Origin of the sequence: Rhodococcus sp. ACPA4 (assembly GCF_002300185.1) — a bacterium.
Classification (GTDB): Bacteria; Actinomycetota; Actinomycetes; order Mycobacteriales; family Mycobacteriaceae; genus Rhodococcus_F; species Rhodococcus_F globerula.
In genome coordinates this window covers 3517243-3574346 of record NZ_NSDY01000001.1, presented here as the reverse complement: position 1 = coordinate 3574346, position 57104 = coordinate 3517243, and the positions used below count along the sequence as shown (strand labels likewise).

Annotated in this window: 57 protein-coding genes and 1 pseudogene (2 of these 58 only partly in view); 35 read left to right on the top strand and 23 right to left on the bottom strand. The window is 60.8% G+C overall.

Going from position 1 to position 57104, the window contains the following annotated elements:
* On the bottom strand, positions 1-11 hold the start of the coding sequence (locus CJ178_RS16185) for an amidohydrolase family protein (protein WP_095887121.1). 1174 nt of this gene lie to the left of the window's left edge; only the first 11 of its 1185 coding nucleotides appear in the window; it begins with the start codon at positions 9-11; its stop codon lies beyond the left edge, outside the window.
* 400 nt (positions 12-411) lie between these two features.
* On the opposite strand from CJ178_RS16185, the gene CJ178_RS16180 reads away from it, so the two are divergent.
* The 4 genes from CJ178_RS16180 to CJ178_RS16165 all read left to right on the top strand — a co-directional run bounded on the left by CJ178_RS16180 (position 412) and on the right by CJ178_RS16165 (position 4104).
* Positions 412-1257: an NAD(P)-dependent oxidoreductase gene (locus CJ178_RS16180; RefSeq protein WP_033237262.1), complete on the top strand. Its 846-nt coding sequence runs from the start codon at positions 412-414 to the stop codon at positions 1255-1257.
* Positions 1258-1362: 105 nt separating this feature from the next.
* The gene (locus CJ178_RS16175; protein ID WP_033237270.1) at positions 1363-2229 is read left to right on the top strand and encodes a mycofactocin-coupled SDR family oxidoreductase; all 867 of its coding nucleotides are present in this window, start codon (positions 1363-1365) and stop codon (positions 2227-2229) included.
* 76 nt (positions 2230-2305) lie between these two features.
* A complete protein-coding gene (locus CJ178_RS16170) occupies positions 2306-3055 on the top strand; it encodes an SDR family NAD(P)-dependent oxidoreductase (RefSeq protein WP_033237261.1) in 750 nt (249 codons plus the stop codon).
* A 287-nt stretch (positions 3056-3342) separates the two neighbouring features.
* Entirely contained in the window at positions 3343-4104 is a 762-nt protein-coding gene (locus CJ178_RS16165) for a FadR/GntR family transcriptional regulator (RefSeq protein ID WP_033237260.1), read from the top strand.
* A gap of 161 nt (positions 4105-4265) precedes the next feature.
* Here CJ178_RS16165 and CJ178_RS16160 read toward each other — a convergent pair whose 3' ends face one another.
* Positions 4266-4475 (bottom strand): ferredoxin, encoded by a 210-nt coding sequence (locus tag CJ178_RS16160; protein ID WP_092803899.1) that lies wholly within the window; start codon positions 4473-4475, stop codon positions 4266-4268.
* Between the two features lie 2 nt (positions 4476-4477).
* Entirely contained in the window at positions 4478-5647 is a 1170-nt protein-coding gene (locus CJ178_RS16155) for a cytochrome P450 (RefSeq protein WP_092803896.1), read from the bottom strand.
* A 1179-nt stretch (positions 5648-6826) separates the two neighbouring features.
* On the opposite strand from CJ178_RS16155, the gene CJ178_RS16150 reads away from it, so the two are divergent.
* From CJ178_RS16150 to CJ178_RS16120, 7 genes are all read left to right on the top strand, one after another.
* Complete coding sequence (locus tag CJ178_RS16150; protein ID WP_092803890.1) at positions 6827-7705, top strand: SDR family oxidoreductase; 879 nt, start codon at positions 6827-6829, stop codon at positions 7703-7705.
* Between the two features lie 117 nt (positions 7706-7822).
* On the top strand, positions 7823-9313 hold the full coding sequence (locus CJ178_RS16145) for an aldehyde dehydrogenase (RefSeq protein ID WP_092803887.1): 1491 nt from the start codon (positions 7823-7825) through the stop codon (positions 9311-9313).
* Positions 9314-9554: 241 nt separating this feature from the next.
* Entirely contained in the window at positions 9555-10844 is a 1290-nt protein-coding gene (locus tag CJ178_RS16140; protein ID WP_095887120.1) for a cytochrome P450, read from the top strand.
* Positions 10841-11059, top strand: a complete 219-nt coding sequence (locus CJ178_RS16135; protein ID WP_202026694.1) for a ferredoxin — start codon at positions 10841-10843, stop codon at positions 11057-11059. Before CJ178_RS16140 ends, CJ178_RS16135 begins: the two co-directional genes overlap by 4 nt.
* The gene (locus CJ178_RS16130; RefSeq protein ID WP_033237253.1) at positions 11056-11469 is read left to right on the top strand and encodes a Zn-ribbon domain-containing OB-fold protein; all 414 of its coding nucleotides are present in this window, start codon (positions 11056-11058) and stop codon (positions 11467-11469) included. The genes CJ178_RS16135 and CJ178_RS16130 overlap by 4 nt, the downstream gene beginning before the upstream one ends.
* The gene (locus CJ178_RS16125) at positions 11462-12610 is read left to right on the top strand and encodes a thiolase family protein (protein WP_033237252.1); all 1149 of its coding nucleotides are present in this window, start codon (positions 11462-11464) and stop codon (positions 12608-12610) included. The genes CJ178_RS16130 and CJ178_RS16125 overlap by 8 nt, the downstream gene beginning before the upstream one ends.
* Before the next feature lie 5 nt (positions 12611-12615).
* On the top strand, positions 12616-13836 hold the full coding sequence (locus CJ178_RS16120) for a CaiB/BaiF CoA transferase family protein (RefSeq protein ID WP_230590476.1): 1221 nt from the start codon (positions 12616-12618) through the stop codon (positions 13834-13836).
* 175 nt (positions 13837-14011) lie between these two features.
* Here CJ178_RS16120 and CJ178_RS16115 read toward each other — a convergent pair whose 3' ends face one another.
* The 4 genes from CJ178_RS16115 to CJ178_RS16100 form a co-directional block, all read right to left on the bottom strand.
* On the bottom strand, positions 14012-15352 hold the full coding sequence (locus CJ178_RS16115; protein WP_218833731.1) for an FAD-dependent oxidoreductase: 1341 nt from the start codon (positions 15350-15352) through the stop codon (positions 14012-14014).
* A 2-nt stretch (positions 15353-15354) separates the two neighbouring features.
* Positions 15355-15678, bottom strand: a complete 324-nt coding sequence (fdxA, locus tag CJ178_RS16110) for a ferredoxin (protein WP_033237250.1) — start codon at positions 15676-15678, stop codon at positions 15355-15357.
* A gap of 36 nt (positions 15679-15714) precedes the next feature.
* Positions 15715-16944, bottom strand: coding sequence for an NAD(P)/FAD-dependent oxidoreductase (locus CJ178_RS16105; RefSeq protein WP_095887118.1), 1230 nt, complete (start codon positions 16942-16944; stop codon positions 15715-15717).
* 211 nt (positions 16945-17155) lie between these two features.
* Positions 17156-17968 (bottom strand): IclR family transcriptional regulator, encoded by an 813-nt coding sequence (locus CJ178_RS16100; protein WP_033237248.1) that lies wholly within the window; start codon positions 17966-17968, stop codon positions 17156-17158.
* A gap of 233 nt (positions 17969-18201) precedes the next feature.
* Here CJ178_RS16100 and CJ178_RS16095 point away from each other — a divergent pair, with 233 nt between their 5' ends.
* Both CJ178_RS16095 and CJ178_RS16090 read left to right on the top strand, forming a co-directional pair.
* Positions 18202-18957, top strand: coding sequence for an SDR family oxidoreductase (locus CJ178_RS16095; RefSeq protein WP_092805078.1), 756 nt, complete (start codon positions 18202-18204; stop codon positions 18955-18957).
* A gap of 4 nt (positions 18958-18961) precedes the next feature.
* Positions 18962-19546, top strand: a complete 585-nt coding sequence (locus CJ178_RS16090) for an HtaA domain-containing protein (protein ID WP_095887117.1) — start codon at positions 18962-18964, stop codon at positions 19544-19546.
* An 81-nt stretch (positions 19547-19627) separates the two neighbouring features.
* Here CJ178_RS16090 and CJ178_RS16085 read toward each other — a convergent pair whose 3' ends face one another.
* The gene (locus CJ178_RS16085) at positions 19628-20566 is read right to left on the bottom strand and encodes an SDR family NAD(P)-dependent oxidoreductase (RefSeq protein WP_092805076.1); all 939 of its coding nucleotides are present in this window, start codon (positions 20564-20566) and stop codon (positions 19628-19630) included.
* Positions 20567-20756: 190 nt separating this feature from the next.
* On the opposite strand from CJ178_RS16085, the gene CJ178_RS16080 reads away from it, so the two are divergent.
* On the top strand, positions 20757-22379 hold the full coding sequence (locus CJ178_RS16080; protein ID WP_218833730.1) for a flavin-containing monooxygenase: 1623 nt from the start codon (positions 20757-20759) through the stop codon (positions 22377-22379).
* Positions 22380-22477: 98 nt separating this feature from the next.
* A complete protein-coding gene (locus tag CJ178_RS33290) occupies positions 22478-22606 on the top strand; it encodes a hypothetical protein (RefSeq protein ID WP_257013210.1) in 129 nt (42 codons plus the stop codon).
* Here the strand turns inward: CJ178_RS33290 and CJ178_RS16075 are convergent.
* Genes CJ178_RS16075 through CJ178_RS16065 form a run of 3 tightly spaced genes read right to left on the bottom strand, consistent with a single transcriptional unit; the run spans position 22603 to position 25298 of the window.
* Entirely contained in the window at positions 22603-23451 is an 849-nt protein-coding gene (locus CJ178_RS16075; protein ID WP_175393545.1) for a sugar phosphate isomerase/epimerase family protein, read from the bottom strand. The two genes, CJ178_RS33290 and CJ178_RS16075, sit on opposite strands and share 4 nt — an antisense overlap.
* A 56-nt stretch (positions 23452-23507) precedes the next feature.
* Complete coding sequence (locus CJ178_RS16070; protein WP_092803866.1) at positions 23508-24362, bottom strand: sugar phosphate isomerase/epimerase family protein; 855 nt, start codon at positions 24360-24362, stop codon at positions 23508-23510.
* A gap of 51 nt (positions 24363-24413) precedes the next feature.
* On the bottom strand, positions 24414-25298 hold the full coding sequence (locus tag CJ178_RS16065) for an NAD(P)-dependent oxidoreductase (protein WP_051730822.1): 885 nt from the start codon (positions 25296-25298) through the stop codon (positions 24414-24416).
* 485 nt (positions 25299-25783) lie between these two features.
* On the opposite strand from CJ178_RS16065, the pseudogene CJ178_RS16060 reads away from it, so the two are divergent.
* The 6 genes and pseudogenes from CJ178_RS16060 (at position 25784) to CJ178_RS16035 (ending at position 32451) form a co-directional block, all read left to right on the top strand.
* Positions 25784-26968, top strand: a pseudogene (locus CJ178_RS16060) (amidohydrolase family protein).
* A 41-nt stretch (positions 26969-27009) separates the two neighbouring features.
* A complete protein-coding gene (locus CJ178_RS16055) occupies positions 27010-28602 on the top strand; it encodes an ABC transporter substrate-binding protein (protein ID WP_033237387.1) in 1593 nt (530 codons plus the stop codon).
* Between the two features lie 92 nt (positions 28603-28694).
* On the top strand, positions 28695-29726 hold the full coding sequence (locus CJ178_RS16050) for an ABC transporter ATP-binding protein (protein WP_051730854.1): 1032 nt from the start codon (positions 28695-28697) through the stop codon (positions 29724-29726).
* On the top strand, positions 29723-30550 hold the full coding sequence (locus CJ178_RS16045) for an ABC transporter ATP-binding protein (RefSeq protein WP_051730853.1): 828 nt from the start codon (positions 29723-29725) through the stop codon (positions 30548-30550). Before CJ178_RS16050 ends, CJ178_RS16045 begins: the two co-directional genes overlap by 4 nt.
* Positions 30550-31491, top strand: coding sequence for an ABC transporter permease (locus tag CJ178_RS16040; protein WP_033237386.1), 942 nt, complete (start codon positions 30550-30552; stop codon positions 31489-31491). Before CJ178_RS16045 ends, CJ178_RS16040 begins: the two co-directional genes overlap by 1 nt.
* 27 nt (positions 31492-31518) lie before the next feature.
* Positions 31519-32451, top strand: coding sequence for an ABC transporter permease (locus CJ178_RS16035; RefSeq protein ID WP_095887115.1), 933 nt, complete (start codon positions 31519-31521; stop codon positions 32449-32451).
* Positions 32452-32471: 20 nt separating this feature from the next.
* Here the strand turns inward: CJ178_RS16035 and CJ178_RS16030 are convergent, their stop codons facing one another.
* Positions 32472-33254 (bottom strand): enoyl-CoA hydratase/isomerase family protein, encoded by a 783-nt coding sequence (locus tag CJ178_RS16030; protein WP_095888005.1) that lies wholly within the window; start codon positions 33252-33254, stop codon positions 32472-32474.
* A gap of 494 nt (positions 33255-33748) precedes the next feature.
* Here CJ178_RS16030 and CJ178_RS16025 point away from each other — a divergent pair, with 494 nt between their 5' ends.
* From CJ178_RS16025 to CJ178_RS16015, 3 genes are all read left to right on the top strand, one after another.
* The gene (locus CJ178_RS16025) at positions 33749-34741 is read left to right on the top strand and encodes a cyclase family protein (protein WP_172937663.1); all 993 of its coding nucleotides are present in this window, start codon (positions 33749-33751) and stop codon (positions 34739-34741) included.
* 185 nt (positions 34742-34926) lie between these two features.
* Positions 34927-35223, top strand: coding sequence for a putative quinol monooxygenase (locus CJ178_RS16020; RefSeq protein WP_033237388.1), 297 nt, complete (start codon positions 34927-34929; stop codon positions 35221-35223).
* A 183-nt stretch (positions 35224-35406) separates the two neighbouring features.
* A complete protein-coding gene (locus tag CJ178_RS16015) occupies positions 35407-36600 on the top strand; it encodes an NAD(P)-dependent malic enzyme (RefSeq protein WP_095888004.1) in 1194 nt (397 codons plus the stop codon).
* Positions 36601-36636: 36 nt separating this feature from the next.
* On the opposite strand, the gene CJ178_RS16010 is transcribed toward CJ178_RS16015, so the two are convergent.
* Genes CJ178_RS16010 through CJ178_RS15990 form a run of 5 tightly spaced genes read right to left on the bottom strand, consistent with a single transcriptional unit; the run spans position 36637 to position 40622 of the window.
* A complete protein-coding gene (locus tag CJ178_RS16010; RefSeq protein ID WP_095887113.1) occupies positions 36637-37158 on the bottom strand; it encodes a nuclear transport factor 2 family protein in 522 nt (173 codons plus the stop codon).
* Between the two features lies 1 nt (position 37159).
* Complete coding sequence (locus tag CJ178_RS16005) at positions 37160-38056, bottom strand: TIGR03619 family F420-dependent LLM class oxidoreductase (protein ID WP_095887112.1); 897 nt, start codon at positions 38054-38056, stop codon at positions 37160-37162.
* A 44-nt stretch (positions 38057-38100) separates the two neighbouring features.
* Positions 38101-38457, bottom strand: a complete 357-nt coding sequence (locus tag CJ178_RS16000) for an EthD domain-containing protein (protein ID WP_095887111.1) — start codon at positions 38455-38457, stop codon at positions 38101-38103.
* 36 nt (positions 38458-38493) lie between these two features.
* Positions 38494-38964 (bottom strand): nuclear transport factor 2 family protein, encoded by a 471-nt coding sequence (locus CJ178_RS15995; RefSeq protein ID WP_095887110.1) that lies wholly within the window; start codon positions 38962-38964, stop codon positions 38494-38496.
* A complete protein-coding gene (locus CJ178_RS15990) occupies positions 38961-40622 on the bottom strand; it encodes a class I adenylate-forming enzyme family protein (protein ID WP_033236621.1) in 1662 nt (553 codons plus the stop codon). Before CJ178_RS15990 ends, CJ178_RS15995 begins: the two co-directional genes overlap by 4 nt.
* Positions 40623-40894: 272 nt before the next feature.
* Between CJ178_RS15990 and CJ178_RS15985 the strand changes: the two genes are divergently transcribed.
* The 3 genes from CJ178_RS15985 (at position 40895) to CJ178_RS33285 (ending at position 43889) form a co-directional block, all read left to right on the top strand.
* Positions 40895-42526, top strand: coding sequence for an AMP-binding protein (locus CJ178_RS15985; RefSeq protein WP_033236683.1), 1632 nt, complete (start codon positions 40895-40897; stop codon positions 42524-42526).
* A complete protein-coding gene (locus tag CJ178_RS15980; protein ID WP_033236622.1) occupies positions 42523-43353 on the top strand; it encodes an SDR family NAD(P)-dependent oxidoreductase in 831 nt (276 codons plus the stop codon). Before CJ178_RS15985 ends, CJ178_RS15980 begins: the two co-directional genes overlap by 4 nt.
* A gap of 410 nt (positions 43354-43763) precedes the next feature.
* A complete protein-coding gene (locus CJ178_RS33285; RefSeq protein ID WP_255285241.1) occupies positions 43764-43889 on the top strand; it encodes a hypothetical protein in 126 nt (41 codons plus the stop codon).
* Positions 43890-43954: 65 nt separating this feature from the next.
* Here CJ178_RS33285 and CJ178_RS15975 read toward each other — a convergent pair whose 3' ends face one another.
* The 3 genes from CJ178_RS15975 to CJ178_RS15965 form a co-directional block, all read right to left on the bottom strand.
* Positions 43955-45157 carry a ricin-type beta-trefoil lectin domain protein gene (locus tag CJ178_RS15975; protein ID WP_233366200.1) on the bottom strand — a complete coding sequence of 401 codons (1203 nt, stop codon included), beginning with the start codon at positions 45155-45157 and terminating at the stop codon, positions 43955-43957.
* A 279-nt stretch (positions 45158-45436) separates the two neighbouring features.
* Positions 45437-45976: a GtrA family protein gene (locus CJ178_RS15970; RefSeq protein WP_045064928.1), complete on the bottom strand. Its 540-nt coding sequence runs from the start codon at positions 45974-45976 to the stop codon at positions 45437-45439.
* Positions 45977-46042: 66 nt separating this feature from the next.
* On the bottom strand, positions 46043-47254 hold the full coding sequence (locus CJ178_RS15965; RefSeq protein WP_045064926.1) for an enhanced intracellular survival protein Eis: 1212 nt from the start codon (positions 47252-47254) through the stop codon (positions 46043-46045).
* Positions 47255-47365: 111 nt separating this feature from the next.
* Here CJ178_RS15965 and CJ178_RS15960 point away from each other — a divergent pair, with 111 nt between their 5' ends.
* Complete coding sequence (locus CJ178_RS15960; protein WP_045064924.1) at positions 47366-48586, top strand: fatty acid desaturase family protein; 1221 nt, start codon at positions 47366-47368, stop codon at positions 48584-48586.
* A 9-nt stretch (positions 48587-48595) separates the two neighbouring features.
* On the opposite strand, the gene CJ178_RS15955 is transcribed toward CJ178_RS15960, so the two are convergent.
* Complete coding sequence (locus CJ178_RS15955) at positions 48596-49048, bottom strand: nuclear transport factor 2 family protein (protein ID WP_045064921.1); 453 nt, start codon at positions 49046-49048, stop codon at positions 48596-48598.
* A gap of 134 nt (positions 49049-49182) precedes the next feature.
* On the opposite strand from CJ178_RS15955, the gene CJ178_RS15950 reads away from it, so the two are divergent.
* From CJ178_RS15950 to CJ178_RS15925, 6 genes are read left to right on the top strand one after another with little or no spacing between them, the layout of a single operon-like run.
* The gene (locus CJ178_RS15950) at positions 49183-50349 is read left to right on the top strand and encodes an acyl-CoA dehydrogenase family protein (RefSeq protein WP_033236626.1); all 1167 of its coding nucleotides are present in this window, start codon (positions 49183-49185) and stop codon (positions 50347-50349) included.
* On the top strand, positions 50346-51293 hold the full coding sequence (locus CJ178_RS15945) for a bifunctional MaoC family dehydratase N-terminal/OB-fold nucleic acid binding domain-containing protein (RefSeq protein WP_033236627.1): 948 nt from the start codon (positions 50346-50348) through the stop codon (positions 51291-51293). The genes CJ178_RS15950 and CJ178_RS15945 overlap by 4 nt, the downstream gene beginning before the upstream one ends.
* On the top strand, positions 51293-52408 hold the full coding sequence (locus tag CJ178_RS15940; protein WP_045064917.1) for an acyl-CoA dehydrogenase family protein: 1116 nt from the start codon (positions 51293-51295) through the stop codon (positions 52406-52408). The genes CJ178_RS15945 and CJ178_RS15940 overlap by 1 nt, the downstream gene beginning before the upstream one ends.
* Entirely contained in the window at positions 52405-52833 is a 429-nt protein-coding gene (locus CJ178_RS15935; protein WP_033236629.1) for a MaoC family dehydratase, read from the top strand. The genes CJ178_RS15940 and CJ178_RS15935 overlap by 4 nt, the downstream gene beginning before the upstream one ends.
* Positions 52833-54011 (top strand): lipid-transfer protein, encoded by a 1179-nt coding sequence (locus tag CJ178_RS15930; RefSeq protein WP_033236630.1) that lies wholly within the window; start codon positions 52833-52835, stop codon positions 54009-54011. Before CJ178_RS15935 ends, CJ178_RS15930 begins: the two co-directional genes overlap by 1 nt.
* Positions 54012-54025: 14 nt before the next feature.
* Entirely contained in the window at positions 54026-54847 is an 822-nt protein-coding gene (locus CJ178_RS15925; RefSeq protein ID WP_033236631.1) for a MaoC/PaaZ C-terminal domain-containing protein, read from the top strand.
* A gap of 114 nt (positions 54848-54961) precedes the next feature.
* Here the strand turns inward: CJ178_RS15925 and CJ178_RS15920 are convergent, their stop codons facing one another.
* Positions 54962-55759 (bottom strand): SDR family oxidoreductase, encoded by a 798-nt coding sequence (locus CJ178_RS15920; protein WP_033236686.1) that lies wholly within the window; start codon positions 55757-55759, stop codon positions 54962-54964.
* A gap of 184 nt (positions 55760-55943) precedes the next feature.
* Between CJ178_RS15920 and CJ178_RS15915 the strand changes: the two genes are divergently transcribed.
* Complete coding sequence (locus CJ178_RS15915; protein WP_095887108.1) at positions 55944-56705, top strand: SDR family NAD(P)-dependent oxidoreductase; 762 nt, start codon at positions 55944-55946, stop codon at positions 56703-56705.
* Positions 56706-56710: 5 nt separating this feature from the next.
* Here the strand turns inward: CJ178_RS15915 and CJ178_RS15910 are convergent, their stop codons facing one another.
* Positions 56711-57104 carry the 3' portion of a glycerophosphodiester phosphodiesterase gene (locus CJ178_RS15910; protein ID WP_045064914.1) on the bottom strand. The gene runs 335 nt beyond the window's last position, so the window shows 394 of its 729 coding nt (coding positions 336-729); its start codon lies beyond the right edge, outside the window; its stop codon occupies positions 56711-56713.

Sequence of the window (57104 nt, the reverse complement as noted above, 5' to 3'; positions counted from 1 at the left end):
TGCAGGGGCATGAGTCCTCCGGGGGTACCCTCAACGCACGCGAAAGGGATAACTTGTTTACCTATGTGGACGGTAGCATGCACTGTTGCCCACGTCACTACTGAATTCCACCCTGCGGATCGGTAGTAGTCAGTTGCACTATCCAGCAACTTCGTACACTCGATCTCGACCCGTGGCGGGAATGCTATCGATCCTTTGCCGTGATGGAGGACACATGGTAGAACTAGTTCACTTATTACTAGTTCAGCCGCCTGGATTCCGATCAATTCGAGATGCCGGACGACGGCACATTCGCCCTCAGTCCTACCTGCGTGTCTGCCGTGAGTGCAGCGAAGATTGTCGCCCATCTGCGTTGACTCGGCGACGCTGACACGTGCGGCACGGACTGTCCTCGAACAATGGAGCAAATGAATGACTCTGCCTGATATCGGATTCATCGGGGCCGGCCAGATCGGCGAACCGATGGTCGAGAAGTTCCTCGCTACGGGCCGACGCACGGCCGTCTATGCCCGACGCGTGGAGGTTCGGGATAGGTTGGCCGGACGTGGCGCAATTATTGCGGCGCATCAGGAGGAGCTAGCGGCTGCTCCGGTAGTGGTCACCTGCCTGTTCAGTGATGCGCACGTACTCCAGGAGTGCACGCCGATCATCGAGAAGATGAGTCCGGGATCCCTGTTCATCTCACACACGACGGGGAGTCCGTTGATGATCCAGCGACTCCGCGACATCGGGCACAAGGGTGGGGTATCAGTGGTGGAGGCGCCCTTCAGTGGGAAGCCTGAGGATATTCGTCGTGGGGAATTGACAGTGCTGCTTGCGGGCGACGACGATGCTGTCGATGTTGCAGCCGGCGTTGTTGCGGCGTATGCGTCGAATATTCACCGGACCGGTCCGTTGGGTACAGCGCTGGCCGCAAAGCTACTGAACAATGCTCTGTTCGCAGCGTGTTCTCAACTTACGCTTTCGGCCCTTGCCGCAGGACGATCCCTCGGATTGGATGAGAACAAGCTTCTCGACGTACTTGCTGTAAGTAGCGGAGGCAGCACTGCCGCGCGTTACGTCGCTGCGTCCGAACAGGATGCACAGACCTACAGCGCCCGATTGCCCCGCTATCTGCGAAAGGACCTTGCCTCCGTCAGGACTGTCACCGCGGATCTGGGGATCGATATCGAGGATCTTCTTGCCGCGGCCGAACGCGGACCGATGGACCTCGACGACCGCGTACAGGCCGACGGACTCGAGAAGTCGCGGGCTTGAGGATAGCTAGGCGCCGGCGATGACACCGCATCTGCGATGGTCGGCCACTGCACTATGTGGGATCTCGAAATCAGCTTGAACGAATACGTGGAGAAGGAGTCGGAAATGGCCGGAAGTTTGTCGGGTCGAGTAGCTTTCGTTACAGGTGCAGGTCAGGGTCAAGGCCGTAGTCATGCGGTCAAGTTGGCCGAGGAAGGCGCCGACATCATTGCGATCGACATCTGTGCACAGATCGAATCCGCAACGCATACCATGGCCACTGAGTCTGATTTGGACGAGACGACTCGGCTGATCACCGCACTCGGTCGCCGGGTTCTGCCGCGCATTGCAGATGTACGTGATCGCTCCGCACTCATCGCCGCGGCCCAGGCCGGTTACGACGAGTTCGGACGTATCGATGTGGTCGTAGCGAACGCAGGTATCTGCCCACTCGGTCCGGACGTCGCCGCGTCGGCTTTCCTCGACACGGTATCGGTGGATCTGGTCGGTGTTGTCAACACCGTCGAAGCCGCGTTCCCCTATCTACGTGCGGGTGCATCGATAATCTGTACCGGATCGATGGCAGCGATGATGTCCCAGACGATGACCAGTCCTGAGGCCGGCCCCGGTGCCGCGGGATACGCGTACGCGAAGCGGGGTGTGGCGCGATTCGTCCACGACGCAGCCTTGCAGTTCGCCCCGCTGTCGATCCGGGTCAACGCAGTGCATCCCGGAAACATCGACACTCCCATGCTTCAGAACGACGCTATGTACAAGGTGTTCCGTCCGGATCTACCCAACCCGACTCGGGAGGACGCCGAGCCCGCATTCGGTATCGCACACCAACTTCCGGTCGTCACGATCGATCCGCGTGACATCAGTGAGGCTGTGTATTACCTGGCTTCGGATGCAGCGCGGTACGTGACCGGTCAGCAGCTCAAGGTCGACGCCGGGGCTTTGTTGGTCAGCACGTCCTCCGGCGCCCCTGCCTGAATTAGTCAGTAAAGCTCAATTTTACTTGAATCGTGGCGGGCGGCGTCAGAATTACGGCAGCGTGGAGGAGAACGAAGTGGACCTGTCTCTCGAAAACAGGCGTGTATTGATTACCGGTGCCGCCACCGGAATCGGAGCGGCTGCAGTGCAAGTGCTCGCTGCATCCGGGGCTCGGGTGGTGGGCACCTTCCACAACACCGAACCCGATACCGAGTCGGCAGCAACCTGGATTCGGTGTGACGTGACTGATCAGTCGTCGGTGCAACAAGCCGTGGCAAAAGCAGTCGCAGCGTTGGGCGGTCTCGACGTACTGATCCATGCGGCAGGCAGTTGGCAACTGGGCGCGCCGGGACACATCGACGCAGAGAACATCCGAACCATGATCGACGTCAATTTCAGTTCAACGGTCTTCGCAAATCAGGCTGCGTACGAAGTGATGAAAGAATCCGGCGGCCAGATCATCAACTTCGGCTCCAGCGAAGGAGTTTCGGGAAGCCCGGTCTCGGCGACCTATGCGGCAGCGAAGGCTGCGGTGCATTCGTGGACGCGGTCGGTGGCCAAAATGTGGGGTGCGGATGGCGTGACAGTCAATGCGCTCGCGCCGGCTGTCCAGACGCCGGGCGCCGACCGCAGGCTCGGCACCATGAGTCCGGAGGCGATCAAGCAGTACGAGCAGCAGTTGAAGATGGTAATTCCCCTTGGGGGCAAGCTGGGCAATCCGGTGTCGGACCTGGGGCCGGTGTTGGCATTCCTGTCGAGTGACGCGGCGAAATTCATCACGGGTCAACTACTTGCGGTTGACGGTGGATTGATGATGATCGGCTAGTAGCGCCCCGCCCGCCATGTGCTCGTGCGTCTCGGACCGACTGCGGCACGTCGCACGTAATGTGATGGGCCTCAGTGAGTCCGCGTTCGGCAGGCGGCGACGGTGTCCGGCCTTGGATTTCGAGTTCGAAGAACCTTTGGCAGAAACTCGTCGATGGGATCGATGATGCACTGGTACGGATATCAGGTAATGCCAACCAGGCGGGCTAGAGTTGTCATGTCAGTGACGGGGAGAGGATCGGTGAAGGCGTGCACTCTCAATTTGGGGGAGGGGCCACGCATTCGAGCGTGCGTGTACCCAAGGCTTCGGAGCGAATTGCTGATCGTCTGCGCGGACAGATCGTTCGAGGCGAGATTCTCCCCGGCGGTATGCTTCCAACGGAGAAACGGATGGTCGAAGATCTGGGCGTCTCTCGGCCGACGCTTCGTGAGGCCTTTCGTATTCTCGAAAGCGAGGGCTTGATCACGGTACTGACCGGAGCTCGAGGCGGACCTCAGGTGCGCTTACCTGACCTAAGCGTTGCGTCCAGGCATATCGGACTGTACTTGCAGACTCGCGGTGCAACTCTTGCGGATCTGCTCGAAGCGCGAGCGGAGTTCGGTGCCATCTGCGTGCGATTGCTGGCAGAGCGCTGCACCCGAGAAGGCTTGGAGGAGTTGACGGCCTGCGTCCGAGAGCAGTATCGAGTGTGGGAGGCAGGCGTCGATACTGGAGCGGACTTTGCGCGCTGGGTATCGCTCACCGGAGACTTCCATAATCTCATCGCGCTGCATTGCCGGAACAAGACACTCGAGGCGCAATCCAAGTCATTGGCGGACGTACTCGGAGCTCATCGCGTCGTGAGTATCCAACGTCGAGCAGATCCCGATGCGGTTGCGGACACGTCGTACATTCCCGGTGTGATCGCGGACTACGAGAAATTGGTCCGATTGGTCGAAGCAGGAAACGCGGCTGCGGCGGAAAAGCACTGGCGAGCGCACCTCTACGGTGCTGCGGAAGTCGTTTATCGCAATCGCGAACGAGATTCGATCATCAGCCTGTTCGATTGAGCTTGCGGCCTCGGCCAGATCTGCGGTTTCCCCCTCGTTGCAGGTGAGGGGGAAACCGCAGTTTCGTTTGCAGTGAGTAACTCTTCAGTGCCGAACCAGTCCACTCCGACGGGCGGAGGTTCGCAGAGGTTGTGGTATCCGATGCCTGTGTGCCCCCTGGCTCACACAGGAGTCTTTCTTGCCACAAGCGAGAGCGCGCGACTCGGGCAAACGTCAACAGCCTGCTTGGCCAGCGCCACTTCGTCGTCGGCCGCCGGCTCCGAACGAAGCACGACCACCACCCCGTTGTCGTCCTGGTCAAACGTGTCGGGATCGGTGAATACGCACTGCCCAGACCCTATGCACGAGCTTTGGTTGGCAACAATCAGCATCGTCACCACGCAACCGGGAGCGTGAAGATTCCATAGGTGGGACCGTATTCCTTGAATGGAATTTCCCCGAACGGAATGGCGAGACGCAGTGTCGGAATCCGACGGATGACTGCGGAGAGAACGACTTCGAGCTCCAATCGAGCGAGATTCTGTCCAAGACACTGATGTGGACCGAAACCGAAAGCGACGTGATTACGCGCTCCTCGGGTGAAGTCGATCTTGTTCGGCTCGGGGAACACCTCCGGGTCGCGGTTGGCGGTATTGCATACCGCGAACACTGCCTCGCCTGACCGGATCAACGTACCGCCGATCTCGATGTCGTCGGTCGACAGACGCAGACCACCGATCTCGGCGATCGTGAAGTAGCGCAGCAGTTCTTCCACAGCGCCCGGGATGAGCTCTGGATTATCGCGTAGTTGTTGAAGGAGTTCGGGCTTGTCCAGCAGCGTTGCGATACTGAGGGAGATCATGTTGGCGGTCGTCTCGTGTCCGGCGATGAGCAGGAGGACTCCGAGGCCGGTCAGGTCCTCCGGGTTCGCTCCGGCCGCAAGTTGTCGACTCAGGATGTCGTCGCCCGGATTTTCCACGCGGGAATTCACAAGATCGGCAATATATCCCTTGAGTCGACCCATCGCTTCCATGCGCACTTCGGAGGATGCATGAGGATCGGCGAAAGCAGAGCTGTTTTTCTGGAAGAAGTCGTGGTCCTCGTACGGTGCGCCGAGCAGTTCGGCGATCACAACTGACGGTACCGGGAGTGCGAGTGCTTCCACGAGGTCAGCCTCGGACTTCCCCAGCAGCATCGCGTCGAGGGCTTGGTCGACGATTTCGGTGATGCGCGGACGCATAGCACTGATCTTCTTCAAGGTGAACTCCCCCATTACACGACCTCGAGCCTCTGTGTGCTCCGGGGGGTCCATCTCGATCAACTGCTTGAGCTTGTTACCCGGAGCGTATCCGAGATTTGTCGGGTGGCCGGGCAATGTCCGATCCGAACTGAACCGGCTGTCGCTCAGAACGGCACGAACGTCTGCATGCTTCGTAATCGCCCAGATTTTGCCGTCATTCTGCCAGCCAACTTGGCTGACCGGCTCGACTTCCTGCAGTCGCAGGTGCTCGGGCGGGGGACTGTACGGATCCATGCGTTGCGTCGAGAAGGCTGCGGTAGCCATGAGATCTCCCTTGATCGGCGAACAGCGCGGGGCGTGAATGAGCGCCTCCTACTTTTGAGGTGGAGTGCTTATTTTCGAGAGTTTAGTCACGATTAGTGCCGTGCGTCTAGACCATGAGGCAACTCATCTGAATTGCCCGCGTTGCACTTTCGTAGTTTCACGTGAAAAGGCCAGCGAACGTCATGCGATGACCAATGCAGACGATCAGGTCTGCAGGGTGCTGCGGGTGCACTGCTTGCGTCCGGGGTGGAGTGAATCCACGTAGGCATGCCTTGTCAATGTTGTTGTAGCTCTGACTTTCTGGCGCAGGTGTATCCCGCCCGGCGTGGTTCACCGGGAATATGCGCATACCGAACTGCAGGGTCGAGTTGAGTGTCGCGGGCAGCGGGAGTTGCCTTGTTCGAGCTGTAAACTCCTGGCTCCCAAGTTATCTCCCAGCGCGGGTGTGGGCGGCGTGTGCTGCATTTTCGAGCAAGGGTGTCGGCGAAGCGTCTGTGGGTTTCCCTGTGGCGGGATCGCGTATCGGTCGAATGGCATTGTTCGCTGACGAATGATCGTGCAGTGACCACTAGGTCTGTTATCAGGGCGACGATTGACACCAATGGTGTCGTACAGCACACTGTTACTGTTGTACGGATCAGGTGTTCCGTTAAAGCGAACAGAGTTTGAGTGTGGTGACTCCGCCATAGCTCAGTCCTGTGCATACCGAAACGGAGCACACCCGGTCGAAGCGAGCTGTTTCGTTGAGGCCCCGGCAACTCCCACACGCATTGTTCCTTCGCCGCAGACCTCGATGTGAGAGTGACAAGACATGACGACACTCGTGCCGACCGAAATGGATTGTCGGCGCCCACTCGGCTCGAGGATTGCCATATTGATGTTGGCAGTCTGCTCGTTCGTGTTCACAGTGGTGCACTCTGCCGTGCCCAGCCTTGCGAGTGGGGCAGTCAACGTGTATTCCGTTGTCCAAAAATCATTTTCAGGGATTCTTGCCTCGGTAGGGACATTCAACTATGTCGGATCTGCGGTATCAGGTACGCCACGCCTTCCGTCGCAGAGGGTGGCGACATGGCCCCACCGAATTCCGCTAGCGCTGTGAATCCGAAATGCAACGGACGGCGGTGCCAGAGGCCGATGCCTCCTGCATGTCCCGTCCACAACACACCAAGGAGCAATTAAGTGAACGATTACTTCGGATATGCCGGAAAGACTGCCGTCGTCACCGGTGCCGCGTCGGGTATGGGGAAGGCGCTCACCGAGATCTTGGTTGATCTCGGTGCGAATGTGTATGCACTGGATCGAGTGGAGCCTCCGGTTGCCGGCGTTACGAAGTCCATCATCGCGGACCTCGGGAACAAGGACTCGATCGATGCGGCATTTGCACAGTTGCCACTGCAGATCGATGTCTTCTTCGGGGTCGCGGGAGTTTCCGGTGTTCACAACAGCTTCCTGGAGACACTCACCGTCAACTTCATCGCGAACAAGTACGTCACCGACACCTACCTTGCTGATCGCATCACGGAGAACGGTTCTCTCGTCTTCGTAACGTCAAATGGTGGGGTCCGTTGGGAAACCCCTGCAGTGCGTGAAGAATTGGAGCTCTTCACCCGCGGCGACAACTGGAATGACCTCGTACAGACGGTTGAGAAGTTCGAAGCGGAGTTCGGCAGTGTTCCCGGATCGCTCGGCTACATCATGTCGAAGCGTCTGCTCAACTTCTGGGTCGCGGAGCAGGTCGCTCCGCTCGCAAGCCTGCGCAAAATCAGGATCAACGCCGTTCTCCCCGCCATGACGATCTCGGGGATGCTGCCCGAATTCGCTGAGATGAAGGGCGGTCAGGATGCCGTCGAAGCTGACCTCGGGCCGGCCGGGCGTCTTGCAGAGTCGGTAGAGATGGCGAAAGTGCTCGCGTTCCTCGGTAGCGACCTAGCGAGCTATGTGTCGGGAACGCACACCTCCGTCGACTTCGGCATGAACGCGCTACAGATCGCAGGGCTGGCGCCGGATCGGCTCGGGTGGACTCTTCGCGGCGTCCTCTCGCAGCAGCCGAGTGCGTAACTCCAGCCGAGAACGAGCACGCGAACTCGGGTAACTGAGCCGGGATTGTTCATCGAACACCCGGCGTCAGGGGCACTCGCTCCCCGAGATCTACCAACTTGAACCAAGGAGACTTCTGTGACCGTCCTGGACATTCGCGACACCGCAATCAATCTGAAGCATCCGGATCGTCTGTACATCAACGGCGTGTGGCAACTTCCGGCCAATCCGTCCAGTATCGACATTGTCGATGCCACGACGGAGGAAACGTTCTACCGCGTAGCCGAGACCGGTCCCGAAGACATGGACGCGGCAATTGCCGCGGCGCGCAACGCTTTCGATAACTCTCCGTGGCCATTCCTCGAACCCGCGGAGCGAGCTGAGTACCTCCGGAAGATGGCCGCCGGCCTGCGTGCCCGCACTCAAGAGGCTGGCACATTCTGGACACGTCAGGCCGGAGTCATCTTCGGTATGTCTGTCGGCGCGCTCAGCCGCGTGCCCGCGCTCTTCGAGTATTACGCCGACCTTGCCGCCAACTACCCGTGGGCGACGCAGGATACGCCCGAGTTCTCCGCGTTCGGTGCGGTCGTCAACGAGCCGGTCGGCGTCGTCGGGGCGATCGTTCCCTGGAACACGCCACTCTCTCTCGCCGCGTACAAGGTCGCGCCGGCTCTTCTCGCAGGCTGCACGATGGTCCTCAAAGCCCCGCCGGAAGCGCCGGGTGAGCTGTACATTCTCGCCGAGGTCGCGGAGGAGATCGGCCTGCCGCCAGGCGTGCTGAACGTCGTGAACGGATACCGCGGGGTTTCCGAGCAGCTTGTTGCCGACCCGCGGATCGACAAGATCGCTTTCACCGGTTCGAGTGCTGTGGGACGTCAAATCGGTGCAACGTGTGGAGCGCGTCTGGCTCGATACACCCTCGAACTCGGCGGCAAGTCGGCCGCGGTCATCCTTGACGACTACGACCTCGCCACAGCAGCTGCTGCGATCGCTGCGCAGGAGACGTCATTGAACGGCCAGGTGTGCATGTCGCTCACCCGCGTCATCGTCACGAAGTCGCGCCACGACGAGTTCGCCGAGGCGCTGGGTTCGGTCTTCGGAGCGGTACGGGTCGGAGATCCCTTCGACCCGCAGACGCAGCTCGGTCCGCTTGCCCTGGCCAGGCAGCAGGAGAGGGTTCTGGGCTACATCAACACTGCCCAGAACGAGGGCGCGACGCTCGTGACGGGCGGCAACCGTCCCGCGCACCTCGACCGTGGCTTCTTCGTGGAGCCGACAGTGTTCTCGAATGTCGACAACAGGTCCACCATCGCGCAGGAGGAGATCTTCGGGCCAGTTCTGTCGGTGATCCCGGCCGAGAACGAAGAGCACGCAATCGCATTGGCGAATGACACGCCATATGGACTCAACTCAGCTGTCTTCACGAATGATGTGGACCGTGCCTACCAGGTCGCACGTCGACTTCGTTCGGGCACGGTAGGGCACAACGGATTCAAGACGGACACCAGGATGGGATATGGCGGCTTCAAGCAGTCGGGCGTCGGGCGGGAAGGTGGCCTTCAGGGCCTCCTGCCCTACCTGGAGTCCAAGACGGTGCTGCTAGACGGAGCTCCCGCGCAATTCCGATGAACAGCCGCGATATCCCGGACTGCTGCGTGCAGGCCGGGATATCGCATCTGCCCGGAACTGTGCCTGACCTCTGACCAGTGGGAATCGAATCTGGTCGTTGCGTTTGCGATACAGGCGATCCCGCTGACGAAACTTAACGAGCACGGTGCGGCGGCCTCGATCAATTACTACGAACTCGGCAGTGCTTCAGCCTGCTACCAGAGCAAGTACGGGTCGCGCAAAGAAAGGAAATTGACGAAAGATGACTGGCGTCGAGATCAACCCCAGAGAGACCGATTTCTTCACCGATGCTGACATCGCGGCGGAGGCGGAGCCCTACTTCGATTACATGCTGGCGAATCATCCGGTATTCCGCGAGCCGAAGTACGGCGTCGTGATCGTGACCGGCTATGAAGAAGCGCTGCAGGTCTACCACCAGCCCGACGTGTACTCGTCGATCAACCGCACCGGTGGCCCCGTGGTCGACCTCCCCTTCGAAATCGTCGGCGACGACATCAGTGAGATCCTCGAGAAGCACCGCGAATATTTCTCGTCGAACGATCAACTCGTCACTTTCGACCCACCACTTCACACGGATCACCGCGCGATCTTGATGGGGTTGATCACGCCCAAGCGGCTCAAGGAGAACGAGCAGTTCCTCAAGGACACCGCCGACCGTTACCTGGACGAACTCATCCCTCGCGGAAACTGTGAATTCATCTGGGACTATGCGAAGAAGTACACAGTTCTCGCGGTCGCTGACCTGCTCGGTATGCCGGAGGAAGAGCACTCGATGCTCCTCGACCTCCTGGCCTCCGTGCCGGCGCCCGTATTGGGAAATCTCGAACTCCAAGCGGTTCACCACGGTGGCCTCGAGACGCTGTACGACTACTTCGTGGCCAAGATCGAGGACCGTCGGAAGACACCGCAAGAGGATGTCCTCACGGGAATGGCGCTTGCGACCTTCCCGGATGGTTCGCTTCCCGAGCCGATCGAGGTCGCACGGATCGCCTCCAACCTCTTCGCGGCAGGGCAGGAGACAACCGTCCAGCTCCTGGGCATCGCCATGCAGCGGATCGCCGAGGACGCCGAACTGCAGGACCGGTTGCGCGCCGACTCGTCACTCATTCCGAAATTCATCGAAGAGGCCCTTCGCGTCGAGGCGCCCATCAAGGGATCGTTCCGGCTCACCAAGAGGCCGACAAGTATCGGGGGCCTCGACCTCGCACCTGGCACCGTCATCATGTTGATCAACGGGGCTTCCGGTCGCGACCCGAAGGTCTTTGAAAACCCCGGCGAGTTCCAGGTTGAGCGTGCGAACGCGCGGCAGCATCTGGCATTCGGCCGCGGTATCCACACCTGCCCGGGAGCGCCGCTTGCGCGCGCCGAGGCGGTCTTCTCAATACAGCGAATACTGCAGCGTACCAAGAGTATTCGTATCAACGAGCAGTATCACGGCCCCGCGGGGGAACGCGAATGGAAACTCATCCGCAGCTACAAGTTCCGCGGGCACACCCATCTCTATCTCGAATTCACCCAGGCGGACGCGTGATATCGGGCGAATTGACCATCGACCGTGATCGGTGCATGGGGTCGGGGCAGTGCACGTTCTATGCTCCGGCCACCTTCGACCTCGACGAGATGAGCATCGCCGTGGTCATCGACGATCACGGTGACGACCACGACAACATTCAGCAGGCGATCGACGTCTGCCCGACGCGTTCCATCGTTCGTGCAGCTGGAGCAGAAGGAGTCGATACCCAATGACAACTACGACCGAGGCGACGGTCTCTCGACCGATTGCCGATCTGGACAGTGACGGCCTCCTCGGGTCCTTTCCTGGTGGGCCGCGGCTTGTCGGCACGAAATGTGATCGCTGTGGGCGCGCAATGATCGGCGTCCGCGTCGTCTGCAGTGCCTGCGTCAGCACAGAGGTGAGTCGCATCGAGCTCCCGACGAGTGGTTCGCTGTACACCTTCACTCGGCTGCATGTCGGCGGCGACGGTGTCCGCATCCTGGGCTACGTCGACCTAGAGGGTGATGTTCGAACACTCGCCGATATTCGTGAGAACGGGAAGTCATTGCAACCCGGACTGCAGGTAGAACTCGGCGTGGATGGCTCCAATTGGTTCTTCGCTCCGGTATCCGGTGTGAATGGAGGAGAATCTGATGACTGAAGAAGTCTTTGTCGTTTCGGCGGCCATGATCCCGTTCGGCAAACACCGCACATCGTCGTATGTCGGACTCGCCGTCGCACCGCTCGTCGACGCCCTTCGCGGAGCGGGGATAGAGAAGTCGGACGTTGACGCGGTCTATGTCGGACACTCTTTCGGCGGCATGATGACCGGACAACGGATCTGTAAGGAAATCGGCCTCGGGACGGTGCCCACCGTCAATGTCGACAACGCTTGCTCGAGCGGTGCGACGGCTATCCACGAGGCTTGGACGGCAATCTCACAAGGGCTTGTCGACGTCGCAGTCGTGGTCGGAGTCGAAAAACTGACCCAGTTCGGCGGAGGGACCCTTCCGTTGTCTCCCGAGGATCGAGAGGTGAAGCAAGGCATCGTGATGCCGGCCGTCTACGCGATGCGTGCGACGCGGTACCTCCACGAAACCGAAGCGACGGTCGAGGATCTCGCACTTGTCAGTGTGAAAGCACGCAAGCACGGGGCGCTCAATCCCTTCGCACAGTTCCGCAGTGAGGTGACAGTCGACGAGGTGCTCGGCGCACGTCCGATCGCCGATCCGCTCACACTCATGATGTGCTGCCCGACCGGCGACGGTGCAGCCGTCGTCGTACTCGCGTCGGAGCGCGCTCGCAACCGTCTGAACACGCCGAAGGGGATGCGTGTCGCTGCCTCGATTCTGCATTCGGGCGAGGTCAAGGAGGGGTATCGCGACATGACGATGCCGGAGATCAGCCAGCATTCCGCTTCTGACGCGTACGAGATGGCAGGGATCGGACCCAAGGACCTCGACATGATCGAGCTGCACGACGCGTTCTCCATCGCCGAACTCGTGTATTACGAGGCATTCGGCCTCGCCGAGCGTGGACGTGCGATCGATCTTCTCCGCGACGGAAAGACCACCTTCGGCGGAGACGTCGTGGTCAACCCCAGTGGTGGGCTGCTCTCGAAGGGACATCCAGTCGGCGCCAGCGGCGTGGCACAGGTCGCCGAGGCATTCTGGCAGCTCACCGACAACGCCGGCGCACGCCAGGTCGACGACGCACGCTGGGCGATGACGCATGTGACCGGTGGTGGCACGGCCGGTCTGGACCACGGCGCCTGCACGATCCATATTTTCGAGGGCGTGTGATCACGGTGGAACGGCCCGCATTGGAGGGGATCCGGGTCATCGATCTGACGACTTTTCTCTCCGGTCCGTCTGCAACACAGCTTCTCGGAGACCTCGGTGCAGACGTGATCAAGGTCGAGGCGCTCGGCGGCGATTCCAGTCGGTCGATCGTCGGTCCGGAGCTTGACGGTGACAGTGCGTATTACCTTGCCAACAATCGCAATAAGCGAAGTATTGCAGTCGATCTCAAGTCGCCGCGTGGACGAGATGTCGTCAGAGACCTGATCGCCGGAGCTGACGTTGTGATCGAGAACTTTCGGCCAGGAGTCACCACCAGGCTCGGACTCGTGCCCGAGCAGATCGTGGAGGAACATCCCGCGTTGATCTGGGCGTCGATCAGTGGATTCGGGCAGGAAGGTCCGTGGCGCGACCGACCGGCTTACGACATGGTCGTGCAGGCGCTCAGCGGTGTGATGAGTCTGAATGGACATGCGGGCTCCCCAGCAGCCCGGCTCGGAATACCAGCCGGTGACGTGGTTGCCGGGCTATACGCAGTGATCGGTATCCTCGGCGCTCTTCATGCTCGCGGAGAGTCCGGTCGCGGGAGAATCGTCGATGTTTCCATGCTCCGCGGACAGCTGGCGATGCTGTCCTACCAAGCCCTGTATACCAACCTCAACGGAGTTGCGCCCGGTCCTCAAGGGGCAGCACATGATTCGATCGCGACCTACCGTTCCTTCCGTGGTGGCGACGGCCGCGAGTTCGTCGTCACGGCCAATACACCACGCATGTGGGAAGATCTCTGCCGTGTTGTCGGGCTCGACGAGTTGATTGTCGACGAGCGTTTCGTGGATGCTGCGACACGCTTGCAGAACAGGGAAGCTCTGTCGGATATTCTCGAGGCCAGGATCGCCGAGCGCCCGGCTGCAGAGTGGGTCGGCCTGCTCACCGCGGCGTCGGTTCCGGTAGCTCCGGTGAAGAACGTGCTCGAAGCTCTTGACGATGCGAGAGAAGCCGATGACGGATCGCTCGTGACTGTGGGGAACGAAACGGTCGAGTTCGAGAACGTCGCCATGCCAATCCGTTTCGTCGGTACCGCCGATGTCGAGCCCGGCTATCCTCCTGCCCTCGGCGAGGACTCGGACGACATTCTCAGGACGGAATTGGGACTCACCGACGAAGAGATAGCGGCACTCGTGACAGACGGTGTGGTCGGTGTGCCGTCGGCTGTGAGCGTCACAACGTAAGACGGTGAAACAGGTCTGCCCCTGCGGTGATTATTACCGCAGGGGCAGACCTGTTGTGGAATGCAGCCGTATCTACAGGTTCGCCGAAGCCGTTTCCGGGCAACGTGAGTTGGACGACGATGTAACCGTGGTGAATCGTCCGACCGGCCGTTGAACGGCCGGTCGGTGGCTACGATCAGCCGAGTCGAATCACGTCGCCGGCAGCGAATTGCAGCATTTCGTTGCGGTCGTGCAGTTTCACGCGCTCACGTCCCGTCGAATCGCCTGCCGCGCGCTCAGCCTCGTCGATCCTTCGCCAGGCTGCCCAGTCGACAACCTGGACGTCGCGAGAGCGAAGTAGTTCGTCCACGACGGTCGATGCGGAAGCCGACGAGGACTTCGAGCCGATGTCCTCGAGGATCGACGTGACAGTGTCCAAGGCGCATCGGCGGTTGGTCCCTACGACTCCCGTCGGCCCCCGTTTGATCCATCCTGCGATGTACACCCCGGGAACTTCTTCTTCGCCGTCGATCACCCGCGAATCGCGATGGGGAACGGTGGCGGTCTCGGCGTCGAACGGAAGGCCTGGCACTGCTTTGCCCATGTATCCGACCGAGCGGAAAACGAGTTCGGTATCGAGAGTCTCCGTGACAGTCGGATCGCTGGTCTTCGCCAGTCGGACACCCGACACTGATCCGTCCTCGCCGAGGAACTCGACGGGAGTGCGATCGAACACGAAGCGAATCCTGTACTTTCGGCCGAGCACACCACGCTCCGCCGCTTTGCGGAATGAAGCGAACAAGCGCATCGCAGCGGGGTTGGAATCGAGGTATTCCTGTTGTGCGGCATCGAGTTCGAGATCAGCGGGGTCGACGACGACGTCGCAGTTCTCGAGGTCTAGTAGCTCGATGAACTCCTTGTTGGTGAACTTCGCATACGCGGGGCCTCGTCGCCCGACGATGACGATTTCGGAAAAGGTGCTTGCCGCGAACGCCTCGACGATGTGCTGAGGTACATCGGTGGCACGCAGGTCCTCGGTGGTGCGCACGAGCATGCGTGCGGCGTCGAGTGCCACGTTCCCCACACCGATCACGACCGCTCGGTGCCCGTCGAGTACAAATGCGTTCGACGGCGTATCCGGATGACCGCCGTACCAGGATACGAAGTCGCGAACCGCGTGTGCGCCTGCAAGGTCTTCGCCCGGCACACCCAGTCGTCGGTCGAGCGGGGCCCCGGAGGCGAACACCACCCCGTCGTAGTGGCTACGAAGTTCACTCGAGGTGATGTCCACACCGACTCGCACGTTCCCGAGGAAGCGCACACCCGGTGTTTCCTCGAATACCTCGGAGAACGACATAGTGATGGATTTGATCTTCGGATGGTCAGGGGCGACACCGTAGCGCACGAGGCCAAACGGAGCCGGAAGTTGTTCGAAGACATCGACTTCGATCGGTTGATCCGATTCCTCGGACAGTAATTGTGCGCAGTACGAACCCGACGGCCCCGACCCTACGACTGCGATTCTGAATGTGCTCACGATCAGCTGCCTCCCCTCGGGGCCAGAGCGGTGATCAGGTCGACGTCGTAGTCGATCTTTCCGCCCTTGCGGCCGCTCTTCGGCGTCGTCGTCTCTGCGAAGAACCGCTCGTTCACCCCGATGTAATGCTCCTGATCGCCGGGGATCTCAGCTTCGTAGAAGATTGCGTCGACCGGGCATGACGGTACGCAGGCACCGCAGTCGATACACAGGTCCGGATTGATGTACGTCATCCGGCCTCCCTCGAAGATGCAATCGGCCGGGCACTCCTGCATGCAACTCTTGTCCTGGACGTCAACACACGCCTCTGTGACTACGTAGACCATGACGGCTTTTCTCCTTGCCTCTGCAGCTGGGATGAATTAGGCCCATTGCCGCAGTTTGTCGACGATTTCTTCGGTCGGGCCGCCTGCGGCGATAACCCGTCGTGCTTGATTGAGGGCGCGCACCCAGTTCACTGTTACAGCGCCACATGCTCTTCCGGTCTCGTCGGCGTGGACGACTGCGACTCTCTCGCCCGCCTCGAGGTCTCCGAAGACTGTCGAGCTGCCTGTCGGATCACGGCGGCCGACCGAGTGCACTTTCCAGTCGTATTGGTCGGACCACACGTAGTCCGAGGAGTCGTACCCCTCGGCCAGGCCTCCGGTGATCGCGTTCGCGACAAATCTGGCCTGATCACTGGCGTTCGTCCAATGCTCGGCTCGCACATCCATGCCTCGATCCGAATGCGGCCAGCGCGCGACGTCGCCGATGGCGTACACGTCGTCTGAGCCGATCGCACGGAGATGCCGGTCGGTCAGCACACCGTTGTCGAGAGTGAGACCGGAGCCGAGGAGCCAGTCCGTCGAGGGGAGGGAGCCGATTCCAACGACTGCCGTCGATGCCTCGAGTTGGGTACCGTCATCCAGGACTACGGTGAGGGAGCCGGCTTCACCGTGGATATCGGCAACTCCGACACCGAATCTGGTTTCTACACCGTTGCGGTGGTGAAGGTCGACGAGGAGGCTCGCGATTTCGGGTCCGACGAGTCGCTCCATCGGCTCGGGAACTGGGTCGACGACAGTGACCGGGCATCCGAGTTTAACTGCAGCAGACGCGATTTCGGTGCCGATAAACCCTCCGCCGACGACAACGACAGCCTCGCGGAGGCTGAGTCGCTCGGCAATGGCCCGTGATTCGCCGAGAGTGCGCAGTTGGAACACTCCAGATGTCGGCTGCCATGGCGAAGGTCGTGCGATAGCTCCGGTGGCGATGACAAGGACGTCGTAGGTGACGGTAGAGCCGTCGTCGAGTGAGACAGTCCGTGTCGTGGTGTCGAGGCCGGTGGCCGCTGTTCCGAGCCTCGTAACGATGTCGAGGGCGTCGAGTTCCGGCCGGGTGATGAGCCGGTTCGCCTCCACTGCAGCGTCGGACCACTCTGAGCTGAGTAAGCCTTTCGACAGGGCCGGGCGATCGTAGGGCAGATCAGCCTCGGCGCCGACCAGAGTTATGGGACCCGAATAGCCGCTTGCGCGAAGGCATTGCGCAGTGCGAGTGCCTGCAAGCGATGCGCCGACTACAAGGATGTGGCGCCGAGCGTCGGATCCAGTCATGGCTCAAGTCCTTACTATGGTGTCAGATCGCGGAAGCCGCCCATCTGTCAGAGACCCAAGCGGGTGAGGGCGCACTGCACGTTGGCGCTATGTTCCGTTTAACGGAACGAATGGTCGCTACAACGCAACAGAAGTATCGACCCGCACAGGGGATACTGTCAACCTTGTGTTGGACTACCGCAGCGTACGACTTCAGCTGGGGGAGGGCGGGTTACCGCTCCTCCGTTCCTGCGATCAGCTCGGTTAGCCGCCCCGCAGCTTCGCGGACAAGCGCTACCAGTGTCGATGCATTCGTCGCATTGAGTCGTGCTTCGGGAAGAGTGATGCCAACGGCGCCGACCACGGTTTCGGAACGTCCGAAGATCGGCGCGGCTATCGCGATTGCCCCCTCGATACGTTCCCCGTGCGTGATCGAGTAACCGTCGCGGCGGATGGTGTCCAGTCGCGCGAGCAGTTCATCGGGGTCTGTCAGCGTTCGATTCGTTGCAGCCGTCAGTCGGCCGTGGACGATTGCGTGTCGGACCTCTTTGGGAAGAAAGGCGAGGATTGCGAGACCGCTTGCGCCGGCGTGCAACGGGAGCCACTGCCGCATCGGCAGTGTGTAGCGAAGCGGATGTGAAGAATCGGCTGTGAGGGTGAACATCATCTCGTGGCGTTGTTCGCTGTACAGCGAGAAGAATGCGGATTCTCCCGACTTCTCCATGAGTTCGTTGAGTGTCTCGGCCGACAGATATTGCAGTGGATACTTGTTCGTCGTTGTCCAGGCGAGCCGCAAGAACTCCAGTCCGAGTCGGTAGGAGCCGTTCTCTGCGCGTCGCATCAAGCCGAGCTTCTCGAGGTCTGTCACCAGTCGATGGGCAGTGCTCGGGCTTACATCGAGGTGACCAGCGAGTTCTCGCACGCCATGTGAGTCGTGTTCGCTTTCGATCATGAATGTGAGTATTTCGATTCCACGCGCGAGGGGCTGCCGTCGACGCCCTTCGTTGCCTGGCTCTTGTTCGGCCTCATCTGTCAGCTTGGTCATCGCACATCCATTTCACTCGTATTCTTCCGAAGAGGCTTGACAACAGACCGTAGCGCAAGCGAGCCTTAAGCCTTGGGCTTCAATGGAACGGTCGTTCTATTCAACGCAATGCGTGTTGGCGCGTCAGGCTCTTCAGGCGATGGGTCGCGCACCGGACACCAGGCTGTCAGCGAGAGGGATTGAAACGCGATGTGGTTTCCATGCAGTGCCGCGAACAAGGGAGTGCGAACGCGATGACGGTTTCTGGTCGAGTTGCAGTCGTCTCCGGCGGAGCAGCAGGTATCGGGTTGGCGATCGCCCAGCGACTGGCCGATGACGGTTTCAAGATCGCTGTCCTCGACGTCGTAGACGGCGCAGCTGAGGCTGCGGCTGACGCCATTACCGCGGCGGGCGGCGAGGCCAAGGGATACCGTGCCGACGTTGCGAACCGTGAACAGGTCGACATCGCTGTCGAGGCAGCCCGCGCGCATCTCGGCCCCATCGCGGTCGTCGTTGCGAATGCAGCGATTGCCCGACAGCAGGAGTTCTTGGGCATGACGCTCGAACAGTGGAATCACACCCTCGAGGTCAATCTGACGGGCACATTCAACGTCGTTCAGACGTGCCTCCCGGATCTCGTCGAAGCAGGTTGGGGCCGTGTGGTTCTCATCTCTTCGTCCAGCGCGCAGCGCGGTGCTCCGAGGATGGCCCACTACGCCGCGTCGAAGGGCGGCCAGATTGCGCTGACGAAGGCGCTGGCCGTCGAGTTCGCGAAAAGCGGCGTAACGGTCAACACTGTGGCACCGTCGTCGATCGACACACCGAGCGTGCAGAAGAAGCGGGAGGAAGGAACCATTCCCTCGGCAGAGGACATGGCAAAGTACATCCCGGTCGGTCGCGAGGGTACCGGTCAAGACATCGCGAATGCCGTGTCATACCTTGTTTCCGAAGGTGCTTCGTACGTGACAGGTCAGACGCTCAGCGTCAACGGCGGATCGTTCATCGGGTGAGAACATGCTGAACAGACAAATTCCCCTGAGCCCCAACGAAACCTGGAGCGACGCAGACGGTGGACTCCCGGTCAGTGCCCCGGAATCCGCGGAAGCGGTGGTTGTGGACCAGTTCGTGGCCGCGACAGGAAGGCTCGTATGGGCAATCCGGGAATCGTTCGTCAGGTACGTCACTCTGATTGCACGGGGCGAGTACACGATCGCCGGCGGAGTCACTGAGGGTGAAGACGGGCAATTCGCGTTTCCGCTGCGACGGGCAGTCCAAGAGGGTGACGACTGGCGATTGTCCTTTGGCGGCTCTGTCCACTTTGTTGCGCATCATGGTCTTTTGGACGTTCTGATCGTGGACCCGGAACTCGTCGTGGGCCCAGGCGGTGGAGTACTCGCTACTCATGTTCGCGGTGATGCCGACGAGCTCATTGCTATGGTGGTGACCGACGCCGCATCTCCAGAATTTTCGTGGAAAGAGCTTGTCTGGCAGGAGGTTCCAACAAAGTTGGCGACTGCCGGCGCGGAACTGTTGGGAAATGTCTATCCCAAGGGCACTGACATGGCGTCCCTGGGGATTCGAGTCCAATTGGACGCGTGACCGTCACTTCCCCGCTACGGGTTCCTCGGTGCCGGTCTTCGCGGCAACCGGCGCTGAGGAACCCGTGGCCGGGCCGATGAGTTATCTGCCGAGATGTGCCATGAACGTCGACGTCCAGTCTTTGAGGCTCGCAGGTACGTAGTATCCATCTTGATCGTTGATCTCGTCCCAGTGCTCGACGACATCCTCGATTGCAGGCTCGCCGTCAGAGATCCAGCCCGGCGTGATGCCGAGGAACCATCGGGAGAACCGCTTGGCGCCGGCGACCAGGATCTCTCCGTTCACTGGGCACGATTCGTGTGCGAGGAACGCAACCATGGGAGAAACCAGTCCGGTTTCCATTGCCTGCAGAATGGCCGGATCTGTCGGGGTGGTGGTGACGATGTTGGGCTTCTTCGCCGAAATGCTGGGCCGGGTAATGGCGTTGGGGGCGATGCAGTTGACGAGGATGCCCTTCGGAGCTGACGAGACTGCAAGGCTCCGGGTGAATCCGATGAGCGCGCCCTTCGCTGTCGCGTAGGCGAGATTGTCCGGTAGGCCGAGCATGCCGGTCGACGTCGTCGTGATGATGCGGCCGTACCCTTGCTTTTCCATGTAAGGCCACGCCGCGCGCGTAGTGTGCCACGTACCTCGCAAGTGCACATCGAGTGTGCGTTCGAGGTTGTCGGCGTCCGCCTCCGGGAATGTAGCCCAGCGGGAGATGCCCGCGTTGTTCACGACGATGTCGATCCGCCCGAACTCGCGGATGGCGGTGTCGACGAGCGAGTGGCAGTCTTCCTCGATTCCCACGTTGTGTATATCGGCGACAGCGTCCCCCCCGGCTGCTTTGATTTCCTGCACCACGTCGTTCGCGGGGCCGGTATCGCTGCCTTCGCCCTCCTTCGAGCCGCCGAGGTCGTTGACCACCACCTTTGCGCCGCGTGATGCGAGAAGCAGTGCATGGGCTCGGCCGAGTCCACGACCCCCGCCGGTCACGATGGCGACTCGTCCGTCGAATCGAAGGTCAGTGCTGTCGTTCATCATTCTCCTTTGAACTGAATCGACCAAATTTTCACCATGATCGCTCATGTAATGAGATCACATGCTAGCTCGAAAACCCAGGTTAAATGTGAGAATACGAGGAATTGCTTGGAGCTTTTGAGCAGATGTGCTTATCTAGTGGCAAGTGAAATATGGACGGAATCGAATGGGAGTAAGTCGAATGGCGATGATGTCTGACGATAAAGCCGACGTTGACGTGTTGGTGATCGGTGCCGGAGTGGTCGGCATCTACGCTCTCTATCGGGCGGTCGAAGCCGGTTTCAGTGCCGTGACGCTGGAGGCCGGCGACGGCGTCGGCGGGGTGTGGTACTGGAATCGTTACCCCGCAGCGCGATTCGATTCGGAGAGCTACACCTACGGTTACATCTTCTCCAAGGAGCTCTTCGACGAGTGGCGTTGGTCGGAAGAGTTCGCGACGCAGCCCGAAATCGAGAGCTACCTCAACCATGTCGTGGATCGCTTCGAGCTGCGCCGACATATCCGCACCGGAGCGCGAGTCGTTTCCGCGCTGTGGGATGAGGCCGACAACGTGTGGGTCGTGACGACTGCGCAGGGCGACACGTTGCGCGCACGTTGGGTCATCTCCGCAACCGGCGGTCTCTCGGTTCCCAACTACCCGGACATCGACGGGCTGAACAGCTTTCAGGGGGAGGCCCATCATACCGGCGCGTGGCCGCACACTCCGCTCGACTTCAGTGGCAAGCGCGTCGCGATCATCGGCAACGGGCCGAGTGGCGCGCAGCTCCTGCCCGCGATTGTCGACGTTGTAGAAGCAGTCGACCTCTATCAGCGCACGCCGACGTGGACGACGCCTCTGAATAACGCGCCGATCGAGGATGAGCGGTGGCAATGGCTCAGCGATAACTTCGACGAGATTGCCACCGTCTTGAACACGAGCCCTTCCGGCTTCCTGCATGAGCCGGCGGGAAAGTTCTCGACTGACGACTCGCCGGAGGAGAGGCAAGCCTTCTACGAGAAGATCTGGAAGAGTCCAGGTTTCGCCAAGTTGACAGCGAATTATTACGACATGACGACGAATCGCGAGGTCAATCTCGAGTTTTGCGAATTTCTCGCGGACAAGATCCGAAAGATCGTAGACGACCCGGAAACGGCCGAGCGTCTCATTCCGAAGGATCAGCTCTTCGGTGCGAAGCGTCCGCCTTTTGTCGCGGACTATTTCGAGTCGTTCAACAAGCCGAGCGCCTCGCTCGTCGCGCTCCGGGAGACACCGATCGTCCGCATCGATGCCAGGGGCATCGAAACCACCGAGCAGCACCGCGATTACGACATCATCGTCTACGCGACCGGATTCGATTTCGGAACCGGTGCCCTCACGAGAATGGGCGTGAAAGGCCATGGCGGCCTTGACCTCAGCGTGGATTGGGTAGACGGACCGTCCGACTTCGGGGGGTTCAGTGCACACCACATGCCGAACTTCTTCTTCCCCGGCGGTCCGCACGGCGCAGGCGGTGGCAACTACCCCCGCTACTCGCAGGATCAGGTCGATTGGATTATGAAGACGTTGATCTATGCGCGTGAGCACGGGTTCGATCGGTTCGAACCGACTGCAGCTCAACAGGAAACGTGGATGACGATGGTCGAGACTCTCGCACCGCTCTCGATTTTCTCCGCCGAGCACAGTCACTACTACGGTGCGAACGTCGAAGGGAAGGCGCGCAAATTCCTGCTCAACCCCGGTGGGCGAGCAAAGCTACACGAGATCCTCGACGGGGTATCCGCCACACATGATTTCGGCGGTGCACTTTCCTCTTCGGTTCGGGTCGGCGTCTGACGATCACGCGATCGGTGGTGCCGGCCTTTCGGCTCGTGGAAAGTCGGCGCCTCCCCTTCGGGAGGTGCCGACCCACACGTGGCGTCGAGCCAGGGAACGTGACGTCGATCCTCGTGGCGATTCGGGAACTGAAAATCGATCCGCAACAACGTGATCGGAGAGTCATGGTCCCGGAGGACTCGTCCGGACCCTCAGCGGATTCCGTCGATGACCACGAGGTCGGCTAGGCGCCCAGCTCGGTCAGTAGTTCACCGAGCCATGCGACGGACTCTGTGGCAGCTTCTCGGTGTCCGCGATCGTCGATACTCGGACCACTGAGTTCCAGGTCGAAGGTTCCCGTGTACCCGGAGTCCAGCAGTTCCTTCACGATGTGCCGGATCGGGATGTCCCCGGCGCCGGGGACATCCCGGCAGGGCAGCGATCGCATGCCGGCACTCATGTTGCTGAGCTGGACGTGCGAGACGAGTTCGATGTTCTTGCGGATGTCGTCGAGTAACTCGGCCTCGGTCCAGACATGGAAGAGGTCGAGGCACACGCCCATTCCGGTGCGCACGCCCAGCAGGAGTGCGTCGTGGAAGCTGTGCACGAAGTTGAGGTCGGCGTAGAGCCAGTTCGTCGGTTCTACGGCTACAGCGATGCCCTTGTCGGCGGCGTACTGGACGAGGTCTGACGTGGCTTCGGCGTACGCGGCCGCATTGGCATCCCAGTCGGCGAAGGCGCGGCGTCCGGTCAGGGTGTAGACGGAGCCGGCACCGACCGCTGCCGCCTGGTCGATGTCGGCGCGCGCCCCGTCGATCTGACCCTCGATATCGGCGCCGGGCGTCAGATCGAAGCGCAGGAGAGCGGTGGTCGTGACCATGCTGACCCCGTGTCTGCGGCTCGCCGTTGCGACTGCGTCAACACCACTTTCCCGGATCTTTGCCGACGTCATGGACGTCTTCGAGACGCCGAGTTCGCCGATCGCCTCGATCGCGTCGATCGCCGACAGAGTCGGGAAGCACAGGCCGCTCACGGACACTCGCGGGTGCGCTCGGTCGGTCGTGGCGGTGTTGTAATCGCTCTTGGTGTTCATTGTTCTGCCTTCTGTCATGACCGGTCTCGCCCGGCTTCAGGAACGGGGATCGGGTGTCACGTGTGGCAACCGAGAGCGCGCACCCGCCGGATCTCGTCGGCGGCGTGAAGCACCTTCCGCGCCCCGATGACGGCAAGACGCGCGCACTCTTGCGCCGAGGTGCCCGCAACAGCCAACGACCGCATCGGAGCTTCGACGCCGATCACGGGGACAGGTGGAAGCGCTGCCAATATCTCCACCACCGGCAGTTCACCCTGACCGGGAACACAACGATCGATCGAGTCGTCCCGATACACCGGGTTTCGCTGCGCGAGTGTGTTGTCGCTGAGTTGGATGTAGCCGACATATTCGTGGTCGAGCATTATGAGATCTTCCGCGCCGTGGCCGGATCGGGAGGAGTGCATCGTGTCGACGAGCAGACTGAAGTCCGGACGGCCGACGTGTCCGACGGCCTGCAGCGCTGTCGGTAGGTCGGGAACGGTGAGCGACTTCGCGAATTCCATCGTTGTGGTCATTCCTCGGCCGGCTGCCATCTCTACGAACGTAGCCAGTTGGTCGAAGCTGCGCGGCAGGTCAGGGTCCATTGTCACGGCGTTGACCCGGGTTACCCCGAGTTCGGCCATCACATCCAGGTTCGCATCTTCATCACGAAGGTCGTGGAACGGCTGGACGACAAACCCTTCACCCAGTGAGATCGACACGTCGCGATCCTGCATCGCTGCGATGAAACGCCGACGCAAAGCCACGTCGTCGAGCATGGAATACGCCGGGTGGCCGTATGGGTTGTACGGTCCGCCGCCGCCGGCCACCTTCATCGAGATGTGGTGGCAGCCGAGATCTGCTGCCAGGTGGACGAAGTCCACTGGTGGTAGGCCTAGGACGGTTTGGTACTCGATTCCGATTTCAGTCATGAGCGTCCTTCCAGAGCGCAGGCAAGCGTGGCGGTATCGGCCGCGTGGTGTTCACATCGACGGCTTCATCGAGCCTGGGGTCAGTGGTGTCTGCTCGATGAGCTCGCGGTTCGGCGGCGCGCCCGAGTACAGCACTTCGCGTTCGACCAACTCTGAGGAAAGCACTTCTCCGATCAGTCCCAGATCAGCTCCGGTCCGGTCGGCGATCTGCCGGATGACATCTACATCCTTGAGCATGAGCTCTGCGAGCCGGATGCCGACGGCGTCGACCCCAATCCAGGCGAGGCTGCTCAGCGCTCGACTGTCGCCACTGCCGTGCTGGATGGCGGCCAGGATCTCTGCCTCACCGATTCCGACGGCCGCAGCGAGGCGCACGGCGTCGACGGCGAGCCCGATCTGCGCGACGAAGAGCGCATTGTTGACGAGTTTGACGCGCTGACCATGACCGATCGGACCGACGTGCATCACCGGGGAGCCATAGGACTCGAGCACGGGGCGGACGCTGTCGAGTACGTATTCATCGCCTCCCACCCAGAGCGTGAGGCGACCGGCAGCCGTGTCTTGTGGGCTGCCGGAGACGGCAGCGTCAAGCACGTGCACGCCCCGTTCAGCCCCTGCGTCGGCAACCATGACTGCTGTGTCGGGATCGCAGGTGGTGTGCTGCACCAGGATTGCACCGGGTGCCATGGCCGCGACGGCGCCACCCGATCCCAGCAGCGCGGCCTGCACCTGCTCGTCGTTGAGTACGATGCTGATGACCAACTCGGCGGACTGCACTGTTTGCTCGATTGTGTCGGAGGTGTTCCACCCCTTGGCCTTTGCGGTGGATCGTGTTTCGGATCCTCGAGTCAGAACAGTGACGTCGTTCCCGGCAGCGATCAAGCGTTCGACGATCGGCCCGCCCATTCTGCCCGCTCCGATGAATCCGATCTTCATCGCGGGCTCAATGCAACAGTCATGGATTCGGGGCCCGACAGGTCGTTCGCCTTCAGTTGTTGCATGTCCGATCTCCTCTGTGCTTTGTGAACTCGGACCGGTGATCTTCGACCAGCGGTTCCGAGCAAGGCTCGCCGTCGTTGCTCAGGTGTCTCGCGTATCGCGGATCCGGCAAGCCGGAGAGAGACAGTCATCTCGAATTTGTGGCAACTCGAGAAGGCAAATTAGGTTAACTAGTCATACCATGTTGCTTGCATCACTACATAAGCTAAAGGTGAAGCAGTTCACTTTTTCTAGGTGGCTGACGGGTGATGCTCGATAGGAGTTCAGGCAACGGTGCCGGGACATGCTGTCGCAATGGCACTTCCGCCGCGACATTTTGGTTCGAACATGCCGTAGTGACGTGGACAACAGTGCGTGCTATCGTCCACATAGGTAAACAAGTTATCCCTTTCGCGTGCGTTGAGGGTACCCCCGGAGGACTCATGCCCCTGCAGAACCACATGCATCTGATTTCCACCGACGATCACCTGATCGAGCATCCGAAGCTCTGGTCGGATCGTCTGCCGAAGAAGTTCCTCGACGCCGGACCCCGGATCATCGAGAAGGTGATGCCGCGATCGGTGCACGCCGGTGACGGCGCCCGCGGTGATGCCGGCACCAAACTCGCCGAAGTGTGGATCTACGAAGACCGTGTCTACCCGTACATCGGACTCAACGCGGTGGCAGGGAAGAAACCCGAGGAATACGGCGCCGAACCCACCCGGTACGAGGACATGATCGCCGGCTGCTTCGACCCGAAAGCCCGTGTGCTGGACATGGATATCGACGGCGTCCAAGCCGGACTGTCCTTCCCTTCATTCCCCCGATTCGCCGGAACGGTCTTCCTCGAAGGCAAGGACCGGGAGTTGGCGTTGCTCTCGGTCAAGGCCTGGAACGATTACCACATCGACGAATGGTGCGCGAGCGCCCCGGACCGGTTGATCCCGCTGGTGATCCTGCCGCTGTAGTCGGTGGAGGAATGCGTCAAAGAGGTCTACCGCACCGCCGCCAAGGGCGCGAAAGCGATTTCCTTCCCCGAAAATCCTGTACCGCTGGGACTTCCGTCGTTCCATACCGATCACTGGGATCCGCTGTTCTCGGCGTGTGAGGATGTCGACATCCCGTTGACCGTGCACTTCGGCACCTCGGGTAAGGCCCCGATCACCGCCCCCGAAGCCCCGATGGCCGTGATGACGGCGCTCTTCGGGTGCAACTCGATGTACGCGACCGCCGATCTGTTGTTCTCCCCGGTTTTCCATCGCCATCCGAAGTTGAAGTTCCTGCTCTCCGAGGGCGGGATCGGCTGGGTTCCGTACATGCTCGAACGGATGGATCAGACGTGGGAGAAGCACCGGTTCTACCAGAACATCAACCAAACAGTGCGTCCGTCGGAGTTGTTCTCCAAGCATCTCTTCGGTTGTTTCATCGAGGACAACTTCGGTATCAAGAACCGTCACGACGTCGGTATCGACAACATCACCTGGGAGGGTGACTACCCGCACTCGGATTCGAACTGGCCGAACAGTCGCAAGAAAGTACACGACGCGATGATCGATGTTCCCGATGACGAAGTCGAGAAGATGGTCGAAACCAATGCCCGTGCCCTGCTGCACTTTCCCCGTACCTAAACCACTGCCGCGTACCTAACCCAATCGAGAGGAACACCAAGATGGTGATCACACGTTCCGTACGTATCGGCGTTGCCATTGCCGCTCTTAGCCTGGTGCTTTCCGCCTGTGGCAGTGGAAGTGCCGGCAATTCGTCCCCGGCGTTAGGTGGTGCCGTCGGCGCAGCGGCCGCTGACGCCGATCCGAACGGACATCTCCGGGTCGGCCACACTGTGGCGACACCGGCGCTGAACCCGCACAAGATGCCGTCTGCGCCGGCCGCGTACCCGTATCTGACTCCGGTGTACGACAGGCTCACCCAAATGGTCGACGAGGATGGGTCTCTCGCGATAGCTCCGATGGTTGCGACCGAGTGGGAGTTTTCCGAGGACGGCCGTGAGGTCGTCTTCACATTGCGTGACGGGATCACTTTCACCGATGGTGAAGTTCTCGATGCCGCCGCAGTCAAGGCAACGCTTGATCATGCGAAGACGGCGGCGGGATCGACTGTGGCGTCAACCTTTTCGATGATCGATTCGGTAGAGGTGGTCGATCCGAACCGGGTAAAGGTCATCGCTACCCGACCCGCCGCAGATTTGCCGTTTGTGCTCTCCGGTGTGGAAGCGGCATTGATCAGTCCGAAGGCTCTCGACAATCCGGATCTGGACATCAATCCGGTGGGTTCGGGTCCGTACGTCGCGACCTCGGTCCGGATAGGTGATTCGGTGACATACGAGCGTCGGGAGGGGTACTGGGATCCTGCAGCACAGTTGTCCAAGACGATCACGATCACCGGCATCGTCGACGACAATGCTCGACTGAACGCGCTGCGATCAGGTCAGATCGATCTGATGATATCCAAGATCGGTCAGTACCCGCAGGCATCGGCGCTCGGATCTGGATACGGGTTCTTTTCTTATCCGCCTGCACAGCTGTACACGATGGCCATGAATATCGACAGCCCGGAGTTCTCGGATGTGCGGGTGCGTCAAGCGCTGAACTTTGCCGTTGACCGGGAAGGTATCAACTCGTCGTTGCTCAACAATCAGTGCCAGGTCTCCGGCCAACCGCTTTCGGTCGGCGCGGACGGGCACCTTTCGGATCCGCCGATCGATTACACCTACGATCCGGATCGGGCGCGGGCTTTGCTCGCGGAGGCAGGGGTCAACGGTCTCACATTCAATACGCTTCTCGGTGCGGGACTTTCGCCGCAGGACGAGATCGCGTCGGCCCTGCAAGCGCAGTTCGCCGAAGTCGGTGTCACGATGAATGCCAAGCCGGTGGATCTGGTCGACATGACTGCTCAGTTTGCAGCGAAGGCACAACCGTCCATCGTCAGTGTGCGAGTTGGCGATCCGAGTTCTGCACAGTTCCTCAACCGCAACTACACAGTCCCACGCCTTTTTCCGGGAACACTTCCCGCGGAGTTCAAGAACTCATTGGCGCCGGCGTTTGATCCCAACGTGTCCGAGGTAGACCGTACTGCTGCTCTCGAAGCGACATCAGCCGTTGCGGTCGAGAACGCTTTCGACGTCTTCCTCTGCGCTGTAAGTACACAGTTTGCCTTCGCAGACAATGTAATCGGTGCTTCGAATATGGGCGTTTCGCATTACACCGGGGTGATGGACCTGCGCTACGTCGGTGTCGCGAAATGATTCTGCGCGAATAGTCGAAGTCTCACTCATATCCAGTCTGGGCGGTGCGCCCGTTGTCGCCGTCCACTACCTGACGCTAGGAGATCCTGTCCATGGCAACTGATCTACCGTTGTCGTCGCTCGACGCGACGGACAGCGATATCCTGCGGATCGAGAATCTCTCGGTCGACTTCGATACCGATCGCGGCTGGACTCGAGTCGTCGACGACGTGTCCTTGCGAGTAGCACCCGGCACGACGGTCGGGCTGGTGGGTGAATCCGGATCCGGGAAAACCGTAACTTCCTTGGCTGCAATGGGATTACTGCCTTCCCAGGGTTGTCGGGTAACTGGATCGATCCGTATCGCCGGCCGTGAGGTGGTGGGGTTGTCGGAGTCGGAGTTGTCCGGCATTCGTGGGGTCGACGTATCGATGGTCTTTCAAGAACCAAGGCGAAGTCTGTCTCCGGCATTCACTGTCGGGGATCAGATCGCCGAGGTTGTCCGTCGTCACCAAGGTTTGTCGAAGAAGGACTCGTTTGCCCGCGCTGTCGAGATGCTCGACGCGGTCGGTATTCCCGATGCACGCAATCGGGCAAAGGCATACCCGCACGAGTTCTCCGGTGGCATGTGTCAGCGCGTCATGTTGGCAATCGCAATGGTATGTCGACCGAAACTGCTCATTGCGGACGAACCCACGACCGCGCTGGACGTGACGGTGCAGAAAGAGATGTTGCGATTGATGAAGGATCTGCAACACGAGTTCGACGTATCGATTCTGTTCATCACTCACGATTTGGGGGTCGTTGCCGAGATGTGCGACCGAGTGGCGGTGATGTATGCGGGGCAGGTTGTCGAATCGACCTTGATCGATGACCTGTTCGACGACCCACGCCATCCGTACTCGGAGGGTCTGCTGGCAGCAATTCCCGACCCGAGGGCCAAAGGTATACGTCTGTCGTCGATTCCGGGTGCAGTTCCAGCTCCATGGGACTGGCCGCAAACGTGCCGGTTCCAGGATCGTTGCAACTACGCAGATGCTGGTCGATGCGATTCGGAACCGATAATACTGCACGACATCGCTCGCAATCGGTCAGTACGTTGCGTGCGTGAGGGCGAACTGAATCTGAAGGGACTTACCGGATGAGTCCGTTATTGGAGGTCTCCGGACTACGCAAGTCGTATCCGGTCAAGAGAGACTTTCTCGGTCGCGTGAGAGAGCGGTCCGTGGTGACCAACGATGTGAGTTTTACCCTGGAACGTGGTGAAACGCTCGGCATTGTGGGCGAATCCGGAGCGGGGAAGTCGACGATCGGACGTCAGGTTCTGCGTTTGATCGAACCCGACTCCGGCACGATCCGGTTCGACGGACACGATGTCCGTAAGTTCAAGGGCAAGGATTTGCTGTCCTTTCGGCGGCGCGCGCAGATGATCTTTCAGGATCCGTTCAGCTCGCTCGATCCGCATATGACGATTCGCAACGCGGTGGGCGAACCGTTGTCGATCCACTTCGGAATCGCTGGGGCAGAGCGTGATCGGCGTGTCGTGGAAATTCTGCAGAGGGTCGGTATGCGCGAGGACCAACTCGACAAGTATCCACGAGAGTTCTCCGGCGGTCAGCTTCAGAGGATCGCGATTGCCCGGGCGCTCACACTCGATCCCGACTTCATTGTGTGTGACGAACCTGTTGCTGCATTGGATGTTTCAATCCAAGCTCAAGTTCTCAACCTGCTGCTTGACCTGCAGGCCGAGCGCGGCTTGGCCTATATTTTCATCTCGCATGATCTCTCCCTCGTGCGATATCTCGCCCACCACGTCATCGTTATGTACCGGGGCGAGGTAGTCGAAGCCGGGACCGCGGAGGAGTTGTTCGAGAATCCGCAGCACTCGTACACCAAGATGCTGGTCTCGGCAGTTCCGGACCCGAGGAACCGTCGTCGCAGAGTTTCAGTACCGACGGGAGGGTCATAATGGCGAATCTGTTGGGAAAACGGGTGCTTTCGGCAATCCCACTGTTGCTGTTCCTCAGCTTCTTCGTTTACGTGCTGGTTGACTTCATGCCAGGAGACGCTGCAGCTGGGCTTGCCGGTGACAACGCAACGCAGGACGAAATCGCTTCGGTTCGCGAACAACTGGGTCTGGATCGGCCACTGCTGATCCGGTACGTCGAGTGGCTCGGTCACATCATTACCGGTGATTTCGGTACCTCGCTCTACAGTTCTCAGTCCGTCACTCAGATCCTCGCGGATCGGATACCGACCACTCTGTCCTTGACCGTCGTGACCATGGTAATTGTGATCTTGCTCGGTCTGCCGATCGGAATCATTGCCGCTATGCGTGCCAATTCGATGCTCGACCGCGCGTTGACGGCTGTGTCGTCGGTTGCGATGGCGGTCCCACCGTTCATTATCGGTTTGGTTCTGGTCATTGCCCTCGCAATCTCCGCGCCGGTTTTTCCGGCGACTGGGTACGCACCGCTCAGCGAAGGGTTTGGGGTTTGGCTTCAACACCTGATTCTTCCGGCTCTCGCGATTGCGGCCATTTCCACTGCGGAAGTGGCGCGCCAAACCCGTGCGGCCATGGTTGACACGTTCGCCAAGGATTTCATCCGCACTGCTCGGGCGAAGGGGCTGCGGACCAAGCAGATCGTGCTGAAGCACGCCCTCAAGGTCGCCGGAGTTCCGATCGTGACGGTCCTCGGTCTACAGGTCAGTCGAGTATTTGCAGGCGCGGTGACAGTCGAGTTCGTTTTCGCGCTACCTGGCCTCGGGACTCTTGCCGTGAATTCTGTTTTCAGCCGGGATATTCCGGTGATCCTCGGCATCGTCATGGTCATGGCGGTTGCCATCGTGATCATCAACCTGATCGTCGATATGGCCTACGGCTACTTCAACCCGAGGACCCGGGCCTGACCCGGTCAGCTGTCGAAAGGCATTTTCATGAGTGAAACCGGTATTGTTGCGGATCCCGATAACCCGCGGCGCGCGACACCATTTTCGAGCCGAAGCCGCTTCATACACACACTGCGGACTTCACGTCCACTTCGACTGCTGCGCAGGAACATCCCGGCCATGATCTCGCTGGTTTTCTTAGTGCTGGTGTTTCTGGTCGCGGGTTTCGGCACCATGATTGCGCCCGATGATCCGAACGCGCAGAACTTGGGAAACAGTTTGGCCGGAATTTCCGGGGAGCACTGGCTCGGTACGGACGTCTATGGTCGTGACGTCATGAGCAGGTTGCTCGCCTCGGCAAGTGTCACCATGCTCGCGGTTGTCCAGGCGGTGGGAGTTGCGGCTGTGATCGGTATTCCCACAGGGCTGTTCGCGGGACTTGTCCGGGGATGGGCTGGGGGACTGATCAGTAGAATCTCTGATGCCCTGCAGTCCTTGCCGCCTCTTATCCTCGCCATTGCGATCATCGGAATTTTCGGTCCAGGATTGACCAACGCGATGATGGCGATCGGACTGGTTATGGCCCCATCGCTGTACAGGTTGGCACGAGGTGCTGCGGAGTCGGTGTCGACGGAAACGTATATCGAAGCTGCCCGAGCGCTGGGCTGCGGCAAGGGCAGGCTGCTGTGGAGTCATGTGTTACCAAACGCGGCTTCGCCTTTACTGGTGCAGCTTTCGTTCTCGGCGGGTGTCGCGATTGTCGCCGAGGCAAGTCTGAGTTTTCTCGGTCTCGGTGTTCAGCCGCCACAGACTTCCTGGGGTTCAATGGTGCGTGAGGCTTTCGACAATATCTACACAGCTCCGGAGCTGATTGCTGCACCGGCGATCATGATTGTGCTGACCGTCCTGGCATTCTCGACGTTCGGTGACGGTTTGCGGGATGCGCTCGAAGGTTCGGGTTCGATTTCAAACGACGAATGACGAGCGGCGAATCTGCCGCGTTATCGCGGCAGATTCGCCGGTATCCAGCACGCGTCACGCTTTTCCATGAACGCCCGCATTCCCTCACGTGGTTCCGGAGAAGTGTCGAGTGCGCCGAACATGGTTTCGTAGTCGAATTGCCCGTAGCGCTCGTTGAGCATTCGCTTGACCTGGGCTCGGGCTACAGGTGCGGTCTGCAGTACCTCACGCGCAGCCTCGAGTGCCGCAGTCCGAAGGTTCTCATGTGGCACAACTCGGGAGATCACTCCGAGCCGAAGCGCTTCTGCCGCATCGAACTTGCGCGCGGAAAACATCAAGTCGCGTGCTGCGGCGATTCCGATGTGTGCCGGCAGCACTGCAGCGAAAGTCGCATCCGGGATGCCTCGTAGAAGTTCGGGAACACGGAATGTCGCCCGGTCGCTGACGACAGCGATATCGGACATCATTGCAATCAGTAGTCCACCGGCCTGGCAGATTCCGTTGACCGCGGAAATGACGGGTGCGCGACTGTCTCGAATGGTTAGGAAGGGAACGATATCGATGCTCGAAAGGCCCTCCGGCAAAGCATCTCCCGGATCCGATCGCCTTCCCAGATCTCCTCCGGGGGCGAATACGTCGTCAACCCCGGTGATTACCAATGCCGACAGTTCCGGGTCGGAATTCACGAGGCGTACTGCTCGCTTCAATCCGTAGTACATCGCGGAGGTCAACGCATTTCTGGCAGCCGGACGGTCGATGATGCACCATCCGATCGAGCCTTCACGTTCGAATCGTAAACCGCTGGCGCCCAAGCTATTTACCATAAATGCAGCGTATAGCATTCTCCATGTCGTGGCCAGTGACGGCTTCGAAAGGTCACGATGCCTGCACATGGTTCGCCGGGGTTCAGATAACTGCATCGTGGATGCCTGGTCAACGGGATGTTCCGGCTAGCGGAATGGGCATGTCTGGGTCGCCCACGGGTGTATGGCGTCTGGGTAACGAGGCAGTCGGTTTCCGGACGAAACCTGGCACAGTTCAAGCTGATACACCTTTTGTGTCTACGACTGGCCATGTGATCGACGGAGTTTCGGTCTGGAGAGATTGCCTCGCTCGACTTCTTCGTTTGGGCGAGTATCTATGACAGAATCGAACAACAGGACCGGATGTGCCGATCGACATACCCAGTGTGTGAAGATGATTCGATTCAGTAGTCCCTGCAACTCAACCGCTGCATCGGGGCGTTGTCAGCCTGACGTTGCCCTTCGGAACGAATATCAGCTGATTCTGCCCCTCGGAAACGAATATGGAGAAACGAATGACAGTCGACGACCTGGAAACAGATCCCCTCGCCCCGTGGCTCCGTAAGATCAAGGACGAGCACGATTCATCACGACACGTGGACGGTGTGCAGTGCCGCGGTTCCGTGGACCTCATCGATGAATCGGCCCGCCTGCGCGGCGTTTCCGCTGTCAGATACGGGAAAGCCATCTCTCTCGAACGTGAGGTGGAAACCCGCCCCGGCCGCCTTGCCGATGGTCGAGCTGTGGCGGAACTCGAGGCAGCGCAGTGGGAAAAGCTGGGGCTTGCCGAGATGCCTTCTGGCCACGGATCAGTAGAACTCGATGTACAGGTCGGCGTTCGCGGTATGCGCTCGGCCCACGGCGGTGACGTGATCAAGTACGACGCCCATGGAGTCCACAACACACACATGGACGGTTTGGCGCACATCGGTGCCGAAGGGTCTTGGCACGGGCCGATTCCCGCCGAGGCGTCCCTGACTGACGAGGACACCATGGTGGCGTGGGCGAACCATGGAATCGCCACGCGTGGTGTAGTCCTCGATGTCGCCGGAGCGCGAGGGGTCGAGTGGATCGACGCCGAACACCCCGTTACCGGCGAGGACCTGGACGCAGCGCTCGCGGCAACCGGAGTCACCCTCGAGCCTGGCGATGCGCTGATCATCTACCAGGGGCGCGATCGCTACGAGGCGGCCGGCAACATCTACCCGAGCGGCGCCGCAGCAGTGGCGCGCCCAGGTATCGGTGAGGACGGTGCAGTCTGGATCGCATCGAAGGATCCGGGCTTGGTGCTGTGGGACTTCCACGATGCCCGGAACAACCCTGCCGGCTCGTTGGAAGTGCACAACCTGATCTATGCGATCGGTTTGTGTCTGGTGGACAACTGCTTACTCGGCCCGGCCGTGGCGGCGTTGAAGCAGACAAATACGTCGACAGGTCTTGTCGTAGCGGCTCCGACTGCCATCCACCGTTCGACGGGTGTCCTGATCAATCCGTTGTTCCTTTACTGACCTCTCGACAAGGTTGTCGCTATCGGTTCGGCACACTCTCGGACATCAACAGTTTGTCCGAGAGTGTGCTTTCGGCAGTCTGAAGTCTGTCGGACGTGCGTTGTGCACCTTGGAGTTGTGCACCCTGGAAAACGTGGGTGCTCCTGAATGATTCGAATTCACCCCCTGAGAACAAGGAGTTTTCTGTGACGATTTCCGCGATTCTGGACCTGCGACTCAAGAAAGAGAGTCTTGCTACCGCACGCGAGGTGGTGGGACGAATCTTGACTGAGACCCGTGCTTTCGAAGGTTGCGAAGGTGTCGACGTATTGATTGATGCCGACGACGAAACGCACTGGCTGTGTTTCGAGAAATGGTCTACTGCCGAGGCGGATGCCGCATACCGCGAATGGCGCGCCGGCCCAGGCATGATCAAGGATTTGGGACCGCTTCTCGCAGGGGCGCCAGGACTGGCCAAGTACACACTCGACTCTGCGATCTGACCTATTTGTTTGTCCAGATGGGGCGTGTCCTTCGTGAACAGTGCCGAAGAGCACGCCCCATACTTGTTGCCCTTACGCGAGCACCTTCGGCAGTAGGGGATGCAGTTCGGCGTCGGCTTTCTTCGACCCCCCACGCAGCTTGTCAGTTATCGCCAGTATCTCGAACTTTTCAGGAGTGTCATTGTGTCCCTTGTGACTGAATCCATCAACGTACCCAAGGTCGAGTTGACCGACGAAGAAATCTTTGCCGCTCACGTCGGTGGCAAACTGTCGGTCGAGACCACCGCGCCGCTCGATACGCAGCGCGCTCTGTCGATCGCGTACACGCCGGGTGTGGCTCAGGTGAGCCGCGCCATCGCAGCTGACGAGACCCTTGCCGATCGCTACACGTGGACCAACCGACTGGTTGTCGTCGTCAGTGACGGCACGGCGGTTCTCGGTCTGGGCGATATCGGACCCCGCGCATCGTTGCCCGTCATGGAGGGCAAGTCCGCTCTGTTCAAGAGCTTTGCCGGACTGAACTCCATCCCGCTGGTGCTCGACACCACCGATCCCGACGCGATCGTCGAGACCTTGATCCGTCTGCGTCCGAGCTTCGGCGCGGTCAACCTCGAGGACATCTCGGCGCCGCGTTGCTTCGAGATCGAAAAGCGGGTCATCGAGGCACTTGACTGCCCCGTCATGCACGACGATCAGCATGGCACCGCGATTGTGGTTCTTGCTGCGCTCAAGGGCGCCGTGAAGGTGCAGAGCCGTGACATCACCACGCTCAAGGTTGTCATCTCCGGTGCGGGTGCAGCGGGTGTCGCGTGTGCGAACATTCTGCTCGCCGCCGGTATCAGCGATGTCGTCGTGCTCGACTCGAAGGGCATCATCTCGAGCGAGCGCAGCGACCTCAACGAGATCAAGGTAGAGCTGGCGTCGAGCACCAACCCGCGCAGTGTCCACGGTGGTGCTGTCGAGGCTTTGGCTGGTGCGGACGTCTTCCTCGGTGTCTCGGCGGGCAAGATCCCCGAGGAGCTCATCGCGTCGATGGCTCCGGAGTCGATCGTGTTTGCGCTCTCGAACCCGGATCCGGAGATTCACCCGGAGACCGCGTCGAAGTACGCGGCGATCGTGGCTACGGGCCGCAGTGACTTCCCGAACCAGATCAACAATGTGCTTGCCTTCCCCGGTGTGTTCAAGGGCGCGCTCGACGCCGGTGCCCGTCGCATCACCGAAGGTATGAAGCTCGCTGCCGCCGAGGCGATCCTGTCGGTGGTCGGCGACGGGTTGGCCGTGGACAAGATTGTTCCGAGCCCACTCGACCCTCGCGTGGCGACCGCAGTTGCGGAAGCCGTCGCGGCCGCAGCGCACGCTGAGGGCGTGACCAGCTAAGAGGATTGAACCTGCCGGTTCAAAGACTCGCGGGGTTCACGCAGATTGGATGGGGAGAGTTTTTCGTAAGGCGGCCAACGGATCTGAATCGTCGCGTCGTCCTCGGGGACCAGCGCTCTCGGGATTCACGAATCGGCCTTCGTCGGAGCGGGTCCATTCGCGTACGGCCCAGCGCTCCTTGATTGCCCAATGCCCGTCCCGACGCTCCATATGGTCGATGAAACGTGCGCCGCTGGTGAAGTTGATCATTCCGACGCCTTCGGGTCCGCCCCAGTGGGTGGACATCGAGTACGCCTCGCTGATCGCGTGGTCGCCGTGCAGTTCGACGAGGTGGTTGCCGATGTGATGCATGGTGCCGCCGATGACGGAGAGTTTGGGCTTCACCCAGGCAATGTATTCGTCGATGTTGCCGTCGAATCCGGTGTGATGATCGATGGCATCGGGGTGATAGGCGCTGCGAACGAGATCGAAATCGAGCCGGTCGATGCCTCGGGCATACGTCAAAACGACTTCACGAATAGCCTGCTTGTCCAGCAGATCCTGCAATTGCTGTTCCATTTCAGGACTCCTTGACGCCGATCATCCAGTCGAGCAGTTCCGGTAGTTCTTCGCTGGCACAGTCGAATACGACCGGACGGAAGACGACGACGGATGCGCCGCGGTGGGACCAGTCGTGAGCTTTCTCAGCGGTGGCTTCGAGGTCGACGGTTCCGTTGTCACGACGAACCGGCGATGCAGACACCTGCACGCGCGCGGTATCGGGATCGCGATCATGAGCCTCGAATGTATTGCGTAGCAGCGCAACACTGTCCGTGAATGTATCCAAATCGGCAGGGTTGACGGTCCAACCGTCGGCGACACGTGCGACGCGGTCGAAGTTCCGTTGGCTGGGCCCGAACCCGAAGAGGACAGGAACGCGGTCTTGGGTCGAGAGCGGAATGCTGTGGTAGTTCTCGAAGGAGAAGTCGCGCCCCTTGAAGTTGGCGGGAGCCTGTGTCCAGAGTTCACGGCACGCTGCGACGGTTTCCTCCATGCGCCCGAATCTGGCATCGAAAGGCATGTTCGTGGCGGTGTATTCGGCCTCTTGCCACCCGACTCCGAAGCCCATGGTCACGCGTCCGTCCGACAGTGCGTCGAGGGTGGCGACTTGTTTGGCGAGCAGTGCCGGTGGGCGAACCGTTGCAATGAGAACCGACACTCCGAGGCGAGCGCGTTCGGTGACTGCAGCAATTGAGGAAAGCAGTGAAATCGGCTCGTACCAAGGATGATCGAGCGGAAACAGAAAGTTGTGCTCGCTGACGCGCTGCGCATGAGCGTCAGCATTGAACCCGAGGTGATCGCCGGTGCAGATCAAGTCGACGCCGGCCCGATCGGCGGCAGCAGCAAAATCGAGAACCGGTCTGATCTTCCCCTCGAACAGTGCCTCGAGGCCCAATACGTTGACACCGATTTCCATGCAAACAGTCCTTTCCGAAAATCTACGGGAACGACGGGCGAGTCTCAGCAGTGCGGCAATTCGCGCTCGTCGGTAACAAACTGAATGATCTTGCTCTGATCGAGAAAGTTGGATTCGTCGGCCCTGATTCGATCGCCGACCTCCGGGCGGGCATGAGTGGCCAGCATGTCTTCGTACCCGGCCTTGTCGTGGAACCACAATTCGGTGATGACATCGAAAGCCGGGTCGGGGACGCCGTCTGCGCGCAGAGCCTGAGCGAGATCGGGGTAATTCCGCCGGTACTCGATGATCGACGGGAAGGTTGCGGCAATCAGTGGGGCATGGTTGTTCTCGTAGTAGTCGATGAACTCTTCTTTCGTGAGTCCCGGCTTACGAGTGAGTAGCGCGATTGCCTTGAACATCGTTCGTCTCCCCGTTGAAGGTGCTGCGAGATGTACTCAGAGTGACCGGTTGGCATGAGCAGACATATCACCCATGTTGTCCATGCAGAAAAGTCGTGATGCAAACTGCCACGATCCCTCGACGCACGTGAATCGATCGAAGTACCGTCCCGACAAAATGGGTTGCAGGGCAAAATCTTCGGTGCCCTGGATGACCGTGATGTAGGACAGCGCCGACGCCTCGTTTCCGTCGACCGAGATACGGGTATTGGTCAGCAGGTGTTTGGTTCGCGGGACCGCGGGAGTGCCGTACATCCGGATGAAGCTGCTGCACGCGGCGAACACAGCGTCGGCATCGGACGAAATCAGAGTTGTTGCAACACCGTCCGCGCCGCACTGGCCGTAATCGGAGTGCGCAAATAATGCTGCGACATCACGCAACCTACCCTGATCGATCAGGTGCGTGTACTCGCAGAGCAGGTCACGGATCGCCGACTCGGCGACGATCCGTGACAGCGCTTCGGTCATACCGTGATCTCGCGGCGAACCATCTTTCCGGTTGCGTTGCGGGGCAACAGATCGCCGGTAATACGCCACTTCGAGGGCACCTTGAAGTACGACAGACGCTCAGCCGCGAATTCGCGGAGGTCTTCCTCGGTCGTGACTGCACCGGCGCGCAGAACGACGACGGCTGACACTTCCTGGCCGAGGTCCGGGTGAGGCGAACCGATGACGGCGCATTCGATGACGTCGGGATGCTCGTCGAGGGTCTGTTCGATCTCTGTGGGGTAGACGTTCTCGCCGCCACGCAGAATGAGATCCGACCGGCGTCCCGTCAGACGGAGGCGACCGTTCTCGATCACGCCGAAATCGCCGGTGCGGAGCCAGCGTCCGGGAGAAATTGCCGAAGCGGTGGCTTCTTCGTTCTCCCAGTAACCGAGCATCACGAACGGGCTGCGCACGCAGACCTCACCCTCGATGCCGTCGGGCAGCCATTCACCGAAGGGGTCACGAATTTCCATGGACACGGTGATGATGGGACGTCCGAGCGTCCCGGGGAACTCTTCGAGCTCAGCTCCGACGGCAACGGCGATAGCCGTGCTGCACTCGGTGAGGCCGTAGCTGTCGACCAGGGCGTTGCGGGCGAACGGTACCTGCTCCTTGAGGCGTTCCTTGAACGCGGGCGACGACGGCGCCGATGCCAGGGAGAATGCCGTCAGCGAGGACACGTCGTACTTGCCGATGTTGCCGTGTTCGAGCAACCGCGACGCCATGGTGGGAACCGCGCCCCAGTTGGTGATGCGTTCGCGTTCGACCAAACCGAGCACCTTGTCCACGTCGAAGCCGCCGTCGATCATCACGACAGCGCTGCCGGTAGCCAGACGCGGGATGACAAGGTTATGGAGGCTCGCGATGTGGAACAGGGGAGAGGTCAGGAGGTAGCGGAGCGGGCTGGGCTTGGAGCCGTCGTACTCGCGGCCCGTGAACGCAGCGCCGATGGCGTCGCTGTACTTGTGGTAGTCGACAACAGCCATCACGTTGCGGTGTGAGTGCAGGGCGCCCTTGGGGCGGCCGCTGGTGCCACTGGTGAACAGGATGACAGCCGGATCGTCCTCGTCGATGTCCGTGGCGGGTACATCTGCGCCGGCGTATTCGGCGATGAGTGCGGGCAGATCCTCTTCCATGGTCAGAACGCTGATGCTTGCCGGCAGTTCGGGAAGCGCAGCGCCGCGCTTGGCGTCGACTACCAGCACCTTCGGGCTCGACAGCTCGATGCCGTGTGTCACCTCGCGCGGAACCCACCAGCCGTTGAGACCGACCGCGATGGCGCCGAGTGCCTGCGTCGCGAAGAAGGTCATGACCCATTCAGGGTTGTTGGCGGCAAGAATTCCCACTCGATCGCCCTTGCGGACGCCGTACTTGTCGCGAAGCGCAGTCGCCAGCGCGGCTACAGCGTCGGCATGCTCCGTGAAGGAAATCCGACGGTCGCTCGTGACGAGATAGTCGCCGTCGCCCCAGGCCCGGGACGCGGAGATGAGCTCACCGATGGCATGTCCGCGATTCTTCATCACGGGCATGACGGTGCCGAGAACCTCTTCTTCGACGATCTCGAACGGCCCACCGGGACCGGTGAGGCGCGAGACCGCCTGGTCCAGGAGCAACTGCGGATCTGCGGGGGCAGTCATGGAATGGCCTTTCGTATTGTGGCGCTTTTCACGTCACAAAATGTCACGGGACAATCCTATCTGTGGGGCGGTTACCACTGAGCGAGACTGAGCGGGTTACTGACATAACGCGCAGTTAGCGTTCCGAAAGAATCGCAGCCGAAGGAATGAGCGTGAGCGCACACGAATTCCCTCCCTCTCGAGTAGGACACAGGATCACGATGACGAACACCGCCACCGAAGCACCTCCGAGCAGTTCCGTTGCCACTCCGCAGCGCGCGGACGTCGCACAGATGTTGATCGATCGTGTCGGTGATCAGCATCTGGGACTGCGGACGCGTACTCAGGACTGGACGTGGGACGAGGTTGTCCATGAAAGTGCCGCCCGCGGTTCGTACGCCAAGTCGCTTCGCGCGCCGGGCCCCTTCCACATCGGTGTTCTCCTCGAGAACGAGCCCGAGTTCCTGTTCTGGCTCGGCGGCGCCGCACTGACGGGCGCCACGATCGTCGGAATCAACCCGACTCGTCGCGGTGCCGAACTCGAAGCCGAGGTCCGGTATGTCGATTGCCAGATGATCGTCACCGACAAGGCAGGCCACGAGAAGCTCGCTGGTCTCGATCTCGGTCTGACCGACGACCGCTTCATCCTCGTCGACGACGCGTCGTATGCCGAAACCGTTGCTGCGCATCGCGTCGAGACGCCGCAGATCGACCTGGGCGTCGATGCGTCGACGCTTTTCCTTCTCCTCTTCACCTCCGGCACTACCGGTATGTCGAAGGCTGTCCGATGCAGCCAGGGTCGTCTGACGCGTCTGGCATACGCGAACTGTGCCAAGTACGACATCGATCGCGATGACGTCTGCTACTGCTGCATGCCGCTCTTCCACGGCAACGCGCTGATGGCACTGTGGGCTCCCGCGCTGTCACAGGGCGCTACGGTCTGCCTCGTTCGCAAGTTCACGGCTTCGGGCTTCATGCCCGACGTCCGGTTCTACGGCGCAACATATTTCACGTATGTCGGCAAGGCACTCGGCTACCTGATGGCGACGCCGGAGCAGTCCGACGACATCGAGAACACCCTTACACACGGTTTCGGTACCGAAGCGTCGCCGGGTGACAAGGCCGAGTTCATTCGTCGCTTCGGCGCACAGCTTTTCGAGGGCTACGGCTCGAGCGAAGGCGCCGGTTCGGTGGTTCTCGATCCGAACCAGCCCGCGGGAGCGTTGGGACGTCCGGCTAACGAGAACATCGTCATCGTCAATCCCGACACCAAGGAAGAGCGTCCGCGCGCGATCCTGGACGAACACGGCCATGTGCTCAACTCGGACGAGTCCATCGGCGAAATGGTCGACAAGGCAGGTTCGCAGAAGTTCGAGGGCTACTACAAGAACGAAGACGCCATGGCGGAGAAGATCCGTGACGGTTGGTACTGGACAGGCGATCTCGGTTACGTCGACGAAGCGGGATTCATCTACTTCGCCGGCCGTAAGGGTGACTGGATCCGCGTGGACGGTGAGAACACGTCGGCTCTGATGATCGAGCACATTCTGCGTCGCCACCCCAAGGTGATCGCAACCGGTGTGTTTGCCGTACCTGACCCGCGCTCGGGTGATCAGGTCATGGCGGGCATCGAGGTTGCGGATCTGGCGGATTTCGACCCCGTCGAATTTGCGGCTTACCTTGCCGCACAGGCAGATTTGGGAACAAAGTCGGCGCCGCGCTTCATTCGCGTATCGACCAACCTGCCCGTCACCGGTTCCAACAAGGTGCTCAAGCGTGACCTTCAGGTCGATCGCTGGCGGACCGACGAGCCGGTGTACCACTGGGTGGGCCGCGGCGCTCCCGAGTACACGCTGATGACAGAAGCTGATATCGAGAGCCTCGAGAAAGAGTTCGAGACTCACGGTCGTTCGAGGTTCCTGTGAACCGAGTTGCGCTGGTAACCGGGGCTTCTCGCGGTATCGGCCGCGAATGTGCACTGGCATTTGCTCGCGCCGGGTTCGATGTCGCGATCACTGCCCGCACCGTCCGTGAAGGTGAGGGCAGAGCCGCACCGCGAACGCGCGACGGCGAGCAGGTTATCCCTGTTACCGGAAGCCTCGAGACGACAGTTTCCGAAATCGAGGCCTGCGGCGTGCGGGCCATGGCGGTTCCGATGGACCTCCTCGATCGGGCATCGGTTGTTGCGGCCGGTGAGCAGGTGCTGCGCGAGTGGGGCCGGGTGGATGTGCTGGTCAACAACGCCTATGCGCAGACCGTCGGCAACATGGACCGGATTCTCGACATCGAGATCGACGATGCCCAGGCAATGGTTGTCGGAAACTATCTGCATCAGCTCGCCTTGGTCCAGGTGATCCTTCCGTCGATGATCAAGAGCGGCAACGGTGTTGTCATCGGTCTCGCATCCGGTTCGGCCACCATGGACCCACCGGCACCTCCCGGTGAAGGCGGCTGGGGCCTGTCGTATGCAGCGTCGAAGGCCGGCTTCGGGCGTATCGCGGGTGCGATCAATTCGGAGTACCGCGGCGCCGGTATCAAGGCATTCAATCTGAGTCCGGGGTTTGTGATCACGGAATCGGGTAAGGCTCGCGGCGGTGCGGACGCGATCGTGGACGCAGGATTTGCCGCCACACCGGCGTCGGTCCCGGCAGCGGCCGCAGTATGGCTGGCAACTGATCCCGATGCCGACCGATTCCTCGGCCGAGTGGTGGACGGTCCGAAACTGATGGCGACGCTTCACGAGAAGAAATGAAGCTTGGGGTTCATCGACGAGAAGGCCGAATACTCGAGCAGTTGACGGCAAATTCGTAGCACCCCACAGCTCTCGATCACGGTGTTAGCATCCGATGGTGCCCGGGTGAACAGCTCGGGCACGAGCGATGTTTGCTGTCTTTGGCCAGCGAAAGCGCAAGTACAGCAACCCTTCACATAAGGAGTTTCACATGGGATCGATCGCCGATCTTCTTGCCCAGAGCCAGGCTTTGGCTGCGTTCAAGTACCTCCTCGGTGTGCTCGGTGGAGCGTTCGGTAGCTGATAGCGCGCCCGGACTGCGGTGACTACCAGTAGTCGCCACCGCACTTCAACGTGCGCTCTATCCGAGCGCGATCAATTTTCTCGAAAAGGCCGGTTTCTTCGGCCTGGTCCAATCATGGAGGCACACAATGGGTTCCCTTTCGACAATTCTCATGATCCCGGTCGGTAGCGCAGACCTCGTCCTCAAGGGCGTGTTCGAATCTCTGACGAACACCGTGAACAGTCTCGTCGTGGTTTTCGGTGGGTTGAGCTAGTTCCGCATCGAATCGACCGAGAAGGTCCGCGCGCCTCTGGCATGCGGGCCTTCTCTGGTTTGAGGCTACGGCCGTGCGCTCGTGTCGTAGGCATAGACCGAGACCCAATCGAGCATCAGGTTCCCGTTGCTGGTTCCCGTGCCTTTTGTCTCGGTCTGCAACTGCCAGCGCATCGGGGTGGACGGAACCCAGGACGTGCTTTCCAGGACTACCTGGTTGTCGAGTAGATATTTGATCCGCCCGGGCGACCACTCGATCGTGTACGTGTGCCAATCGGTGAACCGCGCTCCGATGTCTGTCGCGAGTTCCTGACACCCGCCTACGCAGGAACCCGCGCCGGAGTAGTGGTGAAAACCGCCTGCAGTGCCGGACAGTCCACCTTCGGGGAAGTCGAATTCACCGTCGCGTGGCCACACTTCGGACTGTGGCCACAACAACCAGGCAACGTAATATTCGTTGAGATTCGGATTGTCGACCTTGAACCTGGCCGAATAGCGGCCGTAGGTTTGATTTTGATTCTGGCCGTTGATGACGGGTGACGGGCTTGCCCCCGCCGGTTGCCCGTTGACATTGTGCAGATTGAAATTGAGGACGCCATTCTTGACGCTGAGAACTTGATCGGCGCGATACGGCCGCTGTTGATATGTATCGAGATAACAAGACGGGTATGTTCGCCACTTTTGCCCTTGTGCGCCGGTGTAGACGATCTTGTTGGGATCACACGTATTTGCCCACGTCCCCAGCGCAGCGTCTTTTGTGAAGTCGTCGTAGAAGATCTGACGCCATCCGTTGAGATTGCCGACCGGTACCGCAACCCCTGACGGAGAGGGAAGCGTCACGATGGCTCCGGTGTACGACCAACTCTGCGCCTGTGTGCCATCGCATACCTGTACGGCAGCTGGATTTCCGTTTGCATTGACACCACCGCGATTCTCGACGCAGAGTCCGTTGACCTGGCTTCGAACGGTACCTCCGGGACCGGAGGTCCATTTTTGGAATGCTGCGCCTGTGCAATTCGATATGACCAGGGCAGTCCCTGCCGCCAGAGAACCACCCTGGGGACCCAGGCATTTCGTCTGTACCCGGACGGTGCCATCGCTTTCAACGCTCCAGATCTGTGCGGCCGAGCCGTTGCAGTCGTAGATCTGAACCGGGTTGCCGTCCGATGTCACGCCCCACTTGTTTTCCAGGCATCGCCCACTGGGTGTCTTGACCGCGCCGATCACGGCAGCCTCGGACACGGCAGGAGAAACTACCAGTGCGCCCATCGCCATGACGATGGACGCGATGAGAAAACAAACGGTTTGTTTCGAATGTCGATTCTCTGTTGACGATTCCCCCGAAATATACGAAAACACAGTCACTCTCATTGTGATTCCATTCTTTTGTGCGGCGAGAACCTAGCCCGGTGGAAACAATTCCACAGGCTTTGTTGGCGAAATGCTACACAAAAGGATCGGGGTTATTTGCACCTTTCGGGAAGGTTGAAATAGTGCAGATATTGACGAAATTCGCCGATGCGTGATGCTCTTCGGTTGCTGCCGGCGTCAGTCGAGTGAAGGAGCGTCTGTGGCTTCCGTATCGAGGATCATTTCGCCGTTCGTGGACTCTTCAGGGAAGACGAATTTGCGCATCGCCCACCAACGGAAGGCCGTTGCGAGCAGCGTGCCGATGATGGAGCCACTGATGAAGTCGGCGAAGTTCTCCATCAATACGGAGACGTTTGGCTGGCGGAGGTCGAATACGTAGCTCGAGATCCAGAGTGGCACCTGGTTGATGGCCAGGCCGATACCGGCGACGATGAAGAACAGTGCCGCCTCGTGATGACGTTGGCGTCCACCCCGCTCAGCGAACGACCATTCCCGGTTCAGTACGTACGACAGGACCGTCGCGACCAGGACCGCGATGATGTTGGCGGTAACCGGATGTTGCGGCAGTACGGTCCACTTGATGCCGAAGAACAACACCGTGGTGACGATGAAGGCGATGCCGCCGACCACCAGAAACTTGAGCATCTCCGCGTGCGGCAAAACCCGTACGAGAATCTTCTCAGGAAGCCAATTGACCAGTTTTCCTACAAACGCCATTGGTCGAGGCTAACCGTGTCGGTGCCGTTAGGCATAAAAATCGCAAGCGCCGGAGCGTTCGGAAAGTTAGAAACCATACCCCATGACTGCGGGGCGTGTGGTGCCGAAAGCGAAGTCGAAGTCGCGTATCTCCTGAGGGGTGGAGGCCTGGACGCGCCCTGCTGCCGCGAAGATTCGAGCCTGATGCGAACCCAGGTAGATGCTGGACAAGATATCGGACGGCATCGTGATCTGTGCGTCGGCGTCCGTGGGTCGGCAGGTGGCCTTTCCACCCCGAATGCTGAGCGCGAACGTACCACCGGAGTCGAGGAACGGATCCTCGATTTTGATGACAGTGTCGAGGTCAGCGGCATATTCACGAGCTTCGAGTGCTGCTGGGACGTTCATGATTCGCAGCCACAGACGGTCGGATCGGCGGGTTGTCCGCACCGAACGGTAGTCCGTCAGCATCAGTCGCAGCGGATCTTCAGGATGCTGCTCGGCTTCGATGCGGGTCACGAGATCGAGCCCGCACATTGTCCGCCACAGCGCGGCGTAGGCGTCGTCGTTGATGGCAACGAACTCGGCGATGTCGACGACGCTGTCGGAGCCGTCACTTCGGTGGCGGTAGGAAACGTAGCCGTCGGGATGTGTCAGAAAGAACAGTCCGGAGGCGCCGGCACGATGGTCGGACGGGTCGGCAAATGTGAAATCCCAATGCGCCTGCGGACGCCTTTGCGCGCCTGGAGTGACGAGGCGCCAGCGGTCGTAGATTGCGGGCAGTAGCGTGGCTGCGGTCTGCGCGTCGGTGATCCGCACGCCGCTTCCGGTTGGAGCCTGCGGGCGGAAATCGGCAAAACGCCGATCGATCGTGATGCTCTCGCTGACGGTTGCGGGGCCGTAGCCGAACCGGTTGTAGATGCGCGCGTCGCTGGCCGTCAGAGCTACCAGGGGAGCACCCGTCGACGCGATGTGGTGGTGCAACCGGACGAACATCGAGCGCAGAATTCCGCGGCGACGGTGCGTCGGGGCGACGGACACCCAGGTGATTCCGCGAGTGGGTAGCTGGTTCCCGCCCGGAACCGTGATTTCCATGTCGAACTCGATGGCCAGTCCGACAACTTGATCACCTTCTGTCGCGACGACGATGTCCTCGGGGCGATAGAGCGTCCGAGTGAGTGTTTTGTCGGCGCTCGACGGATGGAATCCGAACCCAGTCGAGTCGAGTAACTGGATCGCCGGCCAATCGGCTTCAGTGGCAGTTCGGATGGTGATCTGGTTGTCGGTGCTCACGCTCATTGATGCTGGCACAGATTGCGCGGTGACGCACGTAGCGCGCGAGTCGACGTTTCACCGGTGATTCATGGGGGTACCGTCCGACGAACCGGCCCCGCGACAGGAGTGAACACAGTGGCGATCACCGATATCAAGGAATATGCGCACCTCACCGAGGAAGACGTCGAGGCACTTGGGCGTGAATTGGACGCTATTCGGCTCGACATCGAGGAGAAGCGCGGTGCGCGTGACGCTCGATACATTCAGCGAACTATCGCGTTTCAACGCTCTCTCATGGTGGCCGGTCGTGTCGTCCTGTTTGCCAGCAAGAAGAAGCCCGCATGGATCCTGGGAACAGCGCTTCTGGGGGTCGGCAAGATTATCGAGAACATGGAACTCGGCCACAACATCATTCACGGTCAGTGGGACTGGATGAACGATCCCGAGATTCATTCGAGCAACTGGGAGTGGGACAACACCTGCCCATCGTCGGGTTGGAAGCACTCGCACAACTTCACCCATCACAAGTTCACCAATATCGTCGGTCTCGACAATGACGTGGGCTACGGCATCATGCGCGTCACGCGAGATCAGAAGTGGCACGCGGACTATCTATTCCAGCCGATCACCAATTTCGCGTTGGCAACACTGTTCGAATGGGGCGTCGCACTTCACCATCTAGAGACAGACAAACTTCGCAAGGGGCAGGTGAAGTGGTCCGACAAATCCGAGATGGCAAAGGAAATCGGCAAGAAGATCGCACGGCAGGTGACCAAGGACTACATTCTGTTCCCAGCTCTGACCGGCCCAGCGTGGAAGACCACGCTGACGGCAAATATCGTCGCAAATCTCATTCGCAATTACTGGAGTTACGCAGTCATCTTCTGCGGGCATTTTCCCGACGGAGCCGAGAAGTTCACTCTCGAGGAATTCGAGAACGAATCGCGCGCGCAATGGTACCTACGACAGATGCTCGGCTCGGCCAACTTTCACGCCGGACCGATCATGGCATTTATGAGCGGCAACCTCTGCTACCAGATCGAGCATCATTGCTTCCCCGACTTGCCGAGCAACCGATACTCGGAAATCGCTGTGCCACTTCGTGAATTATGTGACAAGTACGATCTCCCGTACACAACAGGTCCGCTGTGGAAGCAGTACGGACTGACATTGCGCACCATCTGGAAGTTGTCGCTCCCCAACAGGTTTCTCTCCGCCTCCCAGGACGACGCACCGGAAACGCACTCCGAGTTGAAGTTTCGAGTTCGTGGCGGCATCAAGGAAGTATTCGGCGTCGACCCGCACACAGGTAAGCGTCGTGGGTTGCGAACGGCCATCGCCATGATGGCGAGTTGACGCTCGCCTTTAACTGCCGAGCAGAATGACCGGCACGTCCTCGGCGAAGTCCACAACCAATTCGCGACGAGAAAACAGCCAGGTGCCGTCGACCTTGTCGAAACTGTCCTGGTAGCGAATCTCGATTCGGTTGTTCCGGAACCCCTCGCCGCGGGGATAGATGTGATGCGCGGAGCAGTACGCCTCGCCGTGGGCCGTGGTGGCGCTGTCCTGATCGAGGACCTGCTGCTCGACGATGTGCCGCGTCGAGTGCAGGTGTGCGACGGCGCCGACTATCGAATCGGACAGAGTCGACCGGCCCTGAATTTCGGTCGGCCCGGCGGTGCCGTTCAATGCCGGAGGCAGGACAAACGTGGCGTTTTCGGTGAACAGGGCTGCGAGAGCGGCCGGATTTCGGCGGTCGACTGCCTGTGCGTACCTGGCAGCCAAGTCGGTGAGGGCGATCCGATCCGAAGGTTCCATGGCAGCATTTCACCTTATGTGACGGCGCTCATGTTTCGCCTTCCCGCTCAACGAGACACATTCAGCGCCCAAAGATGCATCTAGTTAGCGTCCAGATCAAAGTTGCTAGCCATGAATGCCATAGGAGAACCGCGATGGATCTGAGGGAATCGCCCGAGCAGCAGGAGCTCCGCAAGGAGCTGCGCGCGTACTTCGCGACGCTGCTGCCGGAGGAGAAGCGCCGCGCTGCCGGTGAACAGGGTGTTGGCGGCGAATACTTCCGTGAAATCGTGAAGTTGCTGGGCAAGGACGGCTGGCTCGGTATCGGCTGGCCCAAGGAATTCGGTGGCCAGGGACGCTCCATCGAAGAGCAGTTCGTGTTCTTCGACGAGGTTCAGCGCGCGGGATTGCCGTTCCCCTTCGTGACGGTCAATACCGTCGGGCCGACATTGATGAAGTACGGCACCGAAGAGCAGAAGGAACGATTCCTGCCGGGCATTCTTGCCGGCGACATCGTTTTTGCCATCGGCTACACCGAGCCGGAGGCCGGAACGGACTTGGCTTCGCTCAAGACCCGTGCAGTCCTCGACGGTGACGAGTGGATCGTCGACGGCAACAAGATCTTCACCAGTGGCGCCAACACTGCCGACTACGTGTGGCTGGCCTGCCGCACCGACGCGGACGCCCCCAAGCACAAGGGCATCTCGATCCTGATCGTCCCCACGGAGGACGCAGGCTTCGAGTGGTCACCGATCAACACCGTCGGCGGCTTGATGGTGACGTCGACGTACTACTCCGGCATTCGCGTCCCGTCGAAGGACGTTGTCGGCGAGGTCAACGGCGGCTGGCAGCTCATTACCGCTCAGCTCAACCACGAGCGAATCGGCCTGGCGGCCATCGGTGGTCGCACTTACGGTCTGTGGAACCTGGTTCTGGACTGGGCCAAGGAAAACGGCGCCATCGACATCCCGTGGGTGCAGCAGGACTTCGCTCGTACACACGCCAAGCTCGAGGCCATGCGACTGCTGAACTGGAAGATGACGGCAGCCGTCGCACAGGACACGCTCTCCGGAGCCGACGCCGGCGCTACCAAGACATACGGGACCGAGACTCACGTCGACGTCTACCGCACTCTGCTCGGAATTCTCGGCTCCGCCGGACGCATCCGCCCCGAGTCTCCGGGCGCTTTGCTTGCCGGTCAGATCGAGCAGATCTCGCGTCAGGGTGTCGTGAACACCTTCGGCGGCGGCGTCAACGAGGTTCTGCGTGACATGGTCGGCACCATCGGCTTGGGACTCGTTCGCGAAAAGAGGGTCAAGTGAGCGACATTTCGGCGCAACTCGACGCTTTTGTCGGCCAGACGCTTGTTCCCACCACCTGGGGACCCGACGAGGTCAACATCCCCATGATCCGGCATTGGGCCGAGACCATGGGCGATACCAACCCCGTCTACCTCGACGACGAAGCTGCCCGCGCCACCGGCCGTGACGGCGTCGTCGCTCCCGCTCAGATGCTTCAGGTCTGGATCATGCGGACGTTCACCGACAAGATGGCGGGCAACGACCCGTCACAGGTGTGGACCGATCTGATCGCCACCCTCGACGCTGCGGGCTACAGTTCCGTCGTCGCCACCGATTCCGATCAGGAGTTCTTCGGCGAACTGCGCCCAGGCGATCGCGTGAACTACACCGAGGTCATCGAGTCGATTTCCCCGGAAAAGAAGACCGGCCTAGGCGTCGGACACTTCGTGACGACGCTCAAGACGTACCGCAACGGCGACGACGAAGTTGTCGGCACGCAGCGGTGGCGGACACTGCGGTTCAAGCCGCAGGAAGCCAAGGCTCCGGAGGCTCCGCGCGCACTGCGTCCGCGTCCGGCTCTCAACGCGGACAACGCTTTCTGGTTCGAAGCGGCCAAGGAGCACCGTCTGGTGATCCAGCGCTGCACGTCCTGCAAGACGTTGCGTCATCCCACCGGCCCGATGTGCGGTGAGTGCCAGTCGCTCGAGTGGGACACGATCGATGCGTCGGGCCGTGGCACGGTGTACAGCTTCGTGGTCAATCATCACCCCAAGATCGACGCGTTCGACTACCCGCTCATCGTTGCGGTCATCGAACTCGAAGAGGGAACCCGATTGATCGCCAACATGGTGGGTATCGCGCCCGAAGATGTCGTGGTCGACATGCCCGTGGAACTTGACTGGATCGACGCCGACCCGGATTTGACGCTTCCCGCGTTCCGGCCGGCCGCACGCGAGGAGCACTGATGGACTTCAATTTCAGCGAAGAGCAGGACGCGATTCGCTCACTGGCCGACGAGGTCTTCACCAGCAAGGCCACGATCGAGCGCACCAAGGAGATCGAACTCTCCGCCGAGCGCGTCGACCGTGAACTGTGGCGCGAACTCGCGACCACCGGCCTGCTCGGTATCGCCCTGCCCGAGGAGTTCGGCGGCGGTGGACTCGGCTTGTCCGAGCTGTACACCCTGCTCGAGGAACAGGGCCGCCACGTTGCGGCCGTGCCGATCTGGGAGACGGCGCTCGCCGCGTTGGCGATCAACGAGTTCGGTTCCGATTCCCTTCGCGCAGAGCTCCTTCCGAGTGTTGCCGACGGCAGTCGATTCCTCACGATCGGGCTCGAGGAATTCGGGCCGTACACTGCCGGCGACCCGCTGACCACGGCCGCCGAGGATACCGACGGTAACTGGACGCTGACCGGTGAGAAGGCCGTTGTGCCGATCACGAACATCGCGAACCTCGCGCTCGTCTCGGCAACCACGTCCACGGGAACAGCTCTGTTGCTGGTGGATCTGAATGCAGACGGTGTCACGGTGGAGCAGACGCAGTCCACCAACCACGAGATCTGTGCCAACCTCACGTTTGCCGGTGCCCCCGCGCAGCTGATCGGTGCGGCTGACGGCACCACGGTTCCGTGGCTGATCGACCGAGTTGAGCTGGCATTGGCCGCAATTCAATGGGGCGTCGGCTCCGGCGCCGTTGCGCAGGCTGTCACGTACCTGAACGGCCGCATGCAGTTCGGCCGTCCGCTCGCGACCTTCCAGGCGGTCAACCACCAGCTCGCGGACTGCTACATCGATCTCGAAGCGATGCGCGTGACACTGTGGCAGGCTGCATGGCGCATCTCCGAGGGACTGGATCTCGGCACCTCGGTACTCGTCGCCAAGTGGTGGGCCACCGACGGCGGACAGCGCGTCGTGCATCGCACCACGCATGTCCACGGTGGTATGGGCGTCGACACCGACTACCCGGTTCACCGTCACCTCTTGTGGGGCAAGCAGATTGCTGCCACCCTCGGCGGTTCCAGCTCCGATCTCGCGCGTCTGGGTGCGCAGCTCGCATCCGGTGTGGAGGTGCTCGCATGACCGTTCTTGCCGGTCGTAGCTACGCAGACGTCGTTGTCGGAGAGGCATTGCCCGAGTTGGCGATCCCGCTGACCCGCACGTTGATCGTCGCCACGGCAATCGCCACTCGCGATTTCCAGGACGTGCACCACGATCCGAGCCTGGCTCAGGAGCGCGGCTCCAAGGATGTCTTCATGAACATCCTCACGAGCAACGGCCTCGTCGGCCGGTATGTGACGGACTGGGCCGGATCGGCATCGACCCTGCGTCGCATCGCCATTCGTCTCGGCGCGCCCAACTACCCGGGTGACACCATGACGATGACCGGTGAGGTCGTGTCCAAGGAAGACGGTGTTGTCGTGGTCAAGGTGCAGGGCGCAAACAGCCTCGGCAACCATGCATCCGGCACCGTCACAGTTGCTTTCAAAGAAGAGGGGAAGCCCTGATGGCGATCAGCCCGCTCTCGGGAGCCGCTGCCATCGTCGGCATCGGATCCACCGAGTTCTCCAAGAACTCCGGTCGCACCGAACTGCAGTTGGCCTGTGAGGCCATCGTCGCTGCACTCGCGGACGCGGGTATCGCCCCGTCCGAGGTTGACGGACTTTCGACCTTCACCGCGGAAACCAACGGCGAAGCCATTGTGGCTCGCAACTGTGGTCTCGGCGAGCTGAAGTTCTTCTCCCGCATCGGTTACGGCGGTGGCGCCGCATGCGGCCCCGTGCAGCAGGCAGCCATGGCCGTTGCGACGGGTGTCGCCGATGTCGTGGTCTGCTACCGCGCTTTCAACGAGCGCTCCGGTGAGCGTTACGGCCTGGGTCAGCATGATCGCCCGATGGCAACCACAGCGGACCGCGCGGCTTATGCGTGGATGACACCGCAGGGCCTGTCGACTCCCGCTCAGTGGGTCGCTATGTTCGCACGGCGGTACATGCACCAGTACGGTGCGACGAGTGAGGACTTCGGACGAGTTGCAGTGGTGGCGCGCAAGCACGCTGCCAACAACCCGGCTGCCTGGTTCTACGAGCGTCCGATCACACTCGAGGATCACCAGAATTCCCGCTGGATCGCCGAACCGCTGCACTTGCTCGACTGCTGCCAGGAAACAGACGGTGGCCAGGCGCTCGTCGTCGTCTCCGCTGAGCGCGCCAAGGATCTGGCCAACAAGCCGGCCTTCATCAAGGCCGCTGCTCAGGGCAGTGGCAAGGATCAGCACATGATGACCAGTTACTACCGACCAGACATCACGGGTATCCCGGAGATGGGTCTGGTCGGCCGTCAGCTGTACAGCCAGAGCGGCCTGACACCGGACGACATCAACGCGGCTATCCTGTACGACCACTTCACTCCGCTGGTCCTCCCACAGCTCGAAGAACTGGGATTCTGCAAGCCCGGCGAGGCCAAGGACTTCATCCGCGAAGGCAACCTGGAACTCGGTGGACGCCTGCCGGCGAACACTCACGGTGGTCAGGTCGGCGAGGCGTACCTGCACGGTGTCAACGGTGTTGCCGAAGGTGTGCGGCTCATTCGTGGCACGTCGACCAATCAGCCCGATGGTGTCGAGAACGTATTGGTCACTGCCGGAACAGCAGTACCTACCAGTGGTCTCATTCTCGGCGTGGTGTGAGAGAGGAATTGAACGTGACTACTTCGGAAACTGCGAAGACTGCCGGCGATTGGCGCGGAGCCGATCTCGGTACCCGCACCGTGTCGTACACCGAGCGCGACGCGATCCTGTACGCACTTGCCGTGGGCGCCAAGGCAACCGAGTTGGACCTCGTTTTCGAGGATCAGCTTCGGGTGCTGCCGACATTTGCTCTGACACTGGCGCAGTGGGCTCCCGACGCTCTGGGCTCGGCGGGCGCTTTCGACACCTCGACGGCACTGCACGGCTCGCAAGAGTTGAAAGTGCTTGCTCCGCTTCCGCGTAGCGGTGAGGTGACGCTGAAGGCTTCGGTCGGCGAGGTGTGGGACAAGGGTGCTGCAGCCGTCTTCGAAGTGAAGGTCGAGTGCGAGTACTTCGTCGCGACCTGGTCGCTGTTCGCTCCCGGCGCCGGTGGATTCGGCGGAGAACGTGGGCCGTCCCGTCCCGCAGAGCCGACGGGCGAGCCTTCACTCACCGGTGTGCTGACCACGGCGGAGAATCAGACGGCGATGTATCGCCTGCTGGGCGACATGCACCACATCCACATCGATCCAGAGGCCGCGGCACGGATCAATCAGCCGCGCCCGATCATGCACGGCCTGTGCACGTTGGCTGCCAGCACGCTCGAGCTTGCCCGGGTCGCCGGAGTGCATCCGGCAGACCTCGTGAGCCTCGAGGGTCGATTTGCGGCGGCTATTCATCCGGGTGAGGCGCCGTCCATCGTTGCGTGGGGTACTCCTGACGACCTGGCCTTCCAGGTGCACAAGGATGGTCAGGTAGCGATTTCCGGTGCGCGAGTGAGCTTCTCCGCTCGCTAGCATCCGCAGACTCAACTGCGGGGCGCTTGACCCCCCCGTCGCGCCCCGCAGTTGTTCACACAAAACGAGGAAGCCCTCGAGCAATTGCTCGAGGGCTTCCTTGGTTGCTCGGTCTTACGAGCTGGTTCGCGAAAACAGCTCGGGGTGGGTAGCAAGGTAACGGGCCGGGTATTCGCCGCCGCCGTGGACGGCGATGTCGGTTCCCGTCACGTACGACGAGAGCGAACTTGCCAGGAACAGGCAGGAATTCGCGATGTCCGACGGTACGGCCATGCGCTCCATCGGGATGATCTCGGTGACGGCCGCGCCGCCGTCGGCGCCGTAGACCTCTGCGGCTGCTTCCGTGCGGATCAAGCCGGTCGTGATGTGGTTGATACGGACCTTGGGGGCCCATTCGAGCGCCAAAGCCTTTGTCAGGACCAACAGTCCGGCCTTGGCGGCGCTGTATGCCGCGGTGCCGGGCTGCGGGTCGATGCCCGAGACACTGCCGATGTTGATAATGGCGCCGCCGTTGTCCTGTGTCTGCATGACGGCGTTTGCAGCCTGAGCAACGTTGAAGGGGGCCAGCAGATTCAGCGCCACGATCTTCTCCACGAAGCGCGGGGAGACGGTGGCTGCGTCGGCGTCGGGGGAGCCGCCGGCATTGTTGATCAGAACGTCCAGTCGGCCGAAGCGATCGACGGCATCCTGGACGAGCGCTGCGGCGTCTGCAGGATCGCGGACGTCCGTGGCTTTGAATGCTGCAGTGCGTCCGTCAGCCGACGGGAGCTTTTCGGGCTCGTTTCGGCCACAGACCAGTACGTTTGCCCCGGCAGCCAGGAAGGTTTCGGCGATGACAAAGCCGATGCCCTTGGTGCCGCCGGTGACGATCACCGAGCGTCCGCTGAAATCGACGGGGTTGGGGAGTGTCACGGTGGAGCCTTCCTGATGTTGGGGCCGAGCCGATTTGCCGCCCAGTGTGATTGACGCGACAGTGCCGGTCGTCATAGGGTCAAGCAAATGCTTGGTTGCTTAGTTCGTTGAGTGTAGACGACCAACACCGGCAGTCACCAGAATCGACCAGTCCCCGCAGGCAACAGGACATTGGAGCAATCACATGGGCACGCTTGACGGCAAAGTTGCACTCATCACCGGTGCAGGTCAGGGAATCGGGCAAGGCATTGCCTTGGCATTGGCGAAAGAAGGCGCCGAGATCGCGGTAGCCGGTCGCACCGAGTCCAAGCTCCACACCACGTGCGGGCTGCTCGCCGACATCGGTGCCCGCGGCGAGGTAGTCGTGTGTGACGTCAGCAAGAAGGACGACATCACCGCCGCCGTGGACCGTACCGTCGAACTGTTCGGCGGAATCGACATCCTGATCAACAACGCCAACGACTGCAAGCCCGGCCCGCTGCTCAGCGTGCTCGACGAAGACTTCGAACGCTCTTTCGCGACGGGACCGCTCGCCACCCTGCGCATGATGCAAGCGTCGTATCCCCACATGAACAGTCGCGGCGGCGGTGTCATCATCAACATGGCCACCTCTGCGGCCGTGCGCTGGGATGCCAGCAACTACGGTGCCTACGGCTCCATCAAGGAGGGCATGCGCGCACTAACCCGCGCCGCGGCCTGCGAGTGGGGCAAGGACAACATTCGTGTGCTCAACGTTGCGCCACACGCGCAGACCCCGGCCCTGCAGTGGTGGATGGACAAGAACCCGGAAGAAGCGGCAGCCTTTGTCGCGGGAATCCCGCTGGGTCGCGTCGGCGATCCCGAAACCGACATCGGGCGTGCCGTCGTCTTCCTGGTCGGCGAAGATGCCGGTTACCTGACCGGCGCAACCATCCCCCTCGACGGTGGACAGTCGCGCTGGGGGTAATTCCGTCAGGTGCGGTCGAGCCACTCCCTGGCGTCCGCCGGGAAATCCGTGGTCGTGCCGTCCACTCCGAGTTCGAGGGCTCGTGCTGCATCTGCCGGAGTGCGCAGGGGCCACGCGTGAACCTGCAATCCGGCTTCATGGAGGTCGCGGACCAGGTCGGCTGTCAGGCCGTCCCAGCCGCAGTAGAACGCGCCGGAACCGGTGGCCGCAAGAACGGATTCGATACCAGCCGGGTGAGCGTCGGCGCTTGGATACGCCGACACGATCAATCCGCGCGGGATGAACGGTGCTGCCTCGGCAACTGCGAGCAGAGCCTCGGCCGAGAAGCTCGTGAACTGAATGCGCTGAGCGTCTTCCGGCCGCGCCGCCACGATCCGTCCGAGTTCCGGCACCACCTCG

Coding starts and splice junctions, on each gene's coding strand:
- CJ178_RS16180 (WP_033237262.1), top strand. CDS start 412: ATGACTCTGCCTGATATCGGATTCATCGGGGCCGGCCAGATCGGCGAA.
- CJ178_RS16175 (WP_033237270.1), top strand. CDS start 1,363: ATGGCCGGAAGTTTGTCGGGTCGAGTAGCTTTCGTTACAGGTGCAGGT.
- CJ178_RS16160 (WP_092803899.1), bottom strand. CDS start 4,475: ATGCTGATTGTTGCCAACCAAAGCTCGTGCATAGGGTCTGGGCAGTGC.
- CJ178_RS16155 (WP_092803896.1), bottom strand. CDS start 5,647: ATGGCTACCGCAGCCTTCTCGACGCAACGCATGGATCCGTACAGTCCC.
- CJ178_RS16140 (WP_095887120.1), top strand. CDS start 9,555: ATGACTGGCGTCGAGATCAACCCCAGAGAGACCGATTTCTTCACCGAT.
- CJ178_RS16130 (WP_033237253.1), top strand. CDS start 11,056: ATGACAACTACGACCGAGGCGACGGTCTCTCGACCGATTGCCGATCTG.
- CJ178_RS16125 (WP_033237252.1), top strand. CDS start 11,462: ATGACTGAAGAAGTCTTTGTCGTTTCGGCGGCCATGATCCCGTTCGGC.
- fdxA (WP_033237250.1), bottom strand. CDS start 15,678: ATGGTCTACGTAGTCACAGAGGCGTGTGTTGACGTCCAGGACAAGAGT.
- CJ178_RS16105 (WP_095887118.1), bottom strand. CDS start 16,944: ATGACTGGATCCGACGCTCGGCGCCACATCCTTGTAGTCGGCGCATCG.
- CJ178_RS16100 (WP_033237248.1), bottom strand. CDS start 17,968: ATGACCAAGCTGACAGATGAGGCCGAACAAGAGCCAGGCAACGAAGGG.
- CJ178_RS16095 (WP_092805078.1), top strand. CDS start 18,202: ATGACGGTTTCTGGTCGAGTTGCAGTCGTCTCCGGCGGAGCAGCAGGT.
- CJ178_RS16090 (WP_095887117.1), top strand. CDS start 18,962: ATGCTGAACAGACAAATTCCCCTGAGCCCCAACGAAACCTGGAGCGAC.
- CJ178_RS16085 (WP_092805076.1), bottom strand. CDS start 20,566: ATGAACGACAGCACTGACCTTCGATTCGACGGACGAGTCGCCATCGTG.
- CJ178_RS16080 (WP_218833730.1), top strand. CDS start 20,757: ATGTCTGACGATAAAGCCGACGTTGACGTGTTGGTGATCGGTGCCGGA.
- CJ178_RS16075 (WP_175393545.1), bottom strand. CDS start 23,451: ATGAACACCAAGAGCGATTACAACACCGCCACGACCGACCGAGCGCAC.
- CJ178_RS16070 (WP_092803866.1), bottom strand. CDS start 24,362: ATGACTGAAATCGGAATCGAGTACCAAACCGTCCTAGGCCTACCACCA.
- CJ178_RS16065 (WP_051730822.1), bottom strand. CDS start 25,298: ATGAAGATCGGATTCATCGGAGCGGGCAGAATGGGCGGGCCGATCGTC.
- CJ178_RS16055 (WP_033237387.1), top strand. CDS start 27,010: ATGGTGATCACACGTTCCGTACGTATCGGCGTTGCCATTGCCGCTCTT.
- CJ178_RS16050 (WP_051730854.1), top strand. CDS start 28,695: ATGGCAACTGATCTACCGTTGTCGTCGCTCGACGCGACGGACAGCGAT.
- CJ178_RS16045 (WP_051730853.1), top strand. CDS start 29,723: ATGAGTCCGTTATTGGAGGTCTCCGGACTACGCAAGTCGTATCCGGTC.
- CJ178_RS16040 (WP_033237386.1), top strand. CDS start 30,550: ATGGCGAATCTGTTGGGAAAACGGGTGCTTTCGGCAATCCCACTGTTG.
- CJ178_RS16035 (WP_095887115.1), top strand. CDS start 31,519: ATGAGTGAAACCGGTATTGTTGCGGATCCCGATAACCCGCGGCGCGCG.
- CJ178_RS16030 (WP_095888005.1), bottom strand. CDS start 33,254: ATGGTAAATAGCTTGGGCGCCAGCGGTTTACGATTCGAACGTGAAGGC.
- CJ178_RS16025 (WP_172937663.1), top strand. CDS start 33,749: ATGACAGTCGACGACCTGGAAACAGATCCCCTCGCCCCGTGGCTCCGT.
- CJ178_RS16010 (WP_095887113.1), bottom strand. CDS start 37,158: ATGGAACAGCAATTGCAGGATCTGCTGGACAAGCAGGCTATTCGTGAA.
- CJ178_RS16005 (WP_095887112.1), bottom strand. CDS start 38,056: ATGGAAATCGGTGTCAACGTATTGGGCCTCGAGGCACTGTTCGAGGGG.
- CJ178_RS16000 (WP_095887111.1), bottom strand. CDS start 38,457: ATGTTCAAGGCAATCGCGCTACTCACTCGTAAGCCGGGACTCACGAAA.
- CJ178_RS15995 (WP_095887110.1), bottom strand. CDS start 38,964: ATGACCGAAGCGCTGTCACGGATCGTCGCCGAGTCGGCGATCCGTGAC.
- CJ178_RS15990 (WP_033236621.1), bottom strand. CDS start 40,622: ATGACTGCCCCCGCAGATCCGCAGTTGCTCCTGGACCAGGCGGTCTCG.
- CJ178_RS15985 (WP_033236683.1), top strand. CDS start 40,895: ATGTTGATCGATCGTGTCGGTGATCAGCATCTGGGACTGCGGACGCGT.
- CJ178_RS33285 (WP_255285241.1), top strand. CDS start 43,764: ATGGGTTCCCTTTCGACAATTCTCATGATCCCGGTCGGTAGCGCAGAC.
- CJ178_RS15975 (WP_233366200.1), bottom strand. CDS start 45,157: ATGGGCGCACTGGTAGTTTCTCCTGCCGTGTCCGAGGCTGCCGTGATC.
- CJ178_RS15970 (WP_045064928.1), bottom strand. CDS start 45,976: ATGGCGTTTGTAGGAAAACTGGTCAATTGGCTTCCTGAGAAGATTCTC.
- CJ178_RS15965 (WP_045064926.1), bottom strand. CDS start 47,254: ATGAGCGTGAGCACCGACAACCAGATCACCATCCGAACTGCCACTGAA.
- CJ178_RS15955 (WP_045064921.1), bottom strand. CDS start 49,048: ATGGAACCTTCGGATCGGATCGCCCTCACCGACTTGGCTGCCAGGTAC.
- CJ178_RS15950 (WP_033236626.1), top strand. CDS start 49,183: ATGGATCTGAGGGAATCGCCCGAGCAGCAGGAGCTCCGCAAGGAGCTG.
- CJ178_RS15940 (WP_045064917.1), top strand. CDS start 51,293: ATGGACTTCAATTTCAGCGAAGAGCAGGACGCGATTCGCTCACTGGCC.
- CJ178_RS15935 (WP_033236629.1), top strand. CDS start 52,405: ATGACCGTTCTTGCCGGTCGTAGCTACGCAGACGTCGTTGTCGGAGAG.
- CJ178_RS15930 (WP_033236630.1), top strand. CDS start 52,833: ATGGCGATCAGCCCGCTCTCGGGAGCCGCTGCCATCGTCGGCATCGGA.
- CJ178_RS15915 (WP_095887108.1), top strand. CDS start 55,944: ATGGGCACGCTTGACGGCAAAGTTGCACTCATCACCGGTGCAGGTCAG.